This window comes from Streptomyces sp. NPDC049954 (assembly GCF_040656295.1).
GTDB lineage: Bacteria > Actinomycetota > Actinomycetes > Streptomycetales > Streptomycetaceae > Streptomyces.
In genome coordinates this window covers 1-57,671 of sequence record NZ_JBFALS010000019.1, presented here as the reverse complement: position 1 = coordinate 57,671, position 57,671 = coordinate 1, and the positions used below count along the sequence as shown (strand labels likewise).

The window sequence follows — 57,671 nt, the reverse complement described above, 5'->3', positions numbered from 1 at the left end:
CTCACCGCGATGTCCGCGCTGGCCTTCTCCTCGGAGCCGTCCAGCCCGTACGACTACGCGGTGGAGTGGCAGACCTCGGCCACGTCCGCCACCACCGTCCCGGTCACCGCACCCGCGTCCGGCGGGGCGGACGCCGAGGAGGGCTGGTCCACGGAGGGACCCGGCCCCGAGAGGCTCACCGCGTGGTTCCCGGACTACCTGGTGCGGGGGCCGCAGCCCCTGCCTTTCGGCCCCCGCTCGCCGCACGACCTGCCCGCCGACCCGCGCACCCTCACGGAGGAGCTGCCGCTCTACCGCATGGACACCCTGCACGATCCGGCCGCGCTGCACGACGCGGTCCTCGGCACAGACCTGCTGCGTCCGCACCTGCGCCGGATGTCGGAGGAGTCGGCGGCCGACGTGGCCGCGTTCCTCGACGAGAACAACCAGCGCGCCGGGCTGCCGCTGATGCTGGCCGGCGCCTACCCCTCGCCCGTGCTGTCGGACCGCTCGGGCTCCCCGCTGGGGTACCTGGAGGTCCGCGCGCGGCTGACGGCGCTGCACCCGGAGGTGCTGGCCAGGTCGGAGAACAAGGTCCTGGAGAACAGCCTCGTGCGCACGGTCGGCGCGAAGAACGCCTACTCGGTGTCCAACGCGGTCGAGGCGGGCTTCGGCCTCACCACCACCTTCCACGGCTCCCCGGCCCCGGACGGCAGCCTCAGCTTCGCCGCCGCCTACCGGTACCAGCGCTCGCGGACCCTCAACTCCGGTGGCACCGCCTACGACTGGGCGGGGCTCATCACCGAGAACCCGCATCTCCTGGTCGGCGCGGACCTCGTCTTCGAGGTGGTACTGGTGCTGCCCGGCGGCGGCAGGACCGAACCCTTCACGCTGGAGCGGCCCCTCGGCCAGCTCCTGCGGGTGCCGAGCAGGGCCGACGCGTCAGGCGTCGTGCCGCAGGAGGCACGGCACCTGACGCAGGAGCTGGCCTCCCTCACCTCGCTCGGCATCTCCGCGACCCCCCTCAAGGTCACCGGGACCGAGGAGTTGTTCCAGCAGGCCGAGGGCTGGCTGCGTGGCCGGGGATTCCTGCCGCCGGCCGAACGTCAGCGTCTGGACTGGCTCGACGACGACGCCATCGTCTTCGCCTGGCTCGCGAACGCCCGCAAGCTGAGCCTCGCCCGGTCCCAGGCCGGGCTGCGCGGGGCGCTCGGGCAGATCATGGACGGCGGCCACGCCCTCTACTTCGAGCTGCCCTTCGCCCACGACACCTGGCGGGTGAGCCTCCTGCTCTCCGTGGAGCCGCAGGACGGCGCCTCGCCCCTGCACCGGAAGAACCTGCCGGGCTGGTCCCTGATGAACGCCAACGGGATGTCCGTGGCGGGCAGCGAGTCGTCCAGCGTCTCGCACACGCTCTCCGGCGAGTTCTCCGCCGGCCTCGGCGGCCCCGCTCCGGACGACTGGACCGTCAAGGGCGGTGTCCCGGCCGGCCTGTCCGCCTCGCAGCAGGTCGGGGACACCGCGGGCTCCTCCTCCGGGTACGGCCTCGACCAGCTCACCTACGCGCTCTCCGGGCTGGGCGTCTTCGACAACCCGGCGACGTTCACGCTCCGGGCGTTCTCCGGCGGGGGCGACACCCCGCTGATCACCTTCGGCCGGCGCGACGGTGTGGTCTCCCTGGCCGTCCCCCTGACCCGAACCCTCGCGGAGCCCGCGCCACCGCTCGCCCCCTCCAGCAGCAGGCCCGCCACGGACGAGGACCTGCGCCGCGCGCGGGCCCTGCCGGACGCCGACGGCGAACGGCCGGGGGACGTACTGCTGCTGCCCGCCGCCACCCACATCAACGTGGCGCGCGGCAGCGCGGAGCTGAGGGCCGCCTTCCAGCGACTGGTCTCCGGCGGGGAGCACAGCCCCGGCGCGCTCGGTCGCGTCCTGAACTGGGCGGCGGACGGCGGCGCATGGCTCGCCGGGGCGCTGCCCTCCTTCGTCACCGAGCCGGCGGCGTGGCTCAGTGACGTCACGACCGGCGTCTCCATGGCGGACCGCGAGAGCCCGGCCCAGGAGGTCGCGGGCGCCGCCGTGTCCTCGACCGGCCTGCTCGCTCGCGCCCACCAGATCTTCCGCGGCGCGTACCTCTTCGACGTCGGCACCGCCGGTTCCCTGCTCGGCACGGAGGCGCGGGGCGAGCTGCGCGGCTTCCTGCACGACGCGGTGTACGAGGGCACCGGTCACCTGCCGGACCTCAACGGCGCCACGTACGTCGAGAACGACGTCACCACGACCGACTCCGCCTGGCGCGGCACCACGTCCACACGCTCCGCGCAGGTCTCCACCAGCCTCTCGGCGACCGGCGGCGCGGCCCCCTCCGGCACGGTCGCGGGCGGCGGCGGACACGGCCGGACGGTGTCCGGCAGCACGACCGACACCGACTACGTGTTCGCCGACCGCATCAACTCCGAGTGGCACGCCAGGAACCGGCTGCACGCGTTCCGGGCCGATGCCACCTATGTCCTCACCCTGCGCGGCGGCCACCGCAACGGGCCCGCGAACGCCCTCGGTCTCGGCGCGCGCCGCCCCCGTGCGCTGGCCGTACGGGTGCCGGGCGCCGTGGTCTTCTGGGCCACCGAGACACAGGTCAAAAGGGACCCGCTGCTCGCCGCGCTCGCCGGGCTCGCCCCGTCGCGGCTGCCCATGGACCGGCTGCTGCCGCCCTACTTCGCCCGCTCGCAGGGCCGTTCGCTCGGTTTCGCCACCGTCCCCGAGGCGCTCCCCCGGGACGGGCACGAGGCCTTCCTCGACGCGATCGCCGCCCGGATCGAGCACGAGGCGCCCGGATCGCTCACCCCGGGCAGCGACACCCACGTACGGGGACTGGCCTCCCGTGTCGCGGACGCCGCCACGGCGACCGGCCTGCGCGCCCTGGTCGCGGGCGGGGCACGCCACTGGCACCGGTTCCACTTCGTTCACCGCGGCTGGGACGGCCTGTACCTGGTGGAGGTCGCGCTCAACGCCCGCCCTGCACCCGGCACCGATCTGCGGGCGGTGCGGGGCCGGCTCCAGGAGTGGTCGGGGCTGGAGAACATCTACTCCTCGGCGCCCAGCGCGATCACCTCCACGACGGCCCGCTCCACCACCTTCACGCTGAGCCTGAGCCCTTCCGGCACGTACGCCGTCGGGCCCGGCTCGGGCAACACGGGTACCGCCGGCTTCTCGCCCTCGCTCACCTCCAGCAGCGGTCTCACCACGTCCCGCACCGCGACCAGGAACCGCCAGCACTGGCCGCGCACCTTCCGCCCGTCCGCGCAGTTCGACGTCGCGTACGAGTACCGGGCGGGGGTCTCCTCGGCGCGGCTGGACGACTCGGTGCTCGGCTTCCTCGCCAACCGGGTCGCCTCGGTCGGCCAGTTGGCGCGACTGCTGGGACGGGGGGCGGTGTCGCTGGGCGGCACCCTCGGGATCGACGAAGCCCTCACCGGCGGCCTGACCCGCTGGCTGGAGCAGGCACCGGACCGCACTCCGGCCGCCGGTACGGGAACGGGGACCGAGCGTGACGGGGACGGCGACGACGTCGACACCGTGACGGCCGTTCCGGCGCCCGCCACTCCGCTCTCGTCCACGCCCGTCACCGTCATGCTCCGCTTCCCCGGCAGCGAGGCGCCCAAGCAACGCGAGGACGGCAGCGCGGAACCGGCCGGGGAGCCCGCGCTCATCGCCGGCCGGGTGTACGAGAGGGACCCGCGCGCCCCGCTCGCCACGCGGCCGCCGACGGAGCGGGACACCGGGCCGCAGCTTGCCCCGGACCCGGAGCCGGACGCCCTGCGGCTGACCGGGCCCGCCCTCTGGACCCCGCGACAGCCGCTCATGATCTACGACTTCGACGCCGCCGAGGAACTCGCCGCCGCGCTGGGCGCCGTCGATCCCGCACTGACCGACGAGGGCCTGCCGAGGACCTCGCTGTCCGCCGAGGCCACGATGCGGCGGATCGGCGATCTCGTACGCGCCGCACGGGTCACCCTCACCCCGGCCCAGGCGTCCCGCTACACGGGGCGTCAGGCGCACGGCGGCGGGGCGGAGATCGTGCTGACGCTGTACCGGCCGCAGCGCGAGAGCACCAGCAGGAACGTCGTCTCGCAGGGGCTGCGCACCACGACCCGCAACATCGCCGCCGGCCGGAGCCGGACGCTCACCCCGGCGGCGTCGCTGCCGCTCGGCGGCGGGTCGACGGCCGACGACGCGGACACCCTCAGCGGCACCGTCCCCGCCCTGGGCGAGAACATCAGCACGGGCCGTTCCACCGGCGGGACGGGCCTGCGCCGCGAGGTCCTCAAGTACGGCACGCCCGTCTCCGAGAACGCGGAGGGCGAACCGGACGACAGCGGGGTCCTGGGCTTCACGCTGACCGCCCACGCCCTGCTGACGGTCAGCGGGCCCAGCGGCACGCGCTGGGTGACCGGCAATCTGATGGTGCGGTCCACTCTGGAGGACGTGCTCGGTCTGGGCCTCGCCCCGGCCCGGCCCTCGCCCGGCGTCTACGACCTGCCGGCCGTCCTCGACGCCCCGCTGCCCGGCCAGGACGCGGAAGCCCAGGCCGCCCGAGGCGGAGCCGACTGGCGCGCGTGGGGCGCCGAGGAGCTGGGCGAGCGGCTCGCCGGGGCCTTCACGGCGCAGGACGCCCGGCCGCAGATCTGGCTGGACCTGGGGGACGTGTCCGCCCCGGCTCTGCGGGCGCTGCACGGTCTGCGGCGGGCGCTGGACGAGGGCGGTCCGCCCGCCGACGCGCGGGCCGACCAGGGCGCCGCACTGCCCGAGGGCGTCCCGGTGGTGCTGGAGGCCGCGGCCCACGCCGCCGGACGGGCGCGCCGCCCCGTGGAACTCGTCCTGGGCACGCCCGGGGGCCCGGTCCATCTCCCGCTGCCCTTCACCCCGTCAGAACGCCCCGTGTCGCGGCGGGCGGACTCCGAGCGGCCCGTACCCGGGATCACGGTCGCTCCCCCGGACGGGGAACTGTCGCCGCAGGACACGGAACGGCTGGGAAGCGCGGCGCTCCACCTGCCGGACGGGGCCGCGTGGGACACGGCGAAGGAGGCCGAGCTGCGGGAGCTGAGGGAAGGCGCGCGGGCCGCGGGGCAGGACGCGGACGACCCGACGGTGCTCGCCGTCGCGCACCTGGAGAAGCTGGGCGCGTTCGCGGACACGACCCGGCTCCTGGACGAGGACGGCACCACGCGGGGCCGCGACTGGGGCACGACCCCGCTCCCCGGCGGCCTGGAGACGTTCCGCATGTACGTGGTCCGGCCGGGCCCCGGCGGGAACTCCACCTCCCTGGAGTTCGCGCCCTGGGCCGGGGAGGGACGGCCCGAGCCGTACGCGGTCCTGGCCGGGGCGCGGGCGGACGGCACCGTGGTCCTGCGGCTGCCCGGCGGCACCGTACGGGCGCCCTACGCGGAGCTGCTCGCGCTGCTCGCGGCCGACCCCGAGGCGAGGCGGTCCGGCACGGGCCGCCCGCTCGCGCTGCTGCTCCCCGGCGCGCGGAACGCCGGGGACGAGGCCGCGCGGCAGCGGTACGCCGACGAGAACGGGCAGGCCGTGTGGAACTACACCGGCGGCATGCTGACGTCCGAGGGCGCCCCGGACGTCAAGGGTTACGTCACTCTCCTCACGGAGCCGGACACCGGCGCCGCGGGCCGGTGGGACCTCACGGGCCCGCGGACCGGTCGCGGCCCTCGCGCGCGGCAGCCCGCGCGCGAGGGCGACTACGCGGCGGACGGGCGTTTCGACGAACGGTTCGCCGCGACCCTCGCGGAGTTCCCGGTGGCCGCCGGGGACGGCCGGTACACGGTGTGGGGGCAGGGCCAGAGCGACCCGGACCTGCACGTGTTCGTGGCCGAGATCCCCGGCCTCGGACTGCGTGGCGAGTACAACCCGGACGGGCCCTCGGCCGGACGGGTCACCGACGCGGGAGGCCGGCTGCACGCCGAGGGGCCGGCCTGGGACTGGTACCTGCCCGGACGCGGGCTGGTGGCGTCGTCCCTGTTCCGGGCCCGGCTCCCGGCAGCGTCCCCGCCGGTGCGCGACGGTTCGGACCACTCCCCCGGTCCGGTCCTCTCGGCCGACGCCCTCGCCGACCCGGACGCCGACCTCGCCCCCGTACCCGTGCCGTGGCCCGCCACCGGTCCGGTCAGTCCGGTCCCGCCCGTCGACCCCGCGGCCGTCGCCGCCTCATCCGCGCTGCTGACGCCGGGCGCGCTGCCGGAGGCGTGGTGGCGGGACCACGAGGGTGCCCTGCACAAGTTCAGCCGCCGCCCGGCCGAGCTCGTCTTCGGCGAGGGACTGCCCCCGCACGGGGGCGAGTTCGTCCCCCTGATCGACCACGTATACAGCAGTGATCCCGCGCGTTCCGCCTACGTCAGCACGACCGCGAACATCCACTACGTGCGCGATTCGGCCCGCGCCGACCCCTCCGGAGCCCCGGCCCTGCACGCGCACTACCGGTGGCGGTACGACATCGTGGCCCCCGGCGGCATCGACGTGAACGCCACCCTGGGCCTGGCCTCGCCCTTCCCCGACCAGGAGGAGATCGTGTTTCCCGGCGGGGTGGACCGGCGGTGGATCAGGGGAGCGCAGCCGCTGGAGTCCGGGATGCCCGTGGGCGCGTATCTCCCCAACCCCTACTTCGCACCGAGGAGCGAGGCGCCCGATGCCACGTCAGGAGCACCGCTGGGCAACGAGGACGGCCCGTACAGCCGTCCGCAGGGGCAGCGCGAGCAGTCCCCGTGAACCGGCGCCCGGCAGTGCGCAACCGCGAGGAGGGATTCCTTCATCAGTCCGGAACACCGGGTCCGTACACTGCGATGCGGCGAGCACGCCACCACCTCCCCCTGCGACCCCACTAGGTGACAACGGTATGAGCGACAGACTGAGTTGGCGCACGGCCCCGGCCGCCGTGCCGGAGCCGGTGGAGAAGAGGCGAGTGGGCTCCGTCGACGGGTGGGGAGAGACGGCGTGAGCGGTTCCACGAGCGCGCGTTCGCGCTGGTTCGGCCGGCGCGGTGGCCGGGTGCGTTCCGCTCCTCCCACCACACCGGCCCCCGTGGCGGGCGGGCCCGGCGGTGAGACACCGGCGCCGGAAGAGGCCCTGCTCATCGAGGAGTACGGCACGGTCACTTTGCTGCGTTCCCCCTCCGACGACTCCCTGAGCACTTCCGACGTCGACGACCTCGTCAGGGTCCTCGCCCAGGACGCCGGGCACACCGCGACCGTCGTCGCCGGAGCGGCGGCCGCCGCGGCGGGCGACCTGTGGGCGCGACTGGCCGACGTGCTCGACGCGCTGCGGGCCGAGGGCATCGGCACGGTCCGCCTCGTCCTGTCGGCCGCCGGGGAGGACCGCCCCGGCGACCCGGCACTGGCCCGCCGGGTCGCGGAGGACTGGGACATCGAGGTGATCGCCCCCGACGGCCTCGCCCTGGTGGTGCCGGGCGGCGGACTGTTCGTGGCGGAGCGGTACTCGGGGGCGGAAGGGGAGTCCGGCGGCTGGTGGCGTTTCCGACCGGGAGCCGAACCGGTACGGATCGGCTCCCGCCAGCCCGCCCCCGCGTGGCAGTCCGCGGTCGAGAAGGTGCGGGTCACCGCCGGCGGCGGCTGCGTGATCGAGCAGGTCCCCAGCGGACTGCTCGCCCGGCCGTCCGGCGCCGTGCCACCGCGCGCCGGCGACCTCTGCTACGCCGTACCGGCCGATCCTCGGGGGCCCGCGCTCGTGCTGGGCGTGCCCCAGGGCGAGGACCTCTCGACGGCCGATGTCCTCGACGTGCTCTCCGCACTGCCCGAGGCCGTGCGCTCCCGGGTCCGTCTCGTGCCCGGAGGCTCCCGCGACATCCTGCGCACCGGCCAGGCCGTGGCCGACGAACTCGGCGCCGAGATCGTGGTGTACACCGGTATGCCGGTGCTCTCGTACGACAGCCCCACCGGGGCCGGGCGCATCCGGTGCGTCCTCGTCGGCGCCGACGGCGAACCGCGCTGGTGGCCCTACGTGGACGCCGTCGTCTGCGCCCCGGCACCCGCCGAGGGGTCCGCGCCCAGCCCCCGCGTACTGCGGTGGAACCCGCCGGCCGCAGGTCCCGAGGCCCCGAGTGACGGCGTACTGCGGCTGCCCGGCGGCTGGCAGGCGACCGTCACCCGGGCGGGGATGTGGGTCACCAGGACCGACAGCGGCCCGCCCTCGGCGACCGTGCGTCCCGTGGACGCCGACGGGCCGACCCTGGAGATAGGCCACCCGGGGCAGCGGCTCGACCCCACTCTCTATCCGGCGCTCGCGGAGCTCTTCGGCCGCCTCGGCGAGTCCGTGCGCGCACGGGCCAAGCTCCACGTCCACGGCACCTGCCCCGGTGGCGGCCGGGAACTGCGCCGTACGGCCGCCGCCCACGGCCTGCGCACCATCCGCTTCGCCGCCGCCTCGCTCCCCGCGCCGGCGACGGCCCCCGACACCCCTGCCGCGCTGCCGGGCCCGCCGCGGCAGCTCGCCGCCGCGCCCGGCCCCGCACAGCCCCCGGCCACGTCGTCGGCCGGTCCGCCGGCTCGAGGGGGCCCGCCCGGCCGTCCGGCCGGCCCCACCGTTTCGGGCGTTCCGGGCGCCCGGAGCCCCGAGGCACCGGCACCGCGGCCCCCTGCCGCACATGCCGCCGCGTCGGCCGCCACCGGCGCCCCGGCTCCTGCCTCCTCCCCCGGACCGGTCAGGTCCCCGGCCAGGCCGAGCCCGCTGGTACGGGCCGGTCTGAAGGCGCCGGACAGCGCCGCAGGGCCGCGGGCCGCCGGAGCAGCGGGGGCGGCGCCGGGCGGGGCGGCACCGGTCGCTCCGGCGGGGGCGGACGCGTCCGGGGCCGGGCCCCGGCGGGATCCCGTACCGGACGCGCCCGAAGAGCCGCTCAAGGGCGGACCGCCGGAGCCGGCACAGGCCGGGGACACCTCCCCTGAGCCCGAGCCCGAGCGTAAGCCCTCCCACGGGCCGGAGTCTGAGACCACGTCGGAGCCCGAGCCCGGACCGGAGCCAGGGCCGGAGCCGAAGCACGAGCACGAGCCGGAGCGCGAGCCCGAGCCGGAGCGCGAGCCCGAGCCGGAGCGCGAGCCCGAGCCGGAGCGCGAGCCCGAGCCGGAGCCGAAGCGCGAGCCCGAGCCGGAGCCCCTGCCGGGGCCCGCCTCAAGGCCCACGACGACGTCCTCCGGGGCATCCGGAGCGTTCGGGCCGTCCGCGCCGTCCGCGTCGGCGGGCGAGGCGCGGCCCGAACCGGCCGGACGCCCTGCCACACCGGCTGCCACCTCCCCGCCGGCGGTTCCCTCCCCGCCCACCGCTCCCCCGTCACCCGCAGCGCCACCGCCGGACCGCACGGCGCGGGCCCCGAAGGCCGCACGGCAGCCGGCGGCTCCGCTTCCCACGGTCCCGTTCCCGCCGGGCCACATCAGCACCGAGACGCAGCGGGGCGAGTTCCGCAGGCTCGCCGAGGCCGTGTGGGAACGGCATTCCGCCGCCGTCGCGCGGGCGCTCACCCGGATGCCCGTGCTGCGCGGGCCGGAGCAGGAGTCGGTGCGTGCCGACCTCATCGCACTGCACGTCTATCTGCACACCGTCGAGGGCCCGTTGAGCCACGGCGCACTCGTCAGGGACCTCGACGCCGACGTTCCCCGGCTGCTGCCCTACGTCGCCTGCGTGGCCTCGGCGCTGCGCAGGCTGCCCTCCTACCGGGGCGTGGTGTTCCGCGGTGCGGGCGACAGCGGTACGACGGCCGGCCCCGGTCCCGCCGTGGAGCCGGGCGCCCTGCTGCGGGACCCGGCCCCCGTGTGCGCGCTGCCGCTCGGGCCGGGCGAACCCCGCCCGGCCGGGGAGCAGTACGTCATCTGGTCGTCCACGGGCCGGCGCGTGCGGCAACTGGCGGGCGGGCCCGGCGCCGGCCGGGGCCGCGACGAGATCGTCTTCTCCCCGGGGACGGTGCTGCGCGTCCTCGCCGTACGGGGGACCGCCGAGGCGCCACTCGTACTGCTGCGCGAGGTGCCCGACGGCCCCGGGGCCCCAGCGGCACAGCTCACCGAACTCGACGACCACGACCGCGCAGCCCTCGACCGCCTCGACGAGGCACTACGCCGTCATCCTGTCGCACCGGGGCAGTTCCGCTGGCCCGACCTGTGCGAGGGGTCGCTGGGACGGAGCGGTCGCACCGCCGGTTCCGTCCCCCGTACCACCCGATGACCGCCCGACCCGCGAATCGAATCGGAGACACGATGCCCCACCAGGAACCCTCGGGCCCACAAGGACCGTCGGTACGCCGCGCCGTCCCGCTTCCCGGCTCGGCGAGCCGGCCCGACCCCTCGTCGCTGCGCCGGAAGGGCGGCGCGGGAAGCGGGCCTCAGGCGCCGGGCGAACCGGCCGGCCCGGAGAAGAACCTCGGGCCGGGCGATCCGAAGGGCGCTCCCGCTCCGGCACCCGCGCGCGGCACGGCGGGCGCGGACCCTGAATCCGCAACGCCCGGATCCGCCGTGGAAGCCGGCGGATCCGAGACCGTGGTGATCGCCGGGGCCACCGCACCGCTCGTGGCCGAACCGGAGGCCGCCGAGAGCGCCGATGCCGGTGCCGAGGCAGGGGCCGGTGCCGGTGCCGGTGCCGGTGCCGAGGCAGGGACTGAGACGGCGGCCGCCCCGGAGGCGAAGGGCGAGGCCGCCTCACGGAGCGAGAAGGTGGAGGAGGCCGAGACCGCCGGCCGCGGTGAGACGGCGGCTCCGAGCGGCGCGGAGGGGGCCGGGGCCGGGGCCGGAGTCATGGCCGCCGCGTCCGGTGGTACGCCCCCGGAGGCCGCCACCGCCACGGACAAGAAGGGCGAGGAGCCCCCGACGGGCCGTCCCACCAAGTCGCTGCTCGCGGCGGCGGCCATCGGCGGCGTCCTCCTCATAGCCGTACCTCTGCTGGCCTTCGCGGCGAACGACGACGACGAGAAGGAGAAGGCGGCCCCCGTCGCCGCCGGCGTGACACTCCCGGACAAGGAGGAGGCGAAGGCGCCGGGCCTGTACCGCGCCAAGTCGCCCGAGCCGTCGAAGTCGGCGAAGAAGCCGAAGGCGGAGAAGAAGGCCGACGAGAAGCACGCCGTGGCCGTGAATCCGGGGCCGCCGGTGACCGGGGAGCCCGAGGCCGGGAAGACCGCGGAAGCGAAGGGCGGGAAGGCCGGAGAGGCGAAGGGGGAGGAGAAGACCGAGAAGGAGCAGAAGCCCCAGACCAAGAAGGCGGTCGTGCCCGACGCCTCCTTCACCCAGAACAAGGTCCTCAGGAACAACAGGACCGGCATGTGCGCCGACCTCCCCGCCTACGGCAACGGCAAGGTGGGCGGGGAGGTCAACGAGTACTACTGCGACGCCACCTCCCACGACAACCAGCTCTGGAACTTCGACGTGAAGCTCAAGGGCGGCGGCCCCCGGAGCGCCAACCTGTTCGTCATCCGCAACTCCAAGGACGGCCTGTGCATGGACCTGCCCGGCACGGTCGGGGTGAGCGGTGGCGGCATCATCGAGGGCCTCTGTGACGGCAGCACCGGCGACAACCAGTTGTGGTGGCTGGAGAGCCGGGGCAACGGCCTGTACTGGATACACAACTTCGCCAGCGACAACCGCTGCCTGGAGGTCTGGGGGCCGAGCGGCGGAGGCGGCTACCGCAACTCCCGCCTGAGCGTCACGGGCTGCAATCCCGCTGACGACCACGAGTGGCGCCTGGGCTGACCCCTGGCCGTCACCGCGACCACGGAGTACGGCGACTGATGGACGTGAGGTCCATGAGAACCGGTGCGGGGACCGGTTCCCATGGACCTCACGTCCATCGGCTCCGCCCTCGAAGCCGTTCGGGCCGCCCGGACACCTTGAGGCGTCCGGTCCCCCGACGCCGCCGGGCACGGAACCACGGTCGCCGTGGCACTGCCGCCGTCCGTGGACCAGGTGGTGGCGATGTGCGCCGTCTGCGGGCCGGTGCCGTCTACCTGCCGGTGGACGTGACGTATCCGTCCGAGCCGGTGCTGTGGATGGCCAGCGGCCACGAACCGCACCGCGTCGACGACGTGACGCGCCGTGACCCGGTCGAGCTGCTCGCCGCGCTGCGCGCGTCGCGGATCGACGTCATCGAGGTCACGCCGAGCAGGCTGCGGCAACTGCTGGACGCCGGTTGGCTGCCACCGGAGCGGCCGAGGCGGGCGCTCACCGCCCCAGCGTGACCGCTCTCGGCGGCGAACCCGTCGACGGAACCTTGTGGCAGCGGCTCTCCCGGGAACCGGACGTCGTCGTCCACGATTTCTACGGCCCCACCGGGACGGCCGTGGACGCCGTCACCGCCCGGGTGTCCCGTTCCGCACCGGTCGTCGGCCGACCCGTGCGGGCCGCCCGCGCCTACGTGCTCGACCCCGCGCTGCGTCTGCTGCCGCACGGCGCGGCCGGCGAACTGCACCTCGCCGGAAACGGTGTCGCCCGAGGCTACGCGGTACGCACCGCTCTGACCGCCGACCACTTCCTCGCCGCCCCCTTCGGCGCACCCGGTGCACGCATGTACCGCACCGACGACCTGGCCCGCGGTCCACCGACGACGGTGGACACCTCGCCGCTCCACCCGCCCCGTCCAGCTGACGGATCCGGGGCAACGGGACCGCACCTGGGGAACGGTGGCGGCGGCCGGCCCGCACGCGCACCTGCCGCTGTTGACGCTGCATCACATCGCTGCGGACGGGGCTGGTCCATGGCGCCTCTCGTCCGCGACCTGACGACCGCCTGCACGGCACGCGTCGAGGGCCGGGCGCCGAACTGCTCGCGCAGCCGGGCCGCGTGGGCATCGAGCGGTTAGGCCCCCTTATCGCCGCACCATGGCGCACATCCCGAAGTTAAGTGCTACATTTAGGTGACAGTTAGCGGGGAGGTTCCGCTCGTTACGGACTCGGGAGACTGCGCATGATCACTCACGACAAGCTCTTCATCGGCGGCGTCTGGAGTGAGCCGAGCGACCCGGAGCCGCTCGACATCCTGTCCCCGCACGACGAGTCGGTGGTGGGCCGCGCGGCCCAGGCCCGGCCGGCCGATGTGGACCGCGCGGTGGCCGTCGCCCGCGCCGCCTTCGACGCGGGCACCTGGCCGAACACCCCGCCGGCCGAACGGATCGCGGTGCTGCGCCGGCTGAACGCCCTGCGGGAGGCACGCGCCGAGGAGGTGGCCGCCGTGATCAGCGCGGAGAACGGCTCGGCCGGCTGGTTCACCCGGGCCGGGCAGCCGGGCCTGTCCCGCCAGGCAGGCGCCTACCTGAAGGCGGCCGAGGAACTGGCCTGGGAAGAGGTCCTCACGCCCACCGACCCCTCGGACACCGTCCGCAGCATGGTCCGCCGGGAGGCCATCGGCGTCGTCGCCGCCGTCATCCCGTGGAACTCGCCGTTCTCCGCCTCCCTGGCGAAGATCATTCCGGCGCTGCTGGCCGGCAATACGGTCGTCCTGAAGGTCTCCCCGGAGAACTCCCTGAGCATGGGTCTGCTGGCCGGCCTGCTGGCCGAGTGCGGGCTGCCCGAGGGCACGATCAGCGTGCTGCCGGCCGACCGCGGGACAAGCGAGCACCTGGTGTCCCACCCCGACGTCGACAAGGTGGCGTTCACCGGCTCGACCCGTGCCGGGCGCCGGATCGCCTCGATCGCCGGCGAGCAGCTCAAGCGGGTCAGCCTGGAGCTGGGCGGAAAGTCCGCCGCCGTCTTCCTGCCCGACGCGGACCTGGAGAGGTTCCGGGCGGGCCTGAAGTTCTCCTCCTTGCTCAACAACGGTGAGGCGTGCATCGCGCACACCCGCGTCCTCGCGCCGCGCAGCCGCTACGAGGAGGTCGTGACGGTCGTCAAGGAGGTCGTCGAGTCGCTGAAGGTCGGCGACCCCCGGGACCCCGACACCTTCATCGGGCCGATGATCCGCCGTGACCAGCAGCAGAAGGTGCGCGACTACATCGAGACCGGCGTCAAGGAGGGCGCGCGCCTGGTCACGGGCGGCCCCGAGGTGCCCGTTGGCCTGGAGAGGGGCTACTACGTCACCCCGACCGTCTTCGCCGATGTCGACAACTCGATGCGGATCGCCCAGGAGGAGATCTTCGGCCCGGTGCTCGTCGTCATCGCCTACGAGGACGAGGACGAAGCCGTGCGCATCGCCAACGACTCCGAGTACGGCCTGTCCGGCGGTGTGTGGTCCGAGGACGAGGGGCACGCCCTGGCGATCGCCCGCCGCATACGGACCGGCACCGTCACGGTCAACGGCGCCTCCGTCGGCTTCGACGGCCCCTTCGGCGGCTTCAAGGCCAGCGGCCTCGGCCGCGAGTACGGCTTCGCCGGCCTGCACACCTACCTCGAATACAAAACCGTCACCGTCTGACCGGCCCGTCATACGGGGGCTCGCGGCGACGCGGCCCCACCGACCGGGGGCTCATCCATGCCCCGGAAACAGGTATCCGCCGCGTCCGCTGTGCGGCCGGCCGCCCCAACCGCCGCCCCGCACGGTGGACATGGCGGCGTCTCGTCGTCATGAGCGCGCTGGTGCCCGGCCGTGCCACCGGCGGCCCGTCCTGCCGCTGTCCACGCTGCGCTCGCGGACCGCCGTGTTCGGCTTGCTGATCGGCTTCGCGGCGAACATCGCGATGTTCAGCGTGCTGGTCCACCTGCCCACCTACCTCCAGGTGGTGCACGGCGTCTCGGCAACCCTGTCCGGGTGCACCTCTTGCCGCTGGTCGTCGGCCTGCTCGTCAGTCAGTCGCTGGCCGGACGCTGGGCGGCACGTCCCGCGCGGGTGGGCACGATCCTGATCACCGGCAGGGTGCTCAACGTCGCCGGACTGCTGTTGCTCAGCACCGTGAGGACCGGGACCGGCGCTCTTGTGCTGAGCGCCTGCTTCCCGGTCACCGGCGTAGGGCTCGGCATGGTGCCGCTGGTGGTCCTGACCGCCGTGCAGAACTCCGTCCCGGCCCGCGACATCGGCGCGGCCGGCGCCGTGGTCACCTTCGCCCGGTCCACCGGCACGGCCTTCGGTGTCGCCGTCTTCGGCCCGCTGCTCAACACCGGCCTGGCCACCCGGTTGAACGACGCGGCCCAGCGCGGCACCCACGTGCCGAGCGGTCTCGACCCGGCCCGGACCGGCGCGACGGACCCCCTGTCCCCGGCCGCCCACCGTGCCGTCCTCGACGCCTTCGCCAACGCCACCGTGCGGGTTTCGTCCGGGTCGCCCCCTTCGCCGTCCTCGGCACGCTCCTGGCCCTGTTCCTCACCTCGCACCCCTGCCACCGGAACGCGCCCCTCCAGGCGTGACCTCACACACGCCCCAGCAGGCCGGCCCCCTCCAGCGGACATACGTGTGTCCCGGCTCTCCTCACATGGCGGCTCCACGAGGCGGCTTTTCCACAGCGCCGACCGCGGCGGAACGCCTGTCAGTTCCGGAAGCTGTGCATGGCTCCGAGAGACTTCCACGAGTGGAGGTCTCCCGCCGGTTCGGTGACCGAGGCGCCCGTGCAGTCCGCGCCCTCGTAGAACGTAACCGGCTTGTCCGTCATGTTGACGGTGGCGAGCACGCCGAACGGCGCGGTGACGCATCCGGGGCCGAAGTCCTCGTAGAGGGCGGCCCGTCCGGTGAACCACTCCGTCTCGAAGACACACAGGTTGCCCGCGGTGGTGCACCTCGCGTCCCTGTTGTCCACGAGGACGGGGCCGGACGTCGTCGACGCCCCGGCGGGGGCCGCCCCCAGGAGCAGCGCGGCGGCTGTCGCGGCGAAGGCGGCCGACGCACGCCTGTGTCCGAACATGTGCATGGACTTCTCCTTCTGCGGACTGCGGACTGCGGACTGCGGACTGCGGACTGCGGACGGGACGAACATGTGAACCGGTGTCCCAGCGTGCATGCGAGCAACATGGCTGTCAACGTTTCACCTGCACATGGCCGGTTCTGCCTCACACCTGATGAGTGTGCTGTCCGATCCATGAACCGCTGCCCGGACGACGTTCCGGCGCCGCGGCACCGGCCTCGGCCACCCGCCGGAACGCGGCCCCGGGAGCGCGGTGGGAGAAGAGGACCTTCGGCCGGCTGTCGCGGGAGGCGCGGGAGCGTTCGCTGTTGACGCTGGAGAACCTCGCCGAGGCCTCCGGGGTCAGGGTCCCGGCCATCAGCGACGGGGAGCGTCGGCAGCGGTCCCTCACCGAGCGAGGCATCAGCTGGGTGAGTAGCGGTCAGGCACCTGAGGGCCGTGCCGCACGCCCGGAGGGCTCTGGCGATCTCCCGCACGCCCGGGTGGCCGACGGCTCTCCCGCGCGTGGACGGCTCTGAGGGCCGCGGGGCCGCGCGGTCGGTCTCCGTTCCGCGCGGCGCCTGAGCGGCTTCGCTGACGGGTCTCTCCAGGAGTTCCCGCCGGGGTTTTCCCCGGCAGTTCCCGGCAGTTCCCGGCAGTTCACTCAGGAGGACCGGGCAGCTCCTGCCTGGGGTTTCTCTCGCCGGGCGGCAAGCTGCATGCGAACTGCCTGGTTCCGCGTGGGTCGCTCCGCTGGGATGGGAGCAGACAAGAGAGCGCTCCCTTGAATCCGGTGGGACCGTTCGCTGCCGCAGAACGGGGGGTCGTCCATGAACGCCCAGACCGAGGTGTCCCCTTTCGCCGCCGGGAAGGAGGACCGTGACGGCCCTTCGCACATGGCCCCCCTCTCCCGGAGGCCGCCGGGGCACCCGGCACTCGTCGGCCGCGATCGCGAGCTTCGGGAGCTGCACGCCTTCCTGCGCGAGGCCGTCGTGCGCGGAGCGACGCGGGTCCTGCGCGGGCACCCGGGATCGGGGAAGTCGGAGCTGCTCGAAGCCACTGTCGGCATGGCCGCGGCCTGCGGCATGCGCGTGCTGCGCTGCACCGGCATCCGGGGCGGTGATCCGTCCGAGCTCTCCGGACTGCTCCAGATCATCTGGCCGGTGCTGGGCGGTCTTCGCCGGTCGCTGACGGCCGGGCAGTCGCAGACCCTGGAGATGCTGCTCGACGGTGTGCCCGCGCGCGACGACGGGCCGCGGCTGCCCTTCGCCGTGCTCGGCGTCCTGGAATCGGTCAGCGCGAGAGCGCCGCTCCTGATCGCGGTGGACGACTGGGACGCGCTGGACGGGCCCAGCAGGGAGGTGCTCTCCTTCGTCGCCCGGAGGACCGCGGGCCATCCGATGGGCCTTCTGCTGACCTCGCGTCCGCACCGCGCACGTCCGGCGTCACTGGCCGGCCTTCCGGAGCTGACGCTCGCCCCGCTGACACCGGCCCAGTCCGCCTCCCTGCTCGCGAAGCGGCGTCCGGGCAACGACGCGTACGCCGTGCGCGAGCTGCTGGCGACCGCGGCCGGCAATCCGTTGGCGCTGCTCGAACTGCCCACCCGGTCCGAGGACCGGCTCCCCCACGTGCCCGCCTCCTCCGACCGGCTGGCCTCGGCCATGGCACCGGGCGCCGCACGACTGCCCACGGGGACCCGGGACCTGCTGCTGGTGGCGGCGCTCCACCCGGCGGGCGACCTCCCCCTGCTGCTGTCCGCCGCGTCGGGGATCGGCGGCGCCGAGCCGGACTTCGCGACGGTGGAACCGGCCGAGCGGGAAGGCCTCGTCGTGGTGGACGGCAGGCGTCTGCGCTTCAGCCATCCCGCCACCGCGGGAGCCGTGGTCCACGACGTCGGCCCGGACCACTGCCGCGCCGCCCACGCGGCCCTGGCGGCCGTGCTGGCGCCGGGTTCCGTACGGATGTTGTGGCACCTCTCGCAGGCGGCGCAGGGGCCCGACCCGGAACTGGCCGGTCGTCTCGAAGCCGTGCACCGCCGTGCGCTGGAGCAGAGCGAACCGACGCTGGCCGTTCACCTGCTGCGGCGGGCGGCCGAGCTGTACCACGCCGCTGAGGACCGGGGACGCTGCCTCCTGCGGGCCGCCCGGCTCGCGCACGACCTTGGCATGGAGCGGACGGCACGGACGATGGCGCACCGCGCGCTGCGTCACCCCCTGGGGCCCCTGGGCACACGGTGCGCCGAGACCCTGACGCCGCGGGGAGAGGGCGGCGAGCAGCGGCCGCCGGACCCGGCGGGGTGGCCCGTCCCGGTCGGCGCCGAGGAGGAGGAGAACGCACTGGAGCTGGTCCGGATCACGGCGCCCCTCCTGGCGGACGGCGACGCCGGACAGGTGGACGCGTTTCTCGCCTTTCTCGACGGCATGCCGGAGAGGGCGGACGATCCGCGGCTGCTGCACGCCATGGCGACGGTACGTCCGGTCCGCCGCGCCGCGACCGTCGTCGCGCGGCTGTCGGCGCTCCGGCAGCGCGGGGAGGTGCCCGTACGAGACCTCGAACGCCTCGGCGAGGCGGCCCTGCTGGCCGGTGATCCGCAGCGGGCACTGGACCTGTACCGGCAGGCGGAACGGCACCACCGCTTCCACGAACTGCCCGGCCTGCTGCCGCGGGTCCTGCTCCAACAGGGGCTGGCGCACCTGGTCATGGGCGACTGGGGGCAGGCCGGGCACGCGTTCCGCGAGAGCGGGGAGTCCGCCGGGCAGCACGGCCACCTCCACCACGCGGCCGCCGCCGGGCTCCTGGGGGACCTGGTGCGTGGTCTGCGCACCGGCACGGTGCCGGCGGCCGGCCCCCACGACCGGGAGGCCGCCCGGGGCTCGGTGCGGGCGATCGACGGAATCCTCGCGGTCGGCACCGCGTGGGCGCAGGTGGAGGGCGGTGACTTCGCCGCCGGCTTCACGACGCTCTCGGCTCTCCTGGCGGACCCGGACCGCTGCCCGGCGGCCCTGTTCGCGCTGGTGCCCTTCGCGGAGGCCGCCGACGCTCTGAACGTGGCGGAGGAGGCGCGCGCGACGCTGCACGGGCTCGAACACGAACTGGGCGCGTGGTGCGCGCCTCTCGTCGCGGTCCGGCTCGCGGTGGCGCGAGCCGTCCTGTCGGACGACCAGGACGCGGAGTACCTGTACGAGCGGGCCTTCGCCCTGGACCTGCCCCGCTGGCCCTCTCTCGAAGCGCCGCTGCGCCTGGCCCACGGGCGCCGGCTGCGCCGCCGTCACCAGGTCGCCGACTCTCGCCTCACGCTGCGCCAGGCCGCCACCGCCTTCTCCATGATGGGCGCCGAGGCACGTGCCGCGCGGATCGCCGCGGAGCTGCGGGCCTCCGGTGAACGCACCGGGGGCGGCAGCCCGGCGACAGTCCCACCGTCCGCGGCCGGTGACCTTCTCAGCGCGCAGGAACTGCGGATCGCCCGCCTCGCCGGACAGGGACTGTCGAACCGCCAGATCGGCGAACAGCTCCAGCTCTCGCCCCGGACCATCGGCGCCTACCTTTACCGCGTCTTCCCCCGGCTGGGGGTGACGGCGCGGGCACAGCTCCCCGAGGCGCTGGAGACGCTGAGGGACGGCCTCGCCACCTGACGGACGGGGCGCCCGGGAGGGCCCGACTCCTCAGGTGTCGAGCCGCGCGGCGAGCTGCGCGCGTGAGGTGACGTCCAGCTTCGGGAAGATCCGGTAGAGGTGCGTGGAGACCGTACGGGGCGACAGGCGCAGTTGTTCCCCGATGGCCCGGTTCGACAGGCCGCGGGCGGCGAGGCGGGCGATGGCGAGCTGCTGCGGCGACAGCACCCGGGAGGCGTCGGAACCGGTGGGTTCCGTCGTCGTTCCGCCGGTCGCCCTCAGCTCCGAAGCCGCCTGCTGCGCGCGGGGCCCGGCGCCGAGCGCCAGGAAGAGGGACTCGGCCGCGGCCAGGGGCTCGCGCGACTCGGTGACGCGACGCCTGCGCCTGAGCCGGACCCCGTGGCCGAACCGGGTCATCGCGTGGAGCAGGGGCCAGGCCTCGGCTCCGGGCCGCAGCGCCTCGCCGTAGCGGGCCTCCGCCTCCTCGTCCGGGGCGAGCACGGCGTGGGCGTAGTCGAGGGTCCGCCGGAGCAGGGGCGCCGGCCCGGGCCCCGCCAGGGCCTCGGCCTGCTCGACGACGGCCCTCGCGTCGGCCGTCTCCCCCGCGGGCGGAGCCGCCTCGGCGAGGAAGGCGAGTGCCCAGAGCTGTTCGAGGCCGAGGGGCGCCGCGTGTCCGGTGAACATCGAGCGCAGTCGCACGTACGCCTCCGCGTAGCGCCCCGTGCCGGACGCCGTCAGCGCGCGGGCGAGCGCGGCCAGGTCCCGTGGCCGGCTCCGGCCGAGGCGCAAGGATGCCTCCTCGACCTCGGCGGCGCACTCCAGCGCCTTGTCGTACCGGCCGCGCAGGGCCTCGATGACGCCCTGCGCGCCGGTGGCCCTCGCCGCCCACTCCGGCTGTCCCGTCCCGGTGGCGATCGCCCGGCCCTCGGCTGCCGTCGCGTGCGCGGTCCCCCACGCGGTGCCGCGCCAGATCTCGCCCAGCGCCCTGGTCACGAGGAGGGGCGCCAGTTGCCCGTACCGCCCCTCGGCACGGGCCGCGGCCTCGGCCTCGGCGAGCAGCGGTGCCGCCCGGTCCAGGTCACCCGTGAGGTGGGCGACCTGGCCGAGCGCGCCGCGGTCGGCCGGGTCCGGTGCGCCGTTCGGCGACGTCCGGCCGACGGCCGACGGTTCGGTCAGCGCCACGACGGTCAGGCCGGTCGCGTCCAGGGGCGGGGGCCACAGGTCCTCAAGAGCACGCAGGACCCAGCTCCGTTCGTCCGGTCCGGCCTGCTGCCACCAGCACCTGCGCGCCGCGGCGAGCAGCAGCCGCCGCGCCAGCGCGGGGTCCTCGGCGGCGACGAAGCGCGCCGCCCGGCAGAGTCCGGCGACGCCGTCCGGGCCGGCCGGGGCGTCGCCGGGCAGCAGTTCGTGCACCCACAGCAGCAGGGCCCGGCCGTACTCCCCCAGTTCGTCCGGGTCGATCCCGCGAGCGTGCCGCAGGGCCTGCTCCGGCAGACCGTGCGCGCACGCCAGCTCGGCGGCGCGCAGCAACCTGCCCGCACGGCTCCGGGGCCCGGCGGAGAGGCGGGCCGCGCTCTCCAGCGCTGCCAGGGCCACCAGAACCCCGGTGCCCGCACCGGGTGGCGGTACCAGCGACTCCAGGCGCTCGGCGAGTTCCTCGTCGGTGCCCGCCGTGCACTGCGCCGCGTGCCACGCCGCGTGCGGAGGGCTCGTGACGGCGCGTCCGAGCGCCGCGTGGGCGGCCATTCGCCGCCCCGCCGGCTCCAGGTGCAGGACCGACACGCGGAGCGGCGGCCGGGGGAACAGCACGTCGGGTCCGTCCTCGACGACCAGTCCCCGCGCGACGATCTCGGCCAGGCCGGCGCCTGCCGCGTCGCCGTCGGCGAGGAGATGTTCACTCGCGGCGAGCACGTCCCGCGCGAGGGACGACGTGCTCAGGGCCGCGGTGAGCAGCACACCGCGCGCGGATGCCGAAAGCCCCGTCAGGTCCTCCGCGTACGCCTCGGCCAGACGGGGCGTCGCGGGCAGCAGACCGAGGCCCGCGACGTCACCGGCGATGTCGTCGCCGAGCGAGAGTTCCGTGAGCGCGAGCGGGTTTCCTCCGGCCACGGCGAGGACGAGTTCCGCCTCGGTGTGGCCGGTGGTCCGCCCCGCGCGTCCGAGGAGTTCGCGGGCCTCGGGCTCGGACAAGCTCCCCAGAGTGAGGGTGAGCGCGTCCGGCGAAAGCCGTGCGCCGGGCGCCGTGCGTTCGGCGACGACGAGGCCCACGCCGGTCCGGCCGCAGAGCCGGGCCATCTCGCGTACGGTGTCCCGGCTCGCGGCGTCGATCCGGTCGAGGTCGTCCACGCACACGAGGACCGGCCCGGGTGTCGGCGTCAGCAGGTGCAGGGCGGCCTCCGCCAGTAGCGGCGGGGCCGGCTCGTCCGCCTCGGTGCCGTCGCCGAACGCCGCCCGCAGCACCGCGCGGTGCGCCGCCGGCAGCTCGGCGAGCCGGGTCAGGCGGGGGCGCAGGAGGCTGTGCAGCGCGGCGTGCCGCAGTCCTCGCTCGGACGGCGTCCAGCCGGTCGACAGGACGGGTATCCCCTGGCCCGCCGCGGTCACGGCGGCGTACCGCAGAAGGGCGGTCTTCCCCGTGCCCGGCTCACCGCTGAGATGCAGCACTCGCCCGCCGCCGGAGAGTCCAGCCAGCAGTGCGGTCACCTGCTTCCGCTCCTGTTCGCGGCCCGTCAGGCCGGTGCCTGTCGGGCCGGTGCCACCCGCGTCCACGTGTGCGCTCATCCAGGGCCCCTCCCTCATCACTCCGCCAACGGACGGGAGCACGCCCCCCACGCGCCCGCGCCCGGACGCGGGGCTCTTCCCGGGCCGGGACGGCCCGCGTCGCGCCGAAGATGCCCCCGGCCCCGGCCCCCGCCCGGTGCGTCACCAGCGTCCTTCGGGCGAGTCCGTAACGGCCCGTTCGCGAGGCTCGTGACCGGTGACGAGGCGGCCGCCGCGCGGAAGCGATCCTTCCGCCGGATGTTCCGCTCGACGCCGGAAAAAGGTGACTTTAACACTCGCCCTCCGGGCTGCCTCCGGGGTTTCCGTGGCCGGCCGCCGAGTAGAGGCCGCGGATACTGACGTCGGCTCCGCGTTCGAGACGGCCGAAGACCCAGTCGATCGGATGGCACTCCCCGGCGCCGGGCAGCTCCACGGCGAGGGGAACCGTCCGGGGGGAGGCCGAGGCGCGGCGCCAGACGCCGCCCGCGTGGCGGGTCAGTATCTCGCCGACGTAACAACCGAAGCCGACAAGGGACTCGGCCAGCTCCTCGCCCGTGACACCCACGGCCCGGAAGCCGTCGACTATGTCCTCCACGAGATCGATGCTGTCGGGGCTGTAGTCCAGGACCGCGCCACTGATGTCGGCCGCCGTCGCGACGATGTCAGCTGCGTGCCGGGGCGCGCTACCGGGCTCCAGGGGGTGCTTCAGGTGCAGCTGCATGTTCGTCCTCGGGCTGTTGCCGTCAATGGCGTCGAGGCTAACCGGACAACCCGGGCGGGGCATGTCCCCCGGGCTTGTTGGTTCCCGGCCCCACAGGCGAGTCGGGCCCGTCGAGGAGCCCTCGTGCGGGAACACGTGGACCTGCTCGTCGGGGTTCGGACACCGCGAGGCCCGGCCCTCGGGACTCAGCACCGGTGACCTGGGTCCGGGGCCGGAAAGACGTGGACCTGACCGTGGCGGCCGGGCAGGAGCCGCCGGCTCCGCCCGTGTCCGGGCCCTCGACTACAGGGACGTGGATTCCTCCGGCGCTCCCACGCCGGGCGTACCGGCGACCGGAGGACAAGGGACGGAGCGGTGCGCCGGAAAGGGGCCTTGGCCCATGGCGCGGCCCCGTGGTGCGGGTGCAGTCGATCGACGCATGCCTCCCGGGCGCGGCCCTGTCACAGTCGGGGCCATGTCGCCGCCTTCCGCACGAGCCCCCGCCACGCGCGCCGACCCGCGCTCGCCGCAAGGCTCCCGGGTATGGGTGTGAAGTCGTCACAGGAGAGAGGAACTTGTCATGGCGCGCCCGCGTGCTTTCGACACCGAGCTGGCAGTGGAGCGGGCCATGGACCTCTTCTGGAGGCAGGGGTTCAACGCCACGCCGCTGCCGCAGCTGACGTCCCGGCTGGGCATCGGCAGCGGAAGCCTGTACGCGGCGTTCGGCTCCAAGGAGGCTCTCTACGCACAGGCGCTGAAACGCTACTGCGACAGCCTGGTCGCGGCGCTCGCGCAGGAGACGGAGTCCGCCTCCGACATTCGCTCGACCCTGCGGGAGCTGCTGCTCGGCATGGCGACGGCCGACGTGGCGGACCCCGAGCGCGGCTGCCTGCTGGTCAACGCGGCGACGGAACGATCGGCCCACGACGACACCGTCCGGCAGGTGAGGTCGGCCATGGCCGCCGTGGAGTCCGTGCTGACGGGGACGCTGGAGCGCGCCCGCTCGCGGGGGGAGCTGGGCTCCGGGCACAGTCCGGTGGAACTGTCCCGCTTCCTCACCACGTTCATCCAGGGTCTGCACGTCATGGGCACGGCGCGCGCCGACCGGGACTTCCTGGAAGCCGCCGTGTCCGGGGCCCTGAAGGTACTGGACTGAGGTTTCGCGCCCGCCCGGGGCCGCGTCGTCGCCGTGCCGCGTCACCTGCCGGAGCGACGAGGCCTCCCGGGCGCCACCGTAGCGACACGCAGTGAAAGGCCAGGTCAGCCGCGAGATGGAAGCGACAGTGCGTTACTCGGTCCTCGGCCCCGTGCGGGCACTGCGCGGTGCCACCGCGCTCGACACCGGACCCCCGAAGAGGCTGGCCCTGCTCTCCCTGCTGCTGCTTCGCGCGCCCGGTCCCCTCACGCTGAGCGAGGCCGTGGACATCCTCTGGGAGGACGCTCCCCCGGCCTGCGCCGTCAACGTCGTGCACCGGCACATCGGCGCCCTGCGCGGGACGCTGGAGCCCGGTCTACGCAGCCGGGCCGACGCCCGGCACCTCGTGCGCGCCGCCGACGGATACCGCCTCGTGGTCGACGCCTCGACCTGCGACCTGCTGCACTTCCGCGATCTGCGCGCGCGGGCACGGCTCGCGGTCGAGGACGGCGAGCCCGGGCGCGGTGCGCGGGAGTACGTCAGGGCCCTGCGGCTGTGGCGCGGCCCCGTCGTCGCCGCCGGCACCCAGGTGTCCCGGCATCCTGCCTTCATCTCCGTCGGGCAGGAGTTCGTCGCGACGGCGAAGGAGGCGGCCGACGTCGTGCTGACCGCGGCACCCGCCCTGACGGAGGAGATCCTGACGGCCCTGCGAGGTGCCGTGGACCGCCACCCGTTCGACGAGGCCCTGCACTCCCGGATCATCACCGCCCTCGCGGCCACCGGTCGGCAGGCGGAGGCCCGCCGGCAATTCGAGAACATCAGCCGCGCGCTGGCCGACGAACTCGACGTGGAACCGGGCCCCGGCCTGCGCGCCGCGCACGGGCACCTGCTGCGAAGCGGAACGGGCTCGCGAAGGGACGCGCCGCGGCCTCAGGCACAGGGGCGGGGAGGGGAACAGGGGCCGGCACAGGCTCGGGCCCAGGCGCGGACGAGCAGCAGACCGGCGCAACTGCCCCCGGATCACGTGCCGTTCGCCGGACGCCGGAAGGCGCTGCGCCAGTGCATGGAGCTCCTGCCCCTGGAAGGCGAGAGCCGGCCTCCCACGACGACGGCGGTCGTCTGCGGGATGGCGGGGGTCGGCAAGACGACGCTCGCCGTCCACTGGGCGCACCTGGTCTCCGGCCGTTTCCCCGACGGACAGATCCACCTGGATCTCCGGGGCCATCACCCCTCGCTGCCGCCCCTCGACCCGGTCCGGGCCATGTGCGCGGTGCTCGACTCGCTCGGCGTCGACCGGCCGCCCACGGATGCGACCGGCCTCGCTTCCGCGTTCCGCACCGCCCTGGCCTCCCGCCGGCTGCTCATCGTGCTGGACGACGCCCGCGACTGCGCACAGGCACGTCCGTTGCTGCCCGCCTCACCGGGCAGTCTCGCGATCGTCACCAGCCGGCGGCGGCTGGAGGGCCTGACGGTCACGGACAACGCCCGGGTCGTCACCCTGGACCCCATGACCCGCGAGGAGGGCCTCGAACTTCTCGACCGCCGCCTGGGCGCGGACCGGATCAGGGCCGAGCGCCCGGCCGCCGCGGAGATCGTCGAGCTGTGCGGCGGACTGCCGCTGGCCCTCGCGGTCGCCGGTGCGCGGGCACTCGTACAGCCGCGGTTCGGCCTGGCCTCCCTCGCGTCCCGGCTGCGGGAGGACCCGGACAGCCTCGTCGCGCTGTCCAGTCAGGACGCCCGTACGGACACCGGCAGTGTCTTCGCCCGCTCCTACGCGGCGCTGAGCGACACTGCCGCGACGCTCTTCCGGCTGCTGTCCCTGCACCCCTCGCGCGACATCACCGCGCGGGCCGCGGCGGCCCTGGCCGGCACCGGCCTGCGCACGGCGCGCGCCGACATCGCCGAACTCACCGACCACCACATGCTCGTCGAACCGGCCCCGGGCCGGTACGCCTGTCACGAACTGCTGCGCACCTACGCGGCGGCGCTGAGCGAGACCCTGGACGCGCCCGACGTGCGGTCCGCGGCACGCGCCCGGATGTCCGAGCACCGTCTGTACGGTGCCGAGACCGCGACCGCGCCGACCGCACCGTGGCGCAGCACGGTCGTCCTGCCGCCTCCCCGTCCGTCCCGGTGCCCGAAGGCGTTGCGCGGGCACCCGGACGCCGCCGGGTGATCGTCGCCGGACGGTACCCGCGCCGGACCTCGTCCGGGACGTGAGCCGGCCGCCGCGGCGGGCGGAGCCCTTCCGCCGGCTCCGGACGTCACGCTGGAGGTGTGCCCCGTCCCCGCCGGGTGGCGACCCGGCGGGTGGGGCGACGCCGATATGTTTCCCGGACGCCGCCTCCGCCCCGCACACCTCGCCGGTCCCGTCGCGTCAACGGCCTCGCGGGAATCCGTGGCCGCCGTTCGGGTGTCCGCAGGGCCGGTACTCGCCCGGGCGCGGCGACCGGTGCGCCCCTGCGGACCGGGCACGGGTCGGCCGGCGGACCTCGGAGGCCGGTCAGGGGGCCACTCCCCTTCGGGCGAAGGGCACACCTGCGGGAAAGAACGTCGCGGTGGGTTCCACAGCAGCGTTTCCACGGGCAGGTATGTCCTGCTGGACTACCGCGGCGGTGCGTACGAAGCGACCGCGGGCGCCGAGGGGTCCACGAAGGGCGTTGCTCCCCGCGGGTACAGACACACCGCGCTCTCGCCGGGGATACCTGCACGACCGGTCGTCCCTGTCGTTCGCACACTTCGGCACCGCCCCCACGGCATGGGTACCATGCCCAGAATCATTCAAATACGAGGGAGTGAACGGTTGTGACCAGCCAGTCAACCGCCACGCTCCGATCGCGGTATGTCGAGCAAGCCGCGTCGGACCTGGAGGAGAACCGCCGTCGACAGCAGGAACTGTCCGAGAAGATCGCGGTGTTGAGGCAGGAGGAAGCGCTCCTGTCCGACATCATGCGTCTCGCCGAGCGGTACGAAGGTCCGTCGGACCCCTCCCGTCTGCCCGAGCAGGCGCAGGACGAGCCGGCACTCGCGCGGTCGAGGCGAGGCGGCGAGAGCACGTCTCGCAAGGGATCGGCCGCCGGGGCAGCCGCGCAAAACGTCGCGAGGGGGAAGGCGCGCGCGAAGACTGCCGCGAAGGGGAAGTCGCGTCAGCCACTGCTCGGAGACGTCCTGATGGAGCTGCTGCGGAGGTACGAGGAGCCGCGGCTCGCGAAGGAACTGCGGGACGAGCTTCTGGAGAAGCACCCCGACCGCACACCGACCCCGCAGGTGGTGCGCAACACACTTGAGTCGCTTGTCGCGAAGGGGCGTATCAGGCGCCACAAGCAGCAGCGGTCGGTGATGTACACCCTCGTCGAGCCCTCCCGGCAAGCCGGCGCCACCGAGGCGGCCGGCACGTCGGCCGGCGACAGCTGATCCCTGGACCGGGCGGAGCGGACGGAGCACACACACGCCGCGCTCGCGGGCCCGTTCACCCGAGGCGCCGGGCAGGCGGTGGGCCGGCGCCGCTCCCCGGCGGCCGGCCCACCTCCGCGCTACGGGAGCTTCGTGTTTCCCCCGCCCGTCACAGGTGTGACGGGCCCGCCGGGAGCGGGTGACGGTCAGCTCACGCTCCCGCACACCTGTTACGGGTGTCGCTGCGGCAGGTGCCCGGACTGGGTTCCACGGCGCTCGGGGGGCGTCCGCAAAGCTGACCACCCGCCCGCGGACATGGGTGACAAGACGGGCAGACACCTCGGAGCCCGCCGCCCTGCGGCCGTCCGGCCGACGCCCTCAGCGATACCCCGGGGGGGCCGTCCCGTCACGCTGAACAGCCGCCCGCCCGGGCTGCCGTCCCTGGCCACAACCGCCGTTCCGCACGACGGCCGACAGCTCGTTCAGCGCAGAAGAGCCGGAAGGCCGGCCACGGACGGCAGGACCTGCGTGGCGCCGGCGTCCCGCAGCGTGGTGCTGTCGTGTGCTCCGGTGAGGACGCCGACGACGGCGCCCGCCCCGGACCGCACACCGCTGGCCATGTCGTACGCCGTGTCGCCGACCACAGCGATCTGCCGTACGTTTTCGGCGGCCCGCGTGCGCAGGAACGCCTCCAGCACCATGTCCGGGTAGGGGCGGCCGCGCCCGCCGGCGTCCGCGGGGCAGAGGGTGAGTGCGGCCAGCCGAGCGCGTCGAGGATCGCGTCCTGGGTGGCCCTGGCGAAACCGGTCGTCAGGACGACCGTACGGCCGTCGGCCTTGAGTTCCTCCACCGCCTCGCGGGCGCCGTCGACGGGGGCGACAAGGAGCCTGTCCTCGTGGTCGGCTGAGCCGGGAGTCACTCCCAGCTCCACGGCCGCCGCCTCGAAGGCGCGCTCCACCAGTCCGCCGTCGGCGACGGTGGTGCCGGCCATGTCCAGGACGACGAGGATGTGCGTGAGCATCTCGTCGAACTGGAACAACTTGATGGACTGGTTGATCAGGAACCCGATGCCACCCCCAGAGGGTGCCACGAGCCGTCGGTGGTCAGCTGATCGGCAGCCCGCGGGCCCCAGGTCCCGGGCCGGTAGGGGACGGGCGCGGTGGAGGGGTCGAGGATGTCGCCGACGATGCGCCAGCACTCCTCGACCATGTCCATGCGGGTGAACTGCCTCGGGTCACCGGTGAGCGCGTGGGCGAGGACGTGCTGGTATGCCTCGGTGTCGTCGCCGGTCAGACCGGTGAAGTCGGCCGCCGCTTCGGTCTGGGTGAGTGCCGCGGGGGCGTCCCCGTTCTGGACGACGAGGCTGAAGGTGACGCCGGAACGCGGGCTGACCCGGTAGCGGACGAGGTTCGGTGCGGGGGTTTCGGCGCCGTCGAAGGGGCGGGGGTCATCGGCGGGCGAACGCAGTTCCAGGACGATCTCGATGGCGGTGACGGGCATCGTCTTCCCCGCGCGGATCACGATGGGTACGCCCGCCCAGCGGTCGGTTTCGGCCCACAGGCGCAGCGCGGTGAAGGTCTCGGTGACCGAGTCGGCGCGCACGCCGTCGACGTCGAGGTAGCCGTCGTACTGGCCGCGTACGTAGTCCTGCGGCCGGACGGTGCGAACCGCTTCGAGGACGCGGGTGCGCTCGTCCAGGCTGTCCTCGGCCGAGGCGGTGCGGGGCGCTTCCATGAGGAGGTGGGCCAGGAGCTGGAGAAGGTGGTTCTGGACGACGTCGCGCAGGCAGCCGGTGGCGTCGTAGAAGCCGCCGCGATCAGCGACGTCGAAACTCTCGGCCATCGTGATCTGGATGCCGCGCGTGTGCTTGTGGTCGAGGACGGCGTCCAGGAGGGGGTTGGCACGGCGGAAGGTGAGGAGGTTCTCGACGACGTTCTTGCCGAGGAAGTGGTCGACGCGGCGCAGCCTGTACTCGGGGAAGTGCCGGGTCAGGTCCTGCTGGAGGGCACGGGCGGACGCCAGGTCGTGGCCGAAGGGCTTCTCCACCACCAGCCACGCGTCGGAGTTGAGGCCCGCGGCGGCCAGCCCTTCCGCTGCCTGGACGTACTGCGCCGGGGGGACGGCCAGGTAGTGCGACAGCCAGGCGCAGCCCCGGGTCTCCTCGGCCACCGAGCGGAAGCTGCCGGGGTCCTCGTAGTCGACGGTGGCCAGGCGCAGGAGCGCGGCGAAGCGGGCGAAGGCGGCTTCGTCGACGGGGCCCTGGGCGGTGACGGCAGAGCGCGCGTGCTCGCGCAGTCTCCGCAAGGTCCATCCGCCGCGGGTGACGCCGACGACGCGTGCGGTCAGTTCGCCGCGCCGGGCCAGTTCGTAGAGGGCGGGCAGCAGCATCTTCTCGGCCAGGTCGCCGGTGATGCCGAACAGCACCAGCGCATCAGCCTTGTGGGGGCCTGCCGTCTGCGTTCCCATGGGGTACGTCCTCAGGTCTCGGGATCACCTCTCGCCGCCATGGACGCCGACGAGGGGAGGACGGTGGAGGCCGCGAGGAACAGGGGGCGGGATTCCCGGGCCCGAGGCGGCGGCCGACCGCCCCCGCGCCCATCGTCGACGTTGTCGCCGGCCACCGCGACCCGGGCGCGGCCAGGCAGCCCTCGGCGGCTCCCGCTCCGGGCGCTTGCCACACCGCGAAGACCCCGCGAAGGGTCTGTCAGCGCTGGTCCGGCGATCGTCGGCCCATGCGGGTGCGCGGGCGGTCGGCTCCCCCGCCAGTTCCCGGGCGTTCGCGTCGAGTTCGCGGCACGTACGCCGGGTGTCGTCGACGACGAGGGCGACCGTCGGGTGAGCGGCGCAGGCCGTGCGGCACCGACCACACGGACGTGCAGGCCAGCCCGGCGACCGTGCCCGGCAGCACCGTGTCGGCGCCCGCCGCGGCCTCGTCGGCCGGTCCGGCTCCGGGTCCCGACACGAGTGCCACCGGGCCGGTGGAAGCGTTTCCGGGCGGCCGACACGAGGTCCGCGACCGCGGTGGCGTCGCCGTCCCGGCTCTTCTGGAGGAGCAAAAGTCCCTCGGCGGTCCCGGCGGGTTCGAGCAGCAGGGCGACGGCCACGTCCCGGGGGCGGTCGAGGCGCCGGGCGGGGTGTGCCAGAGGAGGGCTCCCGGGTCGAGTGCGAGGACCAGGCCGCGCCGGCCCTCGTGCGCCCGCAGGTATCCGGCGGTGATCCGCAGCGCGGAGAAGGAAACGGTCGTGCCCTGGTCGGACAGCGCGAAGACGACGGGTCGCCCTCGGCGGCGGCGCCGAGGCAGCAGGAGGCGGACACGCGGCCGTCGCAGTCCGGCGCACCGTGGGCCAGGACGATCTGGCCGATCGGTGGCCCCGGCTCGGCCTCCGCCCGGCGCAGCAGCGCGAGGGCCATGTCCTTGAACGGGCTCACGAGCCGTGAGGTCAGCACCTCGGGTGCGTAGTCGAGGCCGTATGGGGCGGTGATCGCGGTCAGCTACGCGCGGCCCTCGGCGTCGTAGCGCGGTTCGGCACCGCGGTAGGTACCCGCGAAGGTGGCCGCCAGGCGCAGCGGGAGCTGACATGCCCGTGCGGACGGCCGTGGACTGACGACGACCGGACTGCCCGTGCCGCGGTACGTCCGGCGCCTGCCGTCCGGCTCTGGTGGACAGGGTAGGTGTTCTCGCCCATGGCGGTTTCCGTGAGGGATAGGGCGGCCCCCTTGGGGACCGCGGGGAACTGGGGCGGACCGGCCGCCGTCACAGCAGGTGGCTGCGGCCCCAGCCGCGGGCCAGGCGGTACGTCGCGAGCGCGCCGGCGGCGGCCGCGATACCCAGGCACACCAGAGCGGGGCGCACCATGCCGCCGGGGTCGCCGTCGATCGCGGTGCGCAGCAGGCTCATCGCCCAGTAGCCGGGCGAGGCGGGCGCGATGTGCTGGGCCCAGCCGGGCATCAGACTCACAGGGGCGAGTGCCCCGCCGAGCGAACTGACCGCCATCGCGCCGATGTCCGAGACCAGTCCCAGGTCGCCCCGGCTGCGGACGACGGTGGCAAGGGCGGCGCCGACCGTCAGCAGCGTCAGTCCCCAGATGACGACGGCCAGCACGATCCACCCCATGCTGCCGGGGATCGACAGGCCGATGGTGGCGACGCCGAAGAGCAGCAGCAGAACCTGCTGGAGGACCAGCAGCACCAGGACGGGGAGAGTCTTGCCGAGCAGCAGTTCCGCCCGCCCCGCTCGGCTGGCGCGCAGTTGGTCCCAGGTGTGCCATTCGCGCTCGACCAGGATCGAGTTGCCGACGATGGACAGCGCGAAGACCGAGAACATCACCAGGGGCCCGGTGACGGCCTGGACCTCGCCGCCCTTGAGCGCGGTCACGTAGACCGGTTTGAGCACCGTCATCAGCACCATCGGCAGCACGATGTAGCTGATCAGCTGGCCGGGGTCGCGCAGTCTGAGCACGGTGTTGTGCCATACGAGCAGGCGGACACGGTAGAGGGACTCAGTCACGGTGGGCCACCAGGGATCGGTAGAGGTCGTCGAGGCTGGCGTTGCGGACCTCGACCGACTCGACGGGACGGTCGTCTCCCTTGAGCAGGTCGACCAGGACGGCGCCGGGCTCCGTGGTGGACACCGTGATCTCCTCCTCGTCGGCGAAGACCACCCGCACCTCACCGGGCAGCCCGTGAAGCAGTTCCTCGCTGCTGCCGCGAGCGATGACCCGCCCGTGGTCGGCGACGGCCACCGTGGCCTGGATCTCGGTGAGTTCGGTGAGGTAGTGCGTGATGTAGACGACCGCGGCGCCCTCGGCGGCCCGCTGTTTGACCACGTCGAGGAGCGCCTGCCTGGTCTGCGGGTCGGCACCGGCGGTGGGTTCGTCGAGCACCAGCAGCGAGGGGCGGTGGATCAGGGCGAGGGCGGCCTGCGCCCTGCGCTGTTGCCCGCCGGAGAGGAAGCCGATCCTGCGGTCGAGGAACTCCTCCAGTTGGAGCGCGGCGGTCACCTCGTCGATGGCGGTGCGCAGTGCGGAGCGGCGCAGGCCCGCCAGTCCGCCGAAGAGCCTGAGGTGCTCGCGCACCGAACTCGGCGGGTAGAGCGCGATGTGCTGCGGCGAGACCCCGACCCGTGCACGGGCCTCGGCCGGCCGCCTGCCGTCGATCGTGACGGTGCCGCCGTCCGCTTCCAGCAATCCGGAGACGATTTCGGTGAAGGTGCTCTTGCCCGCGCCGTTGTGGCCGACGAGGCCGGCTATCTCGCCCGCGGCCACTTCCAGGTCGAATCCGTCGAGTGCGCGCACCTCCCCGTACCGTTTCACCAGACCGGTGACCTTCAGCACCTCGGTTCCTCTCCTGGGGATGTCCCCGTACGCCCGCGTGGCGGGTTCTGCTGCCGGTGGGCCGGCCCAATGCTGTGGAGCGCCGCCCGGGGACGTAACCGGGCGACGGGTACCACCGTGCTGTCGGGATCGGGTTGCGGTCGCAAGCCGCCCGTCGTGCGCTGGTGGGGGACGTTGAGGCGTGCCACCGCCGGCTCGCGCCCGTCCTGCGGCGGGCGGCCGCGTCTCCGGCCCGCCCCCTGCCCCGGTGTGTTCTCGTCCAGGCGGCCGACCTGCTCCATCAGGCGGTCGACGGCGGCCGACCACCGCGGTTCGCCGAGTCCGTCGAACACGGGGTGGGCCAGGGCCAGTTCCACTGTGGCGCGGCCCAGATCGTGCCGGCGCACGTGGAACCGGCCGAGCGAGTAGAGCACGGCGGCCTCACCCAGGGCGTCCTGGGCCTGCCGCGCCACTCCTGCGCCCGGGCCGTCGTGGGCGGCGCTCCGCTCCACACCGATCTGATCAGCCGTTCGAGCGTGACCACCCGGCCGGCGTTGAGCAGCAGTGTGGCAAGCACGAGCCGCTGACGCTGGGCGGTGACGGGTACCGCGCCCCCGCACACTTCCAGCGACCCGAGTAGCGAAAGGAAATATCCTCTTCCACACCTGCGACATCACCATCTGTTGACTGATTCGAATCGTCCACAGACAACCCCCCTCGTGGCCGACGCCCCCCATGAGCGCACTCGTCCGCAGAACAGTCGGCCAGAATGCGCTCTCAATGCTCTCCGCATCCTTGCGGCGCCGACCAGGGAAGTCAAGGCTGTCAATCATGGCCGCAGCGTGTATAGCGGGCCGCTGACATCCCTGGTCGCTTTTCACGTCATTTGGCCCTCATGCGATGAACTCTGCGGGCGCCGGGTGGCCGAGGAAGGCGGTGGGACTCGCCGTCAAACCGTAGACGCCCGCCTGAAAGACCCCGACCGGATCACCCTCCGCGAGCCGCGGCAATGCGACGCCGGAGCCCAGCACATCGAGCGGCGTGCACAGGCAGCCCACCACACTGATCGTCTCCACGGCCGGCTCGTCCGGGCAACCTGCCGCTTCGAGCGGCTAGTTGCGCCGCATTACCCGCCCGAGACCTCCCGAGGCGGCCAGTTGGTGGCGCATCCCGCCATCGACCACCAGAAAGGTCTTCCCGCGCGGCTCCTTGCGGTCCACGACCCGGGTCACGTAGGCCCCCGCCCCGCCGACCAGGTAGCGCCCGAGCTCGATCACCACCCGGGCCCGAGGCAGCCGGGGCAGTACCGTCGCCTCCAGCAGATCCGCGAGGCCGTCCCCGACGGCCGCGAGATCGAGCGGGCGGTCGCGCGCGGACTACGGAATTCCGCAACCGCCCCCCATAGTGAAATACCTGACCGGCGCGGGAGAGGACTCGGCGAGCCTGATCACGAGTTCCGCAGCATGACGCTGCGCCGCGCACATACTTTCCGCATTCAAATTCTGCGAACCAGCGAAAACATGGAAGCCGTGGAATTCGAGATCCTGGTCCGCGATGTCGGCAAGCACTCCGGGAATCAGGTAGGAGTCGATACCGAACTGCTGCGGCCCGCCGCCCCTACGCATACCGGCGCCCCGCAGAGTGAATTCCGGGTTGCCGCGGAGCCCGACGCGAGGACGTATGCCGAGCCGCTCCGGCCTGCCGCACCCGCGTCAGCTCGCCGCGGGACTCCCACTCGATCAGCGCTCCCGCGGCGATTGCCCGGGGGTGAGTTCCGCGGCCGACCAGGTCGGGCAGCGAGGAGCGCACCGGAGCCACCGAGCCACCCGCTCGGTGATCAGTCGGCGGTCGTAGGCGAAGAAGGGCGTGCCGCCGGCGGGCCGTCACCGCATGCCGCAGACGCGGGCGCCGGCCCTGGGGCGCGGTCTGCACGCGCACCTGACCCGGCGACTGACCGCTTTGTGCTGACGCCGAACTGGTCGGTCGGTGCGGGGGCCGGGGCGTTCACGCCCGTACCGGGACGGAGAGGGGGCCGTACGTGAGGAAGGACGGCGAGTAGGGGACGTCCTCAGGAGAGCAGGCGAGGGTCAGGCCGGGGAAGCGCCGGAAGAGTCGTGACAGTGCGGTCCTGCCCTCCAGGCGGGCCAGTGGAGCGCCCAGGCAGAAGTGCGGGCCGTGCCCGAAGGCCAGGTGTCCGCGCTGCTCGCGGGCGATGTCGAAGCGGTCGACGTCCGGCCCGTGGTGTTCGGGGTCGGTGGCCGCGCCGCCCAGGCAGAGCAGTACCGGGTCCCCGGCCGGGATCGTCACCCCGGCCACCCGCACGTCCCGCAGGGCGTAGCGGAACACCGACGCGGCCACCGGCGGGTTGAGCCGGAGTGTCTCGTCGACCACGGCGTCCCAGCGGTCCCCGGCGAGCGCTGACGCGAGCTGGTCCGGGTGTCGCAGGAGGTGGACGAGCGCGTGTCCCAGCATGTGCACAGAGGTTTCGTGGCCGGCGATCAGGAGCAGGAAGAGCGAGTCGACCAACTCCTGCTCGGTCAGCCCCTGTTCCTCGTCGCGGGCGTGCACCAGGGCGGTGGTGAGGTCGTCGCCGGGGTGGTGCCGTTTCTCCTGCACCAGGTCGCGCAGGCTCGTGACCAGGTCGCGGTGGGCCTCGTGTGCCTGCCCGGGGGTGCTCGTGTGGGAGTAGAGCACGCGGGTCGCCTCGCGGATGCCGGGCCGCCGGGCCTCGGGAATGCCGAAGAGTTCGCTGATCACGGCGATCGGCAGGGGTTCCGCGAACAGGGCTGTCAGGTCCGTCGGCTCCGCGCCGCCCAGGTCGTCGGCGAGCCGGTCCAGGAGGTCGTCGGTGATCGCCTCCAGCCGGGGACGCAGCCCCTCCACGCGCGCGGGGGTGAACGCCTTGGCCAGCAGTCGGCGCAGGCGCCGGTGTTCGGCTCCGTCCCGCATGAGCATGTGGTCGCCCACGACGATGGGCATGAGCACCCAGTCCTTGGGCACGCGCCCCTCGTTGAGCGCCTTCCAGTGGGTGACGTGCTTGCCGAAGGCCCGGTCGTCGCCGTCCAGCACCTCGCGCACGGCGGCGTGTGTGGTCGCCGCCCACGCCCGGACTCCGGCGGGCAGTTCCAGGGGGACGACCGGTCCCGAGGCGCGGAACCTGGCGAACGTGGCGGGCAGCGCCTCGTCCGCGACGGGAAGCTGAGCGAGGTAGGGCACGGTTCTCCTCCGGGGTGCTCGTCACTGGGAACACGGTGACACATGGCGGTGAGCCCACGAGCCGGTTGGGAGGTTTTCCCCCTTTCCCGCGGCCCGGGAGTCCTCGCCCGGTTCACATGTGTCGACGGTGGCAAGTGTGCGGATTCGCTCCTCTCCGCACTGCTCCCCCAGGTAGCATCGCGACCGGTCCGTGACAGCGCGGACCCCGGGTTTGCTGAAGCCCGGGGCGGTGCCGTTCGCCGTACCGCCGAACGGCCCGCTGTGCGGCGGAGAGTCGAGGAGCCCCGGTGACGGATATTGCGGAGTCGATCGAGTCGGTGGAGCAGCTCGCCGCGGTCTGGCGTGCCATGGTGCTGGACCGGGACGCGGGTGGGGACGTGCGGGATCTGCCCGGCATCGCCGTGCGCTGGGCCGACTGCCGGTTCGCCTTCTGGAACTGCGTGACGCTGACGGATGTCGGTGCCGACGCGAGCCTCCTGGAGCAGCGGCTGGGTGCGGCGGCGGAGATCATGCGCGCGAAGGAACGTCCGGGTTTTCTGTGGTTGTTCGAGGACCTCCTGGACGAGGGGGCCCGCTCCGCGCTCCCGGCGGCGGCCGAGCGGGCGGGGCTCGAACTCGCCTTTCCCGGGGTCGGTATGGCGGGAGACCTGCTCCCGTTGCCCGAACCGGTCCATCCGGAGCTCACGTTCGCGCGGGTGCGCACCGAGGAGCAGCTGCGCGCGTACGCGGACCTCAACTCGCTCGCCTACGGGTTCCCGCTGGAGGAGGGGCGCGACGGGCTGGCCGGCTCCGCACTCTGGAAGGACGGCGTGCACGCCTACCTGGGGCTGCGGGACGGTGTGCCGGTGGCGTGTGCCGGGGCGGTGGAGGCGCGCGGCCGTCTCTTCGTCATCCTCGTCGCCACCGATCCCGCGTGGCAGCGACGGGGTTACGGCGAGGCGGTGACGCGCAGGGCGCTCTACGAGGGCGCCCGCGCGACCGGGCTGAAGCGGGCCACGTTGCACGCGACCGTCGCCGGGGCGCCGGTGTATCCGCGTATCGGATTCCGGCCGAACTCACCGATGCTCTTCTACGGCTTGCGGGGCTGAGGGGCCGCGGGGGTACTCCGGCGTCCGGCGGGTGCGCGGCACACCACGGTCCCACCCGCCTCCGGGCGGGTGGGACGAGTACACGGGGGAGGGCCGCCCGGCTCAGCCCGGCCAGGTTCCGGTCAGGCGCTTGAAGGTCGTGGCTCCGGCGCGGTCGGCCGCGGCCTTGACGGCGGCGAAGACCGCGCCCTGGATCGTGGCGGCGAGCACGATCTCCCGCCAGGTGCGTTCCTCGTCCGTGGCGTCCGGCGGCTTCTCCTCCTGTCCGACCCTCTTCCAGATCTGCTTGACGACGATGCCGGCGAGCATGCCGCCGGCCGCTCCGAGGGCGATGCCGAAAGGCTTGTAGGCGATCTTGGAGACGTTCATCAGGTCGTCCTCTCACAGGGCGGGGTGGCGGTCCACGGACGGTGGACCGGGGCGATGACGGCGGGGCGGCTGGGCGAGGGGTGCCTTCGCCGCCGGTTCGGGAGCGCTCGGTTCAGTCGTCGCGAGGGTCGTCGGGACCGGTGTCCCCCATGGAGCGCTTCTCCTCGTCGGACCACTTCCGGGTGTCGCGTGGCTCGGCGTACGGCTCCTCTCGGTGGGGGTGGCCGCCGGCGATCGCCCGTTCCCGTTCCGTCTCGGCGTCGAACTCCAGCCCCAGCAGCACGGCGAGGTTGGTGATCCACAACCAGACGAGAAAGATGATGACGCCGGCCAGCGTGCCGTAGGTCTTGTTGTACGAACTGAAGTTGGCGACGTAGACCGCGAACCCGGCGGAGGCGACGAGCCAGATGAGCAGCGCGAGCAGGCTGCCGAGCGTCACGAACCGGAAGCCGCGCCCCCTGGCGTTCGGCGCCGCCCAGTACAGAAGCGCCAGCATGGCGGCCACGAGCACCACCAGGACGGGCCATTTGACGATCGACCACACGGTCACGGCCGTACTGCCGATCCCCAGGCTGGTCCCGATCTGCCGGGCGAGGCCGCCGGTGAACACGACGATCAGGCCGCTGACGCACGCCAGGATCAGCAGCGCGAGGGTCAGGCCGACGCGTACCGGGAGCACCTTCCACGCCGGTCGGCCCTCGGGCAGGTCGTAGACGACGTTGGAGGTGCGGATGAAGGCGGCGACATAGCCCGAAGCGGACCACAGGGCGCCCAGCACGCCGACCACGGCGAGTACGGAGCCGAGCCCCGCGCTGCCCTGCAACTGGGTGACGGCGTTGGTGAGCACGTCGCGGGCCGAGCCGGGCGCGAGCTTCTTGATGTTGTCGAGAACGGACTGGGTGGCCGACTTCCCGGCGATGCCCAGCAGCGAGATGAGCACGAGCAGGGCGGGGAACAGCGCCAGGATGCTGTAGTACGTCAGCGCGGCGGCCCGGTCCGTCAGCTCGTCCCGCTTGAACTCCTTGAGGGTGCGTTTGAGCACCGCGACCCAGGAGCCGCGGCTCAGCTGTGTCGGGGAGTCGGGGCCCGCATCCTTCTCACCGGGGTCGGACGCCGAGGACCCGTGCCGCTGCTTCCGCCCGTCCGGGGAGGCACCGGACTTGCCATGCTGATGATCCGACATGGAGCCCAGACAATCGCGAACCCCTCCCTCCCGCCACGGGAGCCGGTGGTGGGAGGGCCCACCTCGTGGGCCGGCGTCCGGCTCCGGACGGGCCGGAAGCGGTGGTGGGCCCGGAGACCTCGGCGGGGCGGGCTGCCGAGGTGCGGGGGCGCGGAGGGGCGGGCCGCGCCCCTCACGTGTTGCTCCGTTCGGGGCGTCCGCTCGGCGTGCCGGGTCGTCGAGGGCCCGTAGGTGCCCGTGAAGTCGGCTGGTCGAGGGCCCGGGGGTGGTGCCCGTGAAGTCGGCTGGTCGAGGGCCCGGGGGTGGTGCCCGTGAAGTCGGCTGCGGATCGCCCCTCCTTGCCTCGGCGCGACAGGGCCCGGGGCCGGCTCGCGCTGGTTCGGCGGCACTCCCCCATCTGCGCGCGATCCTTCCCTCGTTGGAGTGCCCGTGCGACGGGAGGGGGCCGGGGACGGGCAGGTCCCTGGAGGCAGGCGCCTGAGGCGTCCGCGCAATCCGGCGGGACCGAACGAGAGGACGGCGCGTGACCCCCTGGACCAGGAACCGTCCGTGAGCCGTGCGGAGAGGAACAGCCCGTGAGCCCGCGCAACGACGAGTGCGCTCCCCCCGCGCACCGGCCGACGCCCCCGACGCGCGTGGCCACCGCGGTGGCCGGTGCGCACACGGCGGTGGACGCGGACGTGCCGGGGGCCGTCAACGCCGTGCTCGCGGACCTGCTCGCCGAGCACCTGCGGGCCGGTGGGGCGCTGCACCCGGTCTTCGGGCGGGAGGTCGCCGCCCGCGTCGCCCATTTCACCGTTTCCGGTGGGCGTCGCATCCGGTCCTCGTTCCTGTGGTGGGCCCTGCGGGTCGAGGGGGCGCCCGGTGAACGCCGGACGGGTCTCGCTCTGCGCACGGCCGCCGCGCTGGAGCTGCTCCAGACCGGGGCCCTCGTGCACGACGACGTGATGGACGGTTCGCCGATGCGCCGCGGCAGGCCCGCCGTCCACACCTCCTTCACGGCGCAGTACGGGGCGGGCCGTACCGCGCGGGCGGCCGAACCCTTCGGCCGGGCCGCCGCCGTCCTGGCCGGTGATCTCGCGCTCGTATGGGCCGAGGACACCGTTCACGCCACCGAGTACCCCGCCGCCGAGGGGGCCCGGGTGCGGTCGCTGTGGCGCGCGCTGCGCACCGAGATGGTGGCGGGGCAGTATCTCGATCTGCAGGGCCAGATCACCGCTTCCCGCTCCGCGCTGCACGCGGTGCGCACGGCGCGGCTCAAGAGCGCGCTGTACTCCGTGGCGCGGCCCATGGAGCTGGGCGCCGCTCTGGCGGGGGCGGACGCGGGGACGACGCGGCGGTTGGCCGCGGCCGGGCGGACCGCGGGCCTGGCCTTCCAGCTCCGCGACGACCTGCTGGGGGTCTTCGGTACCCCGGAGCGCACCGGGAAGCCGGTGGGCGAGGACGTCCGCTCGGGCAAACCGACGCTGCTGGTGGCCCTCGCCCACGCGCGCGCCCTCGCGAGCGGTGACGGCGCGGCCCTCGACGTACTGGAGCGCTGCCTCGGTGATCCCGGGCTCTCCTGCGAGGGGCTCGACCGGGTGCGGTCGGTGCTGGAGGAGACGGGGGCGCGCCGGTTGGTGGAGGAGCGTGTCGCCGTCCTCGTGGCGCGCGCCGTGCGGCAGCTGGACGGCCTCGACGCGGATACGACGGCTCGTGCCCGGCTGTGCGAACTCGTGCACCGGGCGGGTGGAGCGGCGCCCGCTCCCGACCCGGTGCCCGCCGTGTCCCCGCCGCAGGACGTCCGTTTCCAGGCCGTCGCAGTCGATGCCGTAGCAGTCGATGAGAGAGGCCGTCCCTCGTGAGCATCCGGACCGTGCCCGGCCCCAGCGACCACGTCGTCGTGGTGGGGGCGGGTCTCGCGGGCCTGTCGGCCGCCCTGCACCTGCTCGGGGCGGGACGGCGGGTGACCGTCGTGGAACGCGATCCGCTGCCCGGCGGCCGGGCGGGGCGGCTGGAGCGCGGCGGCTTCCTGATGGACACGGGGCCGACCGTGCTGACCATGCCCGATCTCGTGGAGGAGGGCTTCGCGGCGGTCGGCGCGCGCATGGCCGACCACCTCGATCTCGTCGAACTGCATCCCGCCTACCGCGCCCGTTTCGCGGACGGTTCGGCGCTGGACGTGCACACTCGGCCCGAGCCGATGGAGGAGGAGGTCCGTCGCTTCTCCGGCCCCCGGGAGGCGGCGGGCTACCGGCGGCTGCGGGCCTGGCTGGAGGAGCTGTACGCGGTGCAGATGCGGCGGTTCATCGACGCCAACTTCGACTCGCCCCTGCAACTGATGCACCCGGACCTGGCCCGGCTCGCCGCGCTGGGCGGTTTCGGCCGGCTCGACGCGCGCATCGGGCGTTTCCTGTCGGACGAGCGGCTGCGGCGGGTCTTCACCTTCCAGTCGCTGTACGCGGGGGTGGCACCGGCGCGGGCGCTGGCCGCGTACGCCGTGATCGCCTACATGGACACCGTGGCGGGCGTCTGGTTCCCGCGCGGCGGCATGCACGCCCTGCCCCGGGCCATGGCGGCTGCCGCCGCGCTCGCGGGCGCCGAGTTCCACCACGGGCACACGGTCGAAGCGCTGGAGCGGCGGGGTGACCGGATCGTCGCGGTGCGCACCGACCGGGCGCGTTTTCCGTGCGACGCGGTCGTCCTGACGCCCGATCTGCCGGTCAGCTACGGGCTTCTGGGGGCGGCGCCGCGCCGGCCGGTGCGGCTGCGGCACGCACCGTCCGCCGTGGTCCTGCACGCGGGCACCGACCGGACCTGGGAGGGCCTGGGCCATCACACGATCTCCTTCGGGCACGCGTGGCACGACACCTTCGACGAACTCACCCGGACCGGACGCCTGATGAGTGACCCTTCACTGCTGGTGACACGTCCCACGGCGACCGACCCGGACCTGGCCCCCGCGGGCAAGCACCTGCACTACATCCTCGCCCCCTGCCCCAACACGGAGACGGGGCCGGGGGTGCGGGAGTGGCGCGAGCTGGGCCCGCGTTACCGCGACAGTCTGCTGCGCGTACTGGAGCGGCGCGGTCTCGACGGTCTCGGTGCGTCCGTCGAGGAGGAGTGCCTGGTCACTCCGGCGCAGTGGACCGCTCAGGGGCACGCGGCGGGCAGTCCGTTCTCGGCGGCGCACACGTTCGCGCAGACGGGGCCGTTCCGTCCGCGCAACCTGGTGCGCGGCACCGTCAACGCGGTACTCGCCGGCTGCGGTACGACGCCCGGGGTGGGCGTGCCGACGGTGCTGATCTCCGGGAAGCTCGCCGCGGCCCGGATCACCGGCCCGGCCGTGCCCCGCGTCACGACAACCCGGCGCCGTGCTCTCGGCGCCCCGGCGAGAGGCTGACCGAGGTGACCGACCGAGAACTGGACGCTGCGGGGATCACCGATCCCGCACTGCGCGACGCCTACCGGATGTGCCGGGCGCTGAACGCCCGGCACGGCCGGACCTACTTCCTCGCGACGCGACTGCTGCCCGCCGCCCGCCGGCCCGCCGTGCACACGCTGTACGGCTTCGCCCGCTGGGCCGACGACATCGTGGACGACCTGGACAGCGGAGCGACGCCCGCCGAACGGCAGTGCGCGCTCGACAAGCTGGACGGGCGGCTGGAGGCGGGGCTGCGTTCGGGCCACAGCGGCGAGCCGGTGGTGCGGGCCCTCGCCGACACCGCCGCGCGGTACGCGATCGACCACCAGTACTTCCGTGACTTCATGGCGTCGATGCGCGCGGACCTGACGGTCACGGACTACGCGACGCTGGACGAGCTGCGCGGCTACACGCACGGTTCGGCGGCCGTCATCGGCCTGCAGATGCTGCCGGTGCTCGGCACCGTGGTGCCGCGCACCGAGGCGGCCCCGCACGCGGCGGCCCTCGGGGTCGCCTTCCAGCTCACCAACTTCCTGCGGGACGTGGGCGAGGACCTGGACCGGGGGCGGGTCTACCTGCCGGCGGACCTGCTCGCCGCGCACGGCGTGGACCGGGAGCTGCTGCGGTGGAGCCGGGACACCGGCGGGCAGGACCCGCGGATCGTGCGCGCGCTGCGGGCGGCCGCCGAACTGACGCGCGCCGAGTACCGGCGGGCGGCTCCCGGCCTCGCGATGCTCGATCCGGTCGCCCGCCCCTGCATCCGTACCGCGTACGTCCTGTACGGGGGCATCCTGGACGCCGTCGCGGACGACGGCTACACGGTCGTGCACCGTCGTTCCGTCGTGCCGCGCAGGCGCCGGGCCGTCGTCGCCGCCGACGGGCTGGTGCGCGTCGCGGGGGCCCGCTGGCGCGAGGCCCGCTCCCCGCGACGGCCGGTCACCGCCGCCGGGCCCCCGGTCCTGCGCGTGGTCCGCGCGGACGGCTCGGAGCGAGCGGAGGTGCCGGTGTGAGGGGATGGGAAACCCGCGGAGGTACGGAAGCGGACGGGCGGAAGGCGCCGGAAGGCAGGGGTGCGAGCGGGCGTGGCGCACGTGTCCCGCTGCGGTTGCGGCGCGATCCGGTGGCCTGGGAACGGATGCGGCCCACGTGGCGGGAGGCCAGGCCCGGTCTGATCGCGGGGGCGCTCGCCCGGGCGCAAGCCAGGCCGTCCGGCAACTGGTACGTCCTCGGTGCCTCGCGCGAGGTGGCCGGGGGGCGGCAACAGCCGCTGGGGCGGACGATCGCGGGGGTGGAGGTCGTCGCCTGGCGCGATGCGAGGGGGCGGCTCGTGGCGGGCCCGGGGGCGTGTCCGCACCTCGGTGCCCCGCTCGCGCTGAGCCCGGTGCGCTGCGGCACGCTCGTGTGCCGCTGGCACGGACTGGCCCTGGACGGGGCCCCGTTCGCGGGCTGGCAACCGTACCCGGCGTACGACGACGGGGTACTGGCGTGGGTTCGGCTGGACGCCGTGGGGGGCGAGGTGCCGCTGGAGCGGCCGGTCGTGCCGGTACGCCCGGACCCCGCCTCCGCGGTGGACGCCGTGTACACGACGGTCGGCACCTGCGAGCCGGAGGACGTCGTGGCCAACCGGCTCGACCCGTGGCACGGCGCGTGGTTCCACCCGTACTCGTTCGTTGACCTGCGCGTGGTGCGGGCCCCGGAGGCGGGGGGCGGCGGCGTGGAGGACGGGTTCGTGGTGGCGGTCTCCTTCAAGGTGGCCGGCCGGGTCGTCGTCCCGGTGGAGGCCGTGTTCACCGCGCCGGAACCGCGCACGGTGGTCATGCACATCACGAAGGGCGACGGGGTGGGCTCGGTCGTGGAGACGCATGCGACGCCGCTCGCGCCGGATGCCTCGGGGCGTCCGCGTACCGCGGTGACCGAGGCGGTCGTCGCGGCCTCCGGGCGGCCCGGCTTCGCGCTGGCCCGCGCGGCGGCGCCGGTGTTGCGGCCGTTGATGCGGGCGGCGGCGGGCCGGTTGTGGCGCGACGACCTGGCGTACGCGGAGCGTCGTTGGGAGTTGCGTGCCGCCGCCCCGCTCCCGCCGCGCGCGGCGCGGCGTCTCCCGGTTCCGGAGGACTCCAGGGCGGCGGAGGCCGGTACGCCCTGACGGGGTGCCGCTATGCCTCGCCGAGGCGGGCCAGGGCGCGGAGGGGGCCCCAGCGCCCCCGGTTCGGGACGGTCCACAGGGTCTGGCCCCGGACCCCCCAGCGCTCCAGCAGCGCGTTGGAGGCGAGGAAGCCGGTGGTGGCGGCGCGTTCCATGAGCGCGACCGGCAGGTCGGTGCGGACGAGGTCGCCGGCCATGACGACGGCCGGGTCGGGGGTGCGGACGGTGGGACGTGCGGCGTGGCCGCCGACGGGGAAGTGCGGGCAGTCGGCGCGCCACTCGTGCCGCTGGTCGACGATCAGGGCGTCGCGGGTCTCGGGGTAGACCTGCCACAGCCGTTCGATGAGCTGGTTCTGTTCCGCCTTCGGATCGCGGGTGCCGTCGAGCGCGTAGGCGTGCAGTTCGACGACGGAGCCGCCGCCGGCCGCCGCCCAGCGCGCGGCCTCGCCCTCCCAGCGGTCCAGGACGCTCACGTTGTCGAGCGAGCCGTAGCCGCTGGTGCCGAGGAAGCCGGGGCGGTCGGGGGCGACGGGCCGGTCCAGCCAGAGCCGGCTCACGAGGAAGGGCGGGGCCGAGGGCAGCGCGCCGATCCGTTCGCGCCAGGGCCGGTCACCGAGCCGGGGCGAGTCGGCGACGAGCCTGCGCAGCCCAGGCGTGTCGAGGGCCAGTACCACCGCGTCGCTGAGGTACGACTCGCCCTCCGCCAGAACGTGGAGGCCGCCGCCGGTGGCCGGTTCGACGCCCTCGACGGCGGTCGCGGTGCGCAGGCTCACCCCGAGGGAGCGGAGGTAGCCGGCGAGCGGTTCCCACAGCGCTCGCGGGTACGGCTCGTCGGGGACGTCGAACAGCAGGCCCTCGGAGGAACCCAGGAAGTAGATGTGGAACATGAGGACGAGTTCGGCGGCGGACAGTTCGCGCGGGTCGGCGAAGAAGCTGCGGGAGAACACTTCGAAGGCGAGGTGCTGGGCGGCCTCGGGGAAGCGGATGCGGTGCAGGAAGTCGGCGGCGCTCACCTGGTCGAGCCGTGCGTAGACCTCGGGGACACGCACGTCGAGCAGCGGCAGGGCGGCGCGGGCGTCCATCGCCGCGAGGTCGCGCAGACCGAAGCTCGGGCTGAGGGCCACGAAGCCGAGGGCGCTGAGCGGAGGGGTGCGCGGGACGTGCCGGAAGCTGTCCTGGAGGCCGCGGGCGTGCCGCAGCGGGTAGTCGGGCAGTCCGCGCAGGGCGCGCAGTCCGGGGTCGGCGCGCCGCAGCAGCCCCCGGAGGTTGTAGTACTGGCGGAAGAAGGCGTGGAAGCCCCGGCTCATGGTGGCTTCCGTTCCGTCCGGGAGCCGGACCGGCCAGCCCGCGAGCCGCCCACCGAGCACGGGTTCACGCTCCAGGAGGGTGACGCGAACCCCGCGTTCGGCGAGTCCGGTGGCGGCGGCGAGTCCGGCGATGCCGCCGCCGACGACGGTGACGTGCGGGGCCTCGTCGGTGAAACGGTCCCGGCCGGGTGGCGCGGGCAGGGTCTCGGCCCGCCGGTCCCGGCCGCGTCGCGGGGTGCCGGATGCGCCGCTGTGCCTGGTCATGGTGCTCCTCATCGGGGAAGAGGGGTGCGCACGGGGCGCACGAAGGGCAGTTCGAGCGCGGTGCGCAGCATGGGCGCCCGTGGCACGCGCAGGCCGATGCCGAGGTCCTCCCACACCGTCGTCCGGCCGTCGAGGAAGCGCAGGACCCGTTCGGCGGGCACCCCGGCGAACAGGTCGCAGAAGAAGCCCGCGCCGGTGACACGTCCCCGGTCCAGGGCGCGCAGCAGGACGGCGTCCATGGCGCGGGCGCGGGGCGCGTGCGGGGCGGGCGGAGCGGGTACGGCGCCCCGGTGGTAGCGGTCGGCGACGGCCCTGGTCTGGCGCTGGACGGCGGCGAAGGTGTAGCCGGTGGAGGGCCGGGTCGCGCCCCCCGCGGCGCCGACGCGGAAGACGGACGGGCCCGCCGCGCGGGCGAAGCGGGCGGCGGTCATCGGCAGAACGCCCTGCTCGGCGGCGGTGACCTCGAACGCGCCCAGCCGCAGGACGTCCCGGGTGTAGTGCCGCAGCGCCGCCTCGTAGGCGGCGGTCTCCAGGGGGGCACGGGAGAACTCGGTGTACTCGACGAGGGCTTCGCGGTCGTTGAGCGGGAGGACGTAGCCGAAGGACAGACCGTGCGGGGGCTGCGGGGTGCGGAAGTCCATCAGGTCGGCGGCCGTGGCGTCGAAGGCGGGTTCTTCGGTGCGGACGAACCAGCCGCGGAAGTGCTGAAAGAGGGTGGCGCGTGAGGCGGGCAGGGCGGGCAGCGGCCGCGAGTCGAACACCCAGCGGGCGTGCAGCGACCAGGGCCCGCCCGAGGCGTCGAGACCGTGCACCCGCGCGCCGTGCGGGCCGCCCCGGATGTCCTCGACGGTGGCGCTCCGGCGGCGGAAGCCGGGCTGTCCCTCCAGGCCGCGGGTGACGTGCTCCTCGAAGGTGCCGGAGCGCAGCATCTTGTAGCGGAGTCCGGCCGGGGAGCGGGTGAGGGTGCGGCCGTCGCGTGCTCTGATCCGCAGCCGGTCCCACGCGGCGGCCAGGACGCCGTCGAACTCGCCACCGGGCGGCTCCCAGAAACACCAGGTGCGCTGGGGCGGGCGCAGGGGGCCCGGAGGCGCGTCGACCAGGACGACCTCGGCCGGGCGGCGGGGCCCGGGGCGGGGGCGGCACAGCCGGTGGGCGAGCGAGAGCCCGGCCGCTCCCGCTCCGACGATGACGACATCCGCGTCCAGCACGACGCCCCTCTCCTGACCGGCCCCTGACCGGAACCCAGCATTCCGTACCCGGCCGTGACCTAGGGCCGTACGCGAGGTGTGTCGCCGGTCGGGAAGTGACGGGCAGGGGTGACGAGTCGGGCCGAGGAGGCGTCGCGGCGGGGACGTGTCCGTTCTTCCTCTGCCGCCGCCGAAAGGTCACGCGGCCTTGAGCGGGCCGCTGAAGGACTTCCGGAGGGACGAGGGGCCGACGAGCGGGAGCAGAGAGGCGAGCAACCTGCGCTTGAAGGTGGCGGGCTCCCTCGTCAGTTCGACGTCGACGCGGGTGCCGCGCCCCTCGGGGGCCACGCGGAACTCCCAGCCACCGCCGGGGCCGAAGACCTTGGAGTCCAGGGTCTCGACGCTGACCCGGCCCTCCGTCTCGTCCCACCGGTAGCGGGCGCGTTCCCAGGCGGAACCGGTCCCTTCGGTCACCTCGGCCCAGCTGGCACCGAGTTCGTGGACCGTGAAGTGTGCCGCGTCGATCGTGGACCAGTCCTCGGCGCGCGCGGGGCTGAAGTCGGTCAGCACCGCCATGACCCCGGCCGGACTGAGGGTGGATTCGAGGTGGAAGCGGACGACGGCCATGTGAGTTCCTTCGATTAATTCGTAACCACTCTGACTGGTGACGACCCTTCCAGGCCGGCAGTCACCCGTCAAGACAGTGACGCACGGTGGAGCGCGGCGCAGGGCTTCACGAGCAGCGGAGCTGGTTGCCCGGTCCGCACGAACGGGCGGTGGCGCCCGGTCGATCCCCCAGGGGCAGACACACGTGCATGAGGCCAGCCACGAGCTGACGGTCGCGGAGGTGGACGAGCTGTGGGCGCTGAACACGCGCGCCCCGCTGCTGCTCGGCGGCAGGGCCGCCGCTCACATGGCCTCTCTCGGTGGCGGCAGCATCGTCAACGTCTCGTCCGACATCGGCAGCGTGCGCGGCCTGCCGGGGCAGAGCCTCTACGCGGCGACCAAGGGCGGGCTCGACGGCGTCACCCGCTCCCTCGCGGCCGAGTGGGGACCGGATGGGATCCGGGTCAACGCTGTGCGCCCCGCGGTCACCAACACGGACATGTCCGCCGCTGTCTGGGCCGACCCGGAGCTGCACAGGGCGCTGAGTTCGCAGTATCCGCTCGGGCGCCTGGGCGAGCCCGAGGAGGTCGCGCAGGCGGTGCTCTTCTTCGCGTCTCCGGCGAGTTCCTACGTCACCGGGCAGATACTGAGCGTCGACGGCGGCTGGTTCGCGGCCCAGCGGTGAACACCCCGTACCCCGGCGTGAGACGCCGGGCGGGCCCGGGTCGCCAGCTGTCCGCGGAGAGGCGAACTTCTCGTGCCTCGCTGACGTTTCAGGGGAAGAACCACCCACAGAGGAGTGAGCATGGCCGACAACGCCCGCGCGGACGCCCACCCGGTCGCAGGGGTGGGCGTGACCGCCCTTCTCGTCGCCGCCGCCCGGGCCATCGAGACGTCCCGCCCCGACGCGCTGGCCCGGGACACGTATGCGGAGCACTTCGTCCGCGCCGCTCCCGCGTGCGCCGACTGGCCGTTGACCGCGGACCGGGTGCCGGGTGGCGACAGCGACCCGCTGTGGGGACGGCTGGGCCGCTTCTTCGGGCTGCGCACCCGGGTCTTCGACGACTTCCTGCTGCGGGGAGCCACCGAGGGCGGGCGGCAGGTGGTCCTGCTCGGCGCCGGACTGGACACGCGCGCCCACCGGTTGCCGTGGCCGCAGGGCAGCACGGTCTTCGAGATCGACCAGTGGGACGTGCTCGCCTTCAAGCACTCCGTCCTGGACGCGCTGGGCGCCGTACCGCGTGCGGAACGCGTCGCCGTCGCCGCGGACCTGCGGCAGGACTGGACGGCGGCGCTGCTCGCGGCCGGCTTCGATCCGGCGCGGCCGACCGCCTGGCTCGCCGAGGGGCTGGTGCCCTATCTGCCGCCCGCCGCGGAACGGGAACTCCTCGCGACCGTCCACGCGCACAGCGCGCCGGGAAGCGCCCTGGCGTACGAGGTCAAGCAGGGGGTGGATCCGGTCGCGGCCCGCGACTACCCGATCTACGCGGCGGCCCGTGAGCGGATCGGCGTCGATCTGCTCGCCCTGTTCAGCACGGAGCAGCGGCCGGACTCGGTCGCGGAGCTGACCGCGCTGGGCTGGTCCACCGCCGTTCGCGGCCCGTTCGACTTCACACGGCTGCACGGCCGCGGCCCGCAGCCGGCCGAGAGGGACGCGGTGGCGGCCAACCGCTGGATCTTCGGCTCCCTGCCGACCGGCCCGGACGCCGGCCCGGACCCCGTACTCGACCGGCTCGGACAGCCGTAGGCCCGCCGGTCACGACCCTTCAGGAGGTTGCCTTGTCCGATTTCCCCGTGGCCCTCGCGGACGAGTTCCGTGAGTGCTTCTACGTCGGGGGCCGCTGGGTGCGCGCCGGTTCCGGCCGCCGCGTCACCCTGGTCTCCCCCTCGACCGAGCAGGACGTGCTGTCCCTGCCGCTCGCCGACAGCGCCGACGTGGAGCGGGCCGTGGCGGCGGCGAGGACCGCCTTCGACACCGGTCCCTGGCCGCGTATGCCCGCGTCCGAGCGCGCCGCTCACCTCAAGCGCCTCGCCGAGGAGGTGCGTGCCCGGCTGCCGTTGCTCGCGAAGCTGTGGACCGCGCAGGTCGGGGCCCCCGTCACTTTCGCCGAGGGGCTCATCCACGCCGGGGAGAGCCGTTTCGACTACTACGCCGGACTCGTCGACGGGTACGCGTTCACCGAACGGCGGCCCACCCGGCGCGGACACGCGCGGGTCGTACGTGAGCCGGTGGGGGTGGCGGCGCTCGTCGCGCCGTGGAACGCCACGTTCAACATCTTCGCCCACAAGGTCGCGGCGGCGCTGGGCGCGGGCTGCGCCGTGGTGCTCAAATCGCCGGTGGAGAGTCCTCTCGACGCGCTGGTGATCGCCGAGTGCGCCGACGCCGCGGGCCTGCCGCCCGGGGTCGTCAACGTCATCACCGCCGATGCCCAGGAGTCCGCACAACTCGTCGCCTCCGCGGGGGTGGACAAGATCAGTTTCACCGGCAGCGTGCCGACCGGCCGGCGGATCGCCGAGGCAGCCGCGCGGCGGATGGCCAGGACCACGCTCGAACTGGGCGGCAAATCAGCCGCGATCCTCCTCGAAGACGCCGACCTCTCCGTGGCGGTTTCGGCCCTGACGCCGTTCGTCATGCCGTTCGCCGGTCAGATCTGCTTCTCGCAGACGCGGGTGCTCGCCCCGCGCCACCGCCTGGCCGAGGTCGAGGAGTCCCTCGTCGCCGCCGTGCGGTCGTTGACGGTGGGCGACCCCTGGGACCGGGCGACCGAGGTGGGCCCGGTGCTCAACGAGCGCCAGTACCGCCGGGTCCTGGACTACGTGCAGACGGGGCGCCGGGAAGGGGCGAGGCTCCTCACCGGAGGCGGCAGGAGTGCGGGCTTCGAACGGGGTCACTACATCGACCCGACCGTCTTCACCGAGGTCACCCCGGACATGACCGTCGCACGCGAGGAGATCTTCGGACCGGTGGTCACGGTGCAGGCGTACCGCGATATCGACGAGGCCGTACGTCTCGCCGACAGCACCGACTTCGGCCTGAGCGGGAGCGTGTTCGGGGCTGACGCCGAGCGGGCCTTCGACGTGGCCGCCCGGGTACGCACCGGGCATCTCGCGGTGAACGGCTTCGAGATCTCGCCGAACGTCCCGTTCGGTGGCCGCAAGCTGTCCGGCCACGGTCGTGAGGGCGGTCCCGAGGGGCTGGAGAGCTTCCTGGAGACCAAGGCCGTCTTCATGCCGGGAGCCTGAGGGGCTCGCGCCCCGGGAGGCGCGCCGCACCAGGGCGCGGTCCAGGGGTGGCCGTCACATCCTGGCGCGGTGCCGTCGTCTCCGGACAGGGCCCGGGCGCTGCCTGCGCTCGCGCACGGTCCGGCTCCCCCGGCCCGGCACCGGCCACCGGCACGACCCGCGGCCTCCGGCCTTCGTCCTACGGCCTGCCGATGCCTCGCAGCAGGGTCTCCACCACCATGTCGGCGCCCTGCGCCGCGCTGAGCCGGGGCCATTCCCGTGCGGCCAGGTTCATCAGTTGCGGCAGCACGACGTTCGCCCACCCCGCGGGCAGGTCCTCGCGGATCACCCCCTCCTCGGTGGCTCGTTCGAGGAAGACGTCGACCTCGTGCCGTGAGCGGTCGCGTCGTTCGCGAACCGCTTCGTCGGCGAGCATCCGCTGGAGTTCCACGGGCCACTTGCGGTTCACCTCGATGATTCCCTCCACGTACCGGTGCAGGGCGACGGCGACGGGGGCTTCGCGCAGCCTGGCGTTCGCGACGGCCTGCTCGATGGCTTCGAGACGGGCCTCGTAAATCGCCGCCAGAAGCTCCTCGCGGGAGGCGAAGCGCCGGTAGACGGTGCGCCTGTCCACTCCGGCCTCGGCCGCGATGACAGCGATGCTGGCGGCCGGATCGGCGGCGAGCATGCGTGCTCCGGTGGTCATGACGTTTTCGAGGTTGCGTGCTGCGTCGGCTCTCACGCCACCCAGCATACGAAAGCGTGGAGCCTACGCCCTGATCCGCCTCACAGTCGACGCTTTAGTGCACTTAATTGCTACACTCGCGCGTCATTTGCAAAGGGACGCACCCCCGAGGGACCCACTCGTCGGCGGCGCGCGGGGTTTGACGCTTGACGCACACACATGAGACGCTCAAGTCACCGGTTGAACCGGTGACGAATGCTGAACAGCTCGGCCGCCGCCGGGTGGTGCGGAAGGATGACGAGAGGTCAGCGTGTGATGGACGCGCCAGTGCGTTTCTCGATCCTCGGTACGGTGCGCGTCCTGCGCGGCGACACCGAACTGGACCTCGGCCCGCCCAAACGGCTCGCTCTGCTCTCCCTGCTTCTGCTCCGCGCGCCCGGCACCCTCACGCTGAACGAGGCGGTCGACGCCCTGTGGGAGGCCGGTCCGCCGGCCAGTGCCGTCAACGTGGTGCACCGGCACATCGGCGCCCTGCGCAGGACGCTCGAACCGGAACTGCGGGGCAGGACCGGCGCCAGACGTCTGGTGCGGTCCGCCGGCGGCTACCGGCTTCTGGCCGACACGTCCAGCTCGGACCTGCTGCGCTTCCGGGATCTGCGGGCACGAGCGCAGCGGGCGGTCGAGGCGGGTGATCCGGCCCGGGCGGCACGGGACTTCGTCGAGGCTCTGCGACTGTGGCGCGGTCCGGTCGTCGCCGCCGGAACCCAGGTGGCACGGCACTCGATGTTCACGGCGGTCGGGCACGAGTACGTCGCGACGGCCAAGCAGGCCACCGACGTCGTCCTGGGCGCGGCCCCACTGTGGTCGGAGGAGGCGCTCACGGCCCTGCGCGCCGCGGTCGGGAGCCACCCCTTCGACGAGGCACTCCACTCGCGGATCATCACCGTGCTCGCCGCGACCGGCAGACGGGCGGAGGCGCTGCGGCAGTTCGAGACCGTCTGTCGCACGCTCGCCGACGAACTCGGCGTCGGGCCCGGTCCCGGACTGCGCGCCGCCCGGCAGCGCTTGTCACGTCGCGACGAGGCCCGCCCCGCGAACAGCACGGGGCGGACGAGCCGGGCCGACCCCACGGAGCGGATGGACCACACGGGGCGGACGGACCGCGTGGACCGGCCGACCGATCCCGCGGCATCGCACCCGGGGCCACGGCCGCCCAGACCCGTTCCGTCCCGGCTGCCGGCTGATCCGGCCGTGTTCGCCGGACGCCGTGAAGCGGTCGAGTGGTGTACGGACCTGCTGCCGCAGGACAGGGACAGCGGTACGTGGGCGGCGACCACGGCGGTCGTCTGCGGGATGGCGGGCATCGGCAAGACGACTCTGGCCGTGCACTGGGCCCACCGGGCCGCCGACCGCTTTCCCGACGGACGGCTCTATGTGGACCTGCGAGGATGCCACGCCTCGCTGCCGCCGCTCGACCCGGGCGAGGTGATGCACGAGGTCCTGGACGCTCTCGGCGCAGGAGAGGCGGATGAGGCAGGAGGACGGGGGACGCACGCGCGGGCGCCCGGGCTCGCCTCCCGCTACCGCGGGGCACTGGCCGGACGCAGGGTACTGCTCGTCCTGGACAACGCCCGCGACTGCGAGCAGGTGCGCCCGCTGCTGCCGGGCACCCCGGGCTGTCTCACCGTCGTCACGAGCCGCCGACGGCTCGACGGGCTGGCAGTCACGGACAACGCCCGGATCTTCACGCTGCCCCCCATGTCGCGCGAGGAGGGCCTGGAACTGCTCGAACGCAGGCTGGGCGCGCGACGGATCGGGGCCGAGCCGCCGGCCGCCGAGGAGGTCGTCGACCTGTGCGGGCGCCTGCCGTTGGCGCTGGCCGTCGCCGCGACGTGGGCCCTGACGCACCCGGACTTCCCTCTCGCCTCACTCGTGACACGGCTGCGCGACAGCCGGGACAGCCTCGCTCCCTTCTCGGGTCACGATGCCCGTACCGATGTCCGCCGTGTCTTCTCCTGCTCCTACCGGCTGTTGAGCCCGGGCGCGGCGGCCCTGTTCCGGCTGCTGAGTGTCCACCCTCCGCACGACATCGGCGCCCTGGCGGCCGCGAGCCTGGCCGGTACCGGGCCGGGCCCGGCCCGCGAGCACATCGCCGAACTGGTCGAGCACCACTTCCTCGTCGAGCACTCCCCCGGCCGGTTCACCGCACACGAGCTGCTGCGCACCTACGCGAGGGAACTGTCCGAGGCCCTGGACGGACAGCGGGCAAGGGCCGACGCGCGTCGCCGCATGTTCGAGCACTACCTGTACACCGCCGATGCCGCCACCGCGCTCATCGCGCCGCGGCACGGCGGCACGACTCTGCCGCCGCACCAGGCCGATGTGCGCCCGCTGCGGTTCAGCGGACCGACGGAGGCGGCCGAGTGGATCGTCGCCGAGCGGCACATCCTGCCCGCACTCGCCGAGGACATGCCGCGCTCTCCCCGGTCCGAGCCGTTCCGGCAACGGCTGACGTCCGCGCTGCGGATGAGCCCCGACTGACAAGTCGGTGGGACGAGTTCCGTACGACGAGTCCGGCGGCGCGTCCATGGCAGCTCCTCGTTCCGGGCGCGGCCCACTACCGGCCCCTCTGAGGAAACGAGATCGACGGGAAGCAGGTTCACCCGACATGCGCTCCAAGTGCCGGTGATCGTGCTCCCCTCGACCGGAAGGCGACACACGTGTCAAGAGGTGCGCGACCCACATGTTTCCCGTTGTAGAGTCCCTCTGCACATCGTGGGCCAGGACACACGGGCACCGGCCCTTCCGTGGTTCTCGCAGGCGTTGGCCCGTCAAGCGCTCATGTACGGCGGTCGCTGCGTCCTCGCCTCGCCACTTCCCCGACTCTCGCACCCGGAGTGATCAGTATGAGCAACTTCCCCTCACCGCCGCCCTCTTCCGAGGACCGCCGATTCGTCCTCGGGCAGCACCTCGGCGTCACGGTGCTCACGTCCGCCGCGGAGACCGACGGTCGCCACGACGTCTCCGACGCGACCCTGCCCGCGGGAGCGGGTACCCCGCTGCACCTGCACACCGGCTACGAGGAGCGGATCTGGGTCGTGTCCGGTTCGCTGACCGTGTGGGCGGGGCCGGACACCTTCACTCTGCGTTCGGGAGACTTCTACACGATAGCGACCAACACGCCGCACACCCTCAAGGCAGGTGACGACGGGGCACGCACCCTCAACATCACCTCTCCCGCCAGGTTCGCCGAGTTGATCGCCCGTACCGGTACGCCGGCCCACCTCGCGACGGCCGACACCGAGTGGGACATGGGCCTGTTCTCGGCCGTCGCGCAGGAACTGGGCGACATCATCCTCGGCCCGCCCGGGGCCACCCCGGCGGACCTGCCGGCCGACCTGGAGCTTCCGGCCCGGTAGTACGCACGGCACCGCCTCGACCGGCGGGAGAACGCGCGGCAGATGTGCCACCGGTTGAAGCGGGGATACGCGCTGCGAGCAGTCCTCCACCCCGCCCCGCGCCCTCCGGGGCGCGGGGCGCCGGTGACCCGGCGCGCCATCCCCTCGCCCCTTAGGCCAAGGCCTCGGCCTTGGCCCGCATCTCCGCGGCGCTGGTGGCGTGGAGGGCGCCCAGCAGGTCGCCGGCGCGGGTCCAGTTCGCCTTCGCCTGTGCGGTGTCTCCTCGTTCCAGCTGTGCCGATGCCAGGTGGTCCAGTACTTCGGCCTGGCTGTAGTCGTCGAGGACCTCGCCGTAGAGCCGCGACGACGTCTCGTAGTGGCCGATCGCGGCGTCCAGATCTCCCAGTCGCTGTGTGGCGTAGCCGATGCTGTCCCAGGTCGCGGCTTCACTGCGGCGGTTCCCGGCCTCCCGCAGCAAGGGGAGGGCCGATTCGCACATGGTGATCGCCTCCCGGTACTCACCCAGCAGAGCGAGGTACCAGCCCACGGCGTTGCGTTCGCGGGCCTCCCTGCTGTGGTCCCCGAGCGCCCGGAACCCCGCCAAAGCGTTCCGGGCGTGCTGGAGCGCCTCGGTGTACCGTCCCTGACGACCGCGCACCCAGCCGATGCTGCGTTCGGCGGCGGGCCGCGCCGTCGGGCCGAGCCGGTCGAGCTGCGCGATCACGAGCTCCAGCTGTACGTCGGCCTCCTCGGCCCGGCCCATCTCGGCCAGCGCCCGCGCCAGGCCCATGCAGTTCCTCACGATGGCGCGCGGGTCGTCCAGCGTGAGGGACGCGTCGGCGGCGAACCGCAGGAGCTCGATCTCAGCGGTCCAGCGGCCCTGGACCGCGTAATAGCTGCTCCAGTCGTCCGCCAGGGTCGCGCGATGGCGCAGCAGCCGCGGGTCGTCCATGGCGCGCAGCGCGGCGGCGGCGGTCGGCTCCTCCCTGCGGAACCAGTCGAGTGCGTCTTCGCGGCTGTCCACCACGACGCGTACGACACCGGGGGCGGGAGTCTCGCTCGGCTGCGGGCCGGGCCGCGTGTCGAGAACCTGGCCGGCCGGGTAGGCGTTGTGACGCAGGTAGTCGAGCAGCCGCTTCTGGGCGAGGAGACGGTCGTCCTGTTCCTGGGCGAGGAGTTCGGTCGTGTAGGCACGGACCAGGTCGTGCAGGACGTAGCCGCCGTCGGCGTCGCGGGTGAGGAGGCTGGCCGAGATCAGTGCGCGCAGATGGCGCTGGGCCTGGGCCGTCCCGACGCCGGCGAGCGAGGCGGCGGCCTCCGGGGACATCGACGGCCCGGGGTGGAGGGCCAGGTGCCGGAAGAAGCGTGCGGTCTCGGCGGTGAGCGCCTGGTAGGACCAGGAGAAGACGGCCCGGACGTCCGCCCGCTGTTCGTCGACGGACAGGGCGTCCAGCCGGGGCAGGGCGTCCAGCCGGGGCAGGTCCTCCCGCAGTTCCCGGACGGCGTGGTGCAACGGCGTCCCGGGTGCCGCCTTCAACTGCGCGCCGACGACGGCGACGGCCAGGGGCAAATACCCGCACAGCCTGACCAGTTCGCCGGCGGCCTCGGGCTCCGCCAGGTACCGCTCCTCACCGATCTTGGCGATCAGCGCGGCCAGGGCCTCGGCCGGTGTCCACACGTCCAGGCTGATCAGGGAGGCGCCCTCGGCCACGGCCAGGCCGGCCAGTTGGTTGCGCGAGGTGATGATGGCGAGACATCCGGGGGCTGCGGGCAGGAGTGGTCTGACCTGCTCCGCGTCCAGCGCGTTGTCCAGGAGTACGAGCAGCTGACTGGAGGAGGTCCGTTCCCGGAACAGGGCAGCACGCTCCCGCGTCCCGCGCGGGACGGCGCCGCTGGGCGTCCCGAGCGTCCGCAGAAACCCGCCGAGGACCTGCCCGGGGTCCAGGGGCTGGTTCTCGGCTTCGAAACCGCGCAGGTTCACATACAGCTGACCGTCCGGGAACCTGTCCGCCACCTGGTGGGCCCAGTGCACGGCCAGCGTCGTCTTGCCCACCCCGGCCATCCCCCCGATCGCCGAGATGACGACATGCCCGCCGGACGCCGCGACCTGCGACGTGAGTCGGTGAACAGCCGCCAGCGCCTCCTCGCGACCGCGAAACACCGCGAGGTCGGGCGGCAACTGCCGGGGGACCTCATGCGTACGCGGCGTCGACGCCTGCACCAGGAGCTGCCGCTCCTGCGCACCGCACTCCAGAGCGTCCATCAGCTCCTTCAGCGTGGCCCGGCGGGGCAGGCTCCGCCCCCGCTCCATGTCGCTGATGGCCCGGACGCTCACCCCCGAAGCCTCGGCGAGGCTCTCGAGAGTCAACAGCGACCGTCGCCGCGCCTCACGCAACAACCGCCCGAACGCACTCTTGTCCATCCCCCACCCACCCCACACCGCCCCGGGCGCCGTCATCGAGGCCGGGGACACTGCTTCGGAATACCAGAAACGCTAGCAGTTCTGGAATGAACATTCGCGCCCTGTCCCGGATACCGGCCGGGACAGGGTGTGCGGCGCTGGGGCAGGCGTCGGCGAGCGCTTCGGGGGCGACGGCGGGGCTGTCTGGCGAAGCCTCAGCCCCGCCGTCGCGAGGGGAGGGAGGCCGCCGCGTCGAGCACCACCAGGTCAGCCGCCTGCCTGAGGTGAGCAAGGACACGGAACTCGTGGACGGATGCGGCGTCCACCGGGGCCATGCTCCTGCGCCCTCGCACGCCGACGGGCCGCACGGTGGTGGCGTGCGGCCCTCGTTGCCGGCGTCCTCAACGCCGTCGATCAGCACATCTAGTGTCCTGCGCCTGAAATCCTGGCAATATATTTCGATAACGAGTTCAGGATTTCATCGGCGCTCTTGGTCCATGTGAACGGCTTGGGGTCCT

At 73.8% G+C, this 57,671-nt stretch carries 37 protein-coding genes and 2 pseudogenes (1 of these 39 running past the window's edge); 21 read left to right on the top strand and 18 right to left on the bottom strand.

Annotated features, from left to right (window positions below; genetic code table 11):
* The 6 genes from AB0J21_RS30560 to AB0J21_RS30535 form a co-directional block, all read left to right on the top strand.
* Positions 1–6,756 carry the final stretch of a lonely Cys domain-containing protein gene (locus AB0J21_RS30560; RefSeq protein WP_363149402.1) on the top strand. It extends 18,321 nt beyond the left edge of the window, so only the last 6,756 of its 25,077 coding nucleotides appear in the window; the start codon falls outside the window, past its left edge; it ends in the stop codon at positions 6,754–6,756.
* Positions 6,757–6,981: 225 nt separating this feature from the next.
* Positions 6,982–10,212, top strand: a complete 3,231-nt coding sequence (locus AB0J21_RS30555) for a hypothetical protein (RefSeq protein ID WP_363149401.1) — start codon at positions 6,982–6,984, stop codon at positions 10,210–10,212.
* Between the two features lie 287 nt (positions 10,213–10,499).
* Positions 10,500–11,726, top strand: a complete 1,227-nt coding sequence (locus AB0J21_RS30550) for an RICIN domain-containing protein (protein ID WP_363149400.1) — start codon at positions 10,500–10,502, stop codon at positions 11,724–11,726.
* A 224-nt stretch (positions 11,727–11,950) separates the two neighbouring features.
* Positions 11,951–12,211 carry a hypothetical protein gene (locus AB0J21_RS30545; protein WP_363149399.1) on the top strand — a complete coding sequence of 87 codons (261 nt, stop codon included), beginning with the start codon at positions 11,951–11,953 and terminating at the stop codon, positions 12,209–12,211.
* A complete protein-coding gene (locus AB0J21_RS30540) occupies positions 12,208–12,831 on the top strand; it encodes an AMP-binding protein (protein WP_363149398.1) in 624 nt (207 codons plus the stop codon). The genes AB0J21_RS30545 and AB0J21_RS30540 overlap by 4 nt, the downstream gene beginning before the upstream one ends.
* A gap of 104 nt (positions 12,832–12,935) precedes the next feature.
* Positions 12,936–14,378 carry an aldehyde dehydrogenase gene (locus AB0J21_RS30535; RefSeq protein WP_363149397.1) on the top strand — a complete coding sequence of 481 codons (1,443 nt, stop codon included), beginning with the start codon at positions 12,936–12,938 and terminating at the stop codon, positions 14,376–14,378.
* A gap of 371 nt (positions 14,379–14,749) precedes the next feature.
* On the opposite strand, the gene AB0J21_RS30530 is transcribed toward AB0J21_RS30535, so the two are convergent.
* Both AB0J21_RS30530 and AB0J21_RS30525 read right to left on the bottom strand, forming a co-directional pair.
* Positions 14,750–15,280, bottom strand: coding sequence for a hypothetical protein (locus tag AB0J21_RS30530; protein ID WP_363149396.1), 531 nt, complete (start codon positions 15,278–15,280; stop codon positions 14,750–14,752).
* A 143-nt stretch (positions 15,281–15,423) separates the two neighbouring features.
* Complete coding sequence (locus AB0J21_RS30525; RefSeq protein ID WP_363149395.1) at positions 15,424–15,801, bottom strand: hypothetical protein; 378 nt, start codon at positions 15,799–15,801, stop codon at positions 15,424–15,426.
* An 803-nt stretch (positions 15,802–16,604) separates the two neighbouring features.
* Between AB0J21_RS30525 and AB0J21_RS30520 the strand changes: the two genes are divergently transcribed.
* On the top strand, positions 16,605–19,406 hold the full coding sequence (locus tag AB0J21_RS30520; protein ID WP_363149394.1) for a LuxR family transcriptional regulator: 2,802 nt from the start codon (positions 16,605–16,607) through the stop codon (positions 19,404–19,406).
* Positions 19,407–19,436: 30 nt separating this feature from the next.
* On the opposite strand, the gene AB0J21_RS30515 is transcribed toward AB0J21_RS30520, so the two are convergent.
* Together AB0J21_RS30515 and AB0J21_RS30510 are read right to left on the bottom strand one after the other, a co-directional pair.
* Positions 19,437–22,163 (bottom strand): LuxR family transcriptional regulator, encoded by a 2,727-nt coding sequence (locus AB0J21_RS30515; RefSeq protein ID WP_363149393.1) that lies wholly within the window; start codon positions 22,161–22,163, stop codon positions 19,437–19,439.
* A 268-nt stretch (positions 22,164–22,431) separates the two neighbouring features.
* Positions 22,432–22,863, bottom strand: coding sequence for a hypothetical protein (locus AB0J21_RS30510; RefSeq protein ID WP_363149392.1), 432 nt, complete (start codon positions 22,861–22,863; stop codon positions 22,432–22,434).
* A gap of 559 nt (positions 22,864–23,422) precedes the next feature.
* Here AB0J21_RS30510 and AB0J21_RS30505 point away from each other — a divergent pair.
* The 3 genes from AB0J21_RS30505 (at position 23,423) to AB0J21_RS30495 (ending at position 27,391) form a co-directional block, all read left to right on the top strand.
* Positions 23,423–23,998 (top strand): TetR/AcrR family transcriptional regulator, encoded by a 576-nt coding sequence (locus tag AB0J21_RS30505; RefSeq protein ID WP_363149391.1) that lies wholly within the window; start codon positions 23,423–23,425, stop codon positions 23,996–23,998.
* A 115-nt stretch (positions 23,999–24,113) separates the two neighbouring features.
* Positions 24,114–26,153, top strand: coding sequence for a BTAD domain-containing putative transcriptional regulator (locus AB0J21_RS30500; protein WP_363149390.1), 2,040 nt, complete (start codon positions 24,114–24,116; stop codon positions 26,151–26,153).
* Between the two features lie 629 nt (positions 26,154–26,782).
* The gene (locus AB0J21_RS30495; RefSeq protein WP_363149389.1) at positions 26,783–27,391 is read left to right on the top strand and encodes a hypothetical protein; all 609 of its coding nucleotides are present in this window, start codon (positions 26,783–26,785) and stop codon (positions 27,389–27,391) included.
* Between the two features lie 461 nt (positions 27,392–27,852).
* Here AB0J21_RS30495 and AB0J21_RS30490 read toward each other — a convergent pair.
* From AB0J21_RS30490 to AB0J21_RS30475, 4 genes and pseudogenes are all read right to left on the bottom strand, one after another.
* A pseudogene (locus AB0J21_RS30490) lies at positions 27,853–28,391 on the bottom strand (HAD family hydrolase).
* Between the two features lie 35 nt (positions 28,392–28,426).
* On the bottom strand, positions 28,427–29,836 hold the full coding sequence (locus AB0J21_RS30485; protein WP_363149388.1) for a glucose-6-phosphate dehydrogenase: 1,410 nt from the start codon (positions 29,834–29,836) through the stop codon (positions 28,427–28,429).
* 1,288 nt (positions 29,837–31,124) lie between these two features.
* On the bottom strand, positions 31,125–31,877 hold the full coding sequence (locus AB0J21_RS30480) for an ABC transporter permease (protein WP_363149387.1): 753 nt from the start codon (positions 31,875–31,877) through the stop codon (positions 31,125–31,127).
* Positions 31,870–32,703 carry an ABC transporter ATP-binding protein gene (locus AB0J21_RS30475; protein ID WP_363149386.1) on the bottom strand — a complete coding sequence of 278 codons (834 nt, stop codon included), beginning with the start codon at positions 32,701–32,703 and terminating at the stop codon, positions 31,870–31,872. Before AB0J21_RS30475 ends, AB0J21_RS30480 begins: the two co-directional genes overlap by 8 nt.
* Positions 32,704–32,867: 164 nt before the next feature.
* Between AB0J21_RS30475 and AB0J21_RS30470 the strand changes: the two genes are divergently transcribed.
* Positions 32,868–33,269 (top strand): hypothetical protein, encoded by a 402-nt coding sequence (locus AB0J21_RS30470; protein WP_363149385.1) that lies wholly within the window; start codon positions 32,868–32,870, stop codon positions 33,267–33,269.
* Positions 33,270–33,575: 306 nt separating this feature from the next.
* Here the strand turns inward: AB0J21_RS30470 and AB0J21_RS30465 are convergent.
* The 3 genes and pseudogenes from AB0J21_RS30465 to AB0J21_RS30455 form a co-directional block, all read right to left on the bottom strand.
* Positions 33,576–33,959: pseudogene (locus AB0J21_RS30465) on the bottom strand (hypothetical protein).
* Positions 33,960–34,058: 99 nt separating this feature from the next.
* Entirely contained in the window at positions 34,059–34,364 is a 306-nt protein-coding gene (locus AB0J21_RS30460; RefSeq protein WP_363149441.1) for a hypothetical protein, read from the bottom strand.
* Between the two features lie 322 nt (positions 34,365–34,686).
* The gene (locus AB0J21_RS30455; RefSeq protein WP_363149384.1) at positions 34,687–35,898 is read right to left on the bottom strand and encodes a cytochrome P450; all 1,212 of its coding nucleotides are present in this window, start codon (positions 35,896–35,898) and stop codon (positions 34,687–34,689) included.
* A gap of 287 nt (positions 35,899–36,185) precedes the next feature.
* Here AB0J21_RS30455 and AB0J21_RS30450 point away from each other — a divergent pair, with 287 nt between their 5' ends.
* On the top strand, positions 36,186–36,986 hold the full coding sequence (locus AB0J21_RS30450; RefSeq protein ID WP_363149383.1) for a GNAT family N-acetyltransferase: 801 nt from the start codon (positions 36,186–36,188) through the stop codon (positions 36,984–36,986).
* A 102-nt stretch (positions 36,987–37,088) separates the two neighbouring features.
* Here the strand turns inward: AB0J21_RS30450 and AB0J21_RS30445 are convergent, their stop codons facing one another.
* Together AB0J21_RS30445 and AB0J21_RS30440 are read right to left on the bottom strand one after the other, a co-directional pair.
* Positions 37,089–37,355 carry a DUF4235 domain-containing protein gene (locus tag AB0J21_RS30445; protein ID WP_363149382.1) on the bottom strand — a complete coding sequence of 89 codons (267 nt, stop codon included), beginning with the start codon at positions 37,353–37,355 and terminating at the stop codon, positions 37,089–37,091.
* Positions 37,356–37,467: 112 nt separating this feature from the next.
* On the bottom strand, positions 37,468–38,538 hold the full coding sequence (locus tag AB0J21_RS30440) for a YihY/virulence factor BrkB family protein (RefSeq protein WP_363149381.1): 1,071 nt from the start codon (positions 38,536–38,538) through the stop codon (positions 37,468–37,470).
* Between the two features lie 575 nt (positions 38,539–39,113).
* Here AB0J21_RS30440 and AB0J21_RS30435 point away from each other — a divergent pair.
* From AB0J21_RS30435 to AB0J21_RS30420, 4 genes are all read left to right on the top strand, one after another.
* On the top strand, positions 39,114–40,382 hold the full coding sequence (locus tag AB0J21_RS30435) for a polyprenyl synthetase family protein (protein WP_363149380.1): 1,269 nt from the start codon (positions 39,114–39,116) through the stop codon (positions 40,380–40,382).
* Positions 40,383–40,384: 2 nt separating this feature from the next.
* Positions 40,385–41,920, top strand: a complete 1,536-nt coding sequence (crtI, locus tag AB0J21_RS30430) for a phytoene desaturase family protein (protein ID WP_363149440.1) — start codon at positions 40,385–40,387, stop codon at positions 41,918–41,920.
* A gap of 5 nt (positions 41,921–41,925) precedes the next feature.
* Complete coding sequence (locus AB0J21_RS30425; protein WP_363149379.1) at positions 41,926–42,951, top strand: phytoene/squalene synthase family protein; 1,026 nt, start codon at positions 41,926–41,928, stop codon at positions 42,949–42,951.
* Positions 42,952–43,076: 125 nt separating this feature from the next.
* The gene (locus AB0J21_RS30420; RefSeq protein ID WP_363149378.1) at positions 43,077–44,084 is read left to right on the top strand and encodes a DUF5914 domain-containing protein; all 1,008 of its coding nucleotides are present in this window, start codon (positions 43,077–43,079) and stop codon (positions 44,082–44,084) included.
* A gap of 10 nt (positions 44,085–44,094) precedes the next feature.
* Here the strand turns inward: AB0J21_RS30420 and AB0J21_RS30415 are convergent, their stop codons facing one another.
* The 3 genes from AB0J21_RS30415 to AB0J21_RS30405 all read right to left on the bottom strand — a co-directional run bounded on the left by AB0J21_RS30415 (position 44,095) and on the right by AB0J21_RS30405 (position 47,468).
* Positions 44,095–45,654 (bottom strand): FAD-dependent oxidoreductase, encoded by a 1,560-nt coding sequence (locus tag AB0J21_RS30415; protein ID WP_363149377.1) that lies wholly within the window; start codon positions 45,652–45,654, stop codon positions 44,095–44,097.
* Positions 45,655–45,662: 8 nt separating this feature from the next.
* On the bottom strand, positions 45,663–46,859 hold the full coding sequence (locus AB0J21_RS30410) for a lycopene cyclase family protein (protein WP_363149439.1): 1,197 nt from the start codon (positions 46,857–46,859) through the stop codon (positions 45,663–45,665).
* 180 nt (positions 46,860–47,039) lie between these two features.
* Positions 47,040–47,468: a hypothetical protein gene (locus AB0J21_RS30405; protein WP_363149376.1), complete on the bottom strand. Its 429-nt coding sequence runs from the start codon at positions 47,466–47,468 to the stop codon at positions 47,040–47,042.
* Positions 47,469–47,652: 184 nt separating this feature from the next.
* On the opposite strand from AB0J21_RS30405, the gene AB0J21_RS30400 reads away from it, so the two are divergent.
* From AB0J21_RS30400 to AB0J21_RS30390, 3 genes are all read left to right on the top strand, one after another.
* Positions 47,653–48,132: an SDR family oxidoreductase gene (locus AB0J21_RS30400; RefSeq protein WP_363149375.1), complete on the top strand. Its 480-nt coding sequence runs from the start codon at positions 47,653–47,655 to the stop codon at positions 48,130–48,132.
* A 120-nt stretch (positions 48,133–48,252) separates the two neighbouring features.
* Entirely contained in the window at positions 48,253–49,194 is a 942-nt protein-coding gene (locus AB0J21_RS30395; RefSeq protein ID WP_363149374.1) for a class I SAM-dependent methyltransferase, read from the top strand.
* A gap of 32 nt (positions 49,195–49,226) precedes the next feature.
* On the top strand, positions 49,227–50,690 hold the full coding sequence (locus AB0J21_RS30390) for an aldehyde dehydrogenase (RefSeq protein WP_363149373.1): 1,464 nt from the start codon (positions 49,227–49,229) through the stop codon (positions 50,688–50,690).
* 178 nt (positions 50,691–50,868) lie between these two features.
* Here the strand turns inward: AB0J21_RS30390 and AB0J21_RS30385 are convergent, their stop codons facing one another.
* Entirely contained in the window at positions 50,869–51,357 is a 489-nt protein-coding gene (locus AB0J21_RS30385; RefSeq protein ID WP_363149438.1) for a helix-turn-helix domain-containing protein, read from the bottom strand.
* 312 nt (positions 51,358–51,669) lie between these two features.
* On the opposite strand from AB0J21_RS30385, the gene AB0J21_RS30380 reads away from it, so the two are divergent.
* Together AB0J21_RS30380 and AB0J21_RS30375 are read left to right on the top strand one after the other, a co-directional pair.
* Positions 51,670–53,895 carry a BTAD domain-containing putative transcriptional regulator gene (locus tag AB0J21_RS30380; protein ID WP_363149372.1) on the top strand — a complete coding sequence of 742 codons (2,226 nt, stop codon included), beginning with the start codon at positions 51,670–51,672 and terminating at the stop codon, positions 53,893–53,895.
* Between the two features lie 365 nt (positions 53,896–54,260).
* A complete protein-coding gene (locus AB0J21_RS30375; RefSeq protein ID WP_363149371.1) occupies positions 54,261–54,773 on the top strand; it encodes a cupin domain-containing protein in 513 nt (170 codons plus the stop codon).
* Between the two features lie 151 nt (positions 54,774–54,924).
* Here AB0J21_RS30375 and AB0J21_RS30370 read toward each other — a convergent pair whose 3' ends face one another.
* On the bottom strand, positions 54,925–57,174 hold the full coding sequence (locus tag AB0J21_RS30370; RefSeq protein WP_363149370.1) for a tetratricopeptide repeat protein: 2,250 nt from the start codon (positions 57,172–57,174) through the stop codon (positions 54,925–54,927).
* Positions 57,175–57,671: the final 497 nt, after the last annotated feature.

Bases quoted from the DNA above. Each gene is read 5' to 3' on its own strand.
- AB0J21_RS30535 (WP_363149397.1), top strand. From the start codon at position 12,936: ATGATCACTCACGACAAGCTCTTCATCGGCGGCGTCTGGAGTGAGCCG.
- AB0J21_RS30525 (WP_363149395.1), bottom strand. From the start codon at position 15,801: ATGCACATGTTCGGACACAGGCGTGCGTCGGCCGCCTTCGCCGCGACA.
- AB0J21_RS30520 (WP_363149394.1), top strand. From the start codon at position 16,605: ATGAACGCCCAGACCGAGGTGTCCCCTTTCGCCGCCGGGAAGGAGGAC.
- AB0J21_RS30515 (WP_363149393.1), bottom strand. From the start codon at position 22,163: ATGAGCGCACACGTGGACGCGGGTGGCACCGGCCCGACAGGCACCGGC.
- AB0J21_RS30510 (WP_363149392.1), bottom strand. From the start codon at position 22,863: ATGCAGCTGCACCTGAAGCACCCCCTGGAGCCCGGTAGCGCGCCCCGG.
- AB0J21_RS30505 (WP_363149391.1), top strand. From the start codon at position 23,423: ATGGCGCGCCCGCGTGCTTTCGACACCGAGCTGGCAGTGGAGCGGGCC.
- AB0J21_RS30500 (WP_363149390.1), top strand. From the start codon at position 24,114: ATGGAAGCGACAGTGCGTTACTCGGTCCTCGGCCCCGTGCGGGCACTG.
- AB0J21_RS30485 (WP_363149388.1), bottom strand. From the start codon at position 29,836: ATGGGAACGCAGACGGCAGGCCCCCACAAGGCTGATGCGCTGGTGCTG.
- AB0J21_RS30445 (WP_363149382.1), bottom strand. From the start codon at position 37,355: ATGAACGTCTCCAAGATCGCCTACAAGCCTTTCGGCATCGCCCTCGGA.
- AB0J21_RS30440 (WP_363149381.1), bottom strand. From the start codon at position 38,538: ATGTCGGATCATCAGCATGGCAAGTCCGGTGCCTCCCCGGACGGGCGG.
- AB0J21_RS30420 (WP_363149378.1), top strand. From the start codon at position 43,077: ATGCGGCCCACGTGGCGGGAGGCCAGGCCCGGTCTGATCGCGGGGGCG.
- AB0J21_RS30415 (WP_363149377.1), bottom strand. From the start codon at position 45,654: ATGACCAGGCACAGCGGCGCATCCGGCACCCCGCGACGCGGCCGGGAC.
- AB0J21_RS30405 (WP_363149376.1), bottom strand. From the start codon at position 47,468: ATGGCCGTCGTCCGCTTCCACCTCGAATCCACCCTCAGTCCGGCCGGG.
- AB0J21_RS30395 (WP_363149374.1), top strand. From the start codon at position 48,253: ATGGCCGACAACGCCCGCGCGGACGCCCACCCGGTCGCAGGGGTGGGC.
- AB0J21_RS30385 (WP_363149438.1), bottom strand. From the start codon at position 51,357: ATGCTCGCCGCCGATCCGGCCGCCAGCATCGCTGTCATCGCGGCCGAG.
- AB0J21_RS30380 (WP_363149372.1), top strand. From the start codon at position 51,670: ATGGACGCGCCAGTGCGTTTCTCGATCCTCGGTACGGTGCGCGTCCTG.
- AB0J21_RS30375 (WP_363149371.1), top strand. From the start codon at position 54,261: ATGAGCAACTTCCCCTCACCGCCGCCCTCTTCCGAGGACCGCCGATTC.
- AB0J21_RS30370 (WP_363149370.1), bottom strand. From the start codon at position 57,174: ATGGACAAGAGTGCGTTCGGGCGGTTGTTGCGTGAGGCGCGGCGACGG.